The 57,671-nt window shown below is 66.8% G+C and carries 47 protein-coding genes, 1 other RNA gene and 1 pseudogene (2 of these 49 running past the window's edge); 38 read left to right on the top strand and 11 right to left on the bottom strand.

From position 1 onward, the window contains the following. The 3 genes in view from ACYX7E_RS14290 to galU are tightly spaced (each overlapping or abutting the next) and all read left to right on the top strand, a layout consistent with a single transcriptional unit that may run on beyond the window. Nucleotides 1–845: the 3' portion of an MraY family glycosyltransferase gene (locus tag ACYX7E_RS14290; protein ID WP_462081254.1), read on the top strand. Its footprint begins 247 nt before the window's first position; 845 of the gene's 1,092 nt are visible here — the last part of the coding sequence; its start codon lies off the left edge, out of view; its stop codon occupies nucleotides 843–845. Further along, the gene (locus ACYX7E_RS14295) at nucleotides 842–2,749 is read left to right on the top strand and encodes a polysaccharide biosynthesis protein (RefSeq protein ID WP_462081255.1); all 1,908 of its coding nucleotides are present in this window, start codon (nucleotides 842–844) and stop codon (nucleotides 2,747–2,749) included. The genes ACYX7E_RS14290 and ACYX7E_RS14295 overlap by 4 nt, the downstream gene beginning before the upstream one ends. Further along, nucleotides 2,746–3,645, top strand: a complete 900-nt coding sequence (galU, locus tag ACYX7E_RS14300; RefSeq protein WP_462081256.1) for a UTP--glucose-1-phosphate uridylyltransferase GalU — start codon at nucleotides 2,746–2,748, stop codon at nucleotides 3,643–3,645. The genes ACYX7E_RS14295 and galU overlap by 4 nt, the downstream gene beginning before the upstream one ends. Nucleotides 3,646–3,860: 215 nt before the next feature. Here galU and ACYX7E_RS14305 read toward each other — a convergent pair whose 3' ends face one another. The 3 genes from ACYX7E_RS14305 to ACYX7E_RS14315 form a co-directional block, all read right to left on the bottom strand. After that, nucleotides 3,861–5,066: an acetyl-CoA C-acyltransferase gene (locus ACYX7E_RS14305; RefSeq protein ID WP_462081257.1), complete on the bottom strand. Its 1,206-nt coding sequence runs from the start codon at nucleotides 5,064–5,066 to the stop codon at nucleotides 3,861–3,863. Between the two features lie 164 nt (nucleotides 5,067–5,230). Then, complete coding sequence (locus ACYX7E_RS14310; RefSeq protein WP_462081258.1) at nucleotides 5,231–7,618, bottom strand: 3-hydroxyacyl-CoA dehydrogenase/enoyl-CoA hydratase family protein; 2,388 nt, start codon at nucleotides 7,616–7,618, stop codon at nucleotides 5,231–5,233. A 104-nt stretch (nucleotides 7,619–7,722) separates the two neighbouring features. Beyond that, the gene (locus tag ACYX7E_RS14315) at nucleotides 7,723–8,340 is read right to left on the bottom strand and encodes a TetR/AcrR family transcriptional regulator (protein ID WP_462081259.1); all 618 of its coding nucleotides are present in this window, start codon (nucleotides 8,338–8,340) and stop codon (nucleotides 7,723–7,725) included. A 220-nt stretch (nucleotides 8,341–8,560) separates the two neighbouring features. Between ACYX7E_RS14315 and ndk the strand changes: the two genes are divergently transcribed. The 10 genes and pseudogenes from ndk to moeB all read left to right on the top strand — a co-directional run. Then, nucleotides 8,561–8,986, top strand: coding sequence for a nucleoside-diphosphate kinase (ndk, locus tag ACYX7E_RS14320; protein WP_462081260.1), 426 nt, complete (start codon nucleotides 8,561–8,563; stop codon nucleotides 8,984–8,986). Nucleotides 8,987–8,994: 8 nt separating this feature from the next. Beyond that, entirely contained in the window at nucleotides 8,995–10,203 is a 1,209-nt protein-coding gene (gene rlmN, locus ACYX7E_RS14325) for a dual-specificity RNA methyltransferase RlmN (RefSeq protein ID WP_462081326.1), read from the top strand. Continuing rightward, on the top strand, nucleotides 10,190–11,002 hold the full coding sequence (gene pilW, locus ACYX7E_RS14330) for a type IV pilus biogenesis/stability protein PilW (RefSeq protein WP_462081261.1): 813 nt from the start codon (nucleotides 10,190–10,192) through the stop codon (nucleotides 11,000–11,002). Before rlmN ends, pilW begins: the two co-directional genes overlap by 14 nt. Then, nucleotides 11,002–11,841 carry a RodZ domain-containing protein gene (locus ACYX7E_RS14335; RefSeq protein ID WP_462081262.1) on the top strand — a complete coding sequence of 280 codons (840 nt, stop codon included), beginning with the start codon at nucleotides 11,002–11,004 and terminating at the stop codon, nucleotides 11,839–11,841. Before pilW ends, ACYX7E_RS14335 begins: the two co-directional genes overlap by 1 nt. Nucleotides 11,842–11,962: 121 nt before the next feature. Next, the gene (locus tag ACYX7E_RS14340; RefSeq protein ID WP_462081263.1) at nucleotides 11,963–12,595 is read left to right on the top strand and encodes a YfgM family protein; all 633 of its coding nucleotides are present in this window, start codon (nucleotides 11,963–11,965) and stop codon (nucleotides 12,593–12,595) included. Continuing rightward, nucleotides 12,595–13,818 (top strand): outer membrane protein assembly factor BamB, encoded by a 1,224-nt coding sequence (gene bamB, locus ACYX7E_RS14345; RefSeq protein ID WP_462081264.1) that lies wholly within the window; start codon nucleotides 12,595–12,597, stop codon nucleotides 13,816–13,818. The genes ACYX7E_RS14340 and bamB overlap by 1 nt, the downstream gene beginning before the upstream one ends. A 93-nt stretch (nucleotides 13,819–13,911) precedes the next feature. Further along, nucleotides 13,912–15,312 (top strand): ribosome biogenesis GTPase Der, encoded by a 1,401-nt coding sequence (der, locus tag ACYX7E_RS14350; RefSeq protein WP_462081265.1) that lies wholly within the window; start codon nucleotides 13,912–13,914, stop codon nucleotides 15,310–15,312. Nucleotides 15,313–15,499: 187 nt separating this feature from the next. Continuing rightward, nucleotides 15,500–16,090, top strand: a complete 591-nt coding sequence (mobA, locus tag ACYX7E_RS14355; RefSeq protein WP_462081266.1) for a molybdenum cofactor guanylyltransferase — start codon at nucleotides 15,500–15,502, stop codon at nucleotides 16,088–16,090. A 15-nt stretch (nucleotides 16,091–16,105) separates the two neighbouring features. After that, entirely contained in the window at nucleotides 16,106–17,332 is a 1,227-nt protein-coding gene (locus ACYX7E_RS14360) for a molybdopterin molybdotransferase MoeA (protein WP_462081267.1), read from the top strand. A gap of 80 nt (nucleotides 17,333–17,412) precedes the next feature. Next, nucleotides 17,413–18,558, top strand: a pseudogene (gene moeB / locus ACYX7E_RS14365) (molybdopterin-synthase adenylyltransferase MoeB); the annotation flags it as partial. A gap of 11 nt (nucleotides 18,559–18,569) precedes the next feature. On the opposite strand, the gene ACYX7E_RS14370 reads toward moeB, so the two are convergent. Continuing rightward, nucleotides 18,570–18,902, bottom strand: a complete 333-nt coding sequence (locus tag ACYX7E_RS14370; RefSeq protein ID WP_462081327.1) for a DUF1244 domain-containing protein — start codon at nucleotides 18,900–18,902, stop codon at nucleotides 18,570–18,572. Between the two features lie 142 nt (nucleotides 18,903–19,044). Here ACYX7E_RS14370 and folD point away from each other — a divergent pair, with 142 nt between their 5' ends. From folD to ACYX7E_RS14405, 7 genes are all read left to right on the top strand, one after another. Then, nucleotides 19,045–19,923 (top strand): bifunctional methylenetetrahydrofolate dehydrogenase/methenyltetrahydrofolate cyclohydrolase FolD, encoded by an 879-nt coding sequence (gene folD / locus ACYX7E_RS14375; RefSeq protein WP_462081268.1) that lies wholly within the window; start codon nucleotides 19,045–19,047, stop codon nucleotides 19,921–19,923. Nucleotides 19,924–20,049: 126 nt separating this feature from the next. After that, entirely contained in the window at nucleotides 20,050–21,507 is a 1,458-nt protein-coding gene (guaB, locus tag ACYX7E_RS14380) for an IMP dehydrogenase (RefSeq protein ID WP_462081269.1), read from the top strand. Nucleotides 21,508–21,530: 23 nt separating this feature from the next. Beyond that, nucleotides 21,531–21,839 (top strand): hypothetical protein, encoded by a 309-nt coding sequence (locus tag ACYX7E_RS14385; protein ID WP_462081270.1) that lies wholly within the window; start codon nucleotides 21,531–21,533, stop codon nucleotides 21,837–21,839. Further along, nucleotides 21,836–23,431: a glutamine-hydrolyzing GMP synthase gene (gene guaA / locus ACYX7E_RS14390; protein ID WP_462081271.1), complete on the top strand. Its 1,596-nt coding sequence runs from the start codon at nucleotides 21,836–21,838 to the stop codon at nucleotides 23,429–23,431. The genes ACYX7E_RS14385 and guaA overlap by 4 nt, the downstream gene beginning before the upstream one ends. Before the next feature lie 236 nt (nucleotides 23,432–23,667). Continuing rightward, nucleotides 23,668–24,147, top strand: a complete 480-nt coding sequence (locus tag ACYX7E_RS14395) for a VOC family protein (RefSeq protein ID WP_462081272.1) — start codon at nucleotides 23,668–23,670, stop codon at nucleotides 24,145–24,147. 220 nt (nucleotides 24,148–24,367) lie between these two features. Further along, nucleotides 24,368–25,783 (top strand): WS/DGAT/MGAT family O-acyltransferase, encoded by a 1,416-nt coding sequence (locus ACYX7E_RS14400; RefSeq protein WP_462081273.1) that lies wholly within the window; start codon nucleotides 24,368–24,370, stop codon nucleotides 25,781–25,783. Between the two features lie 254 nt (nucleotides 25,784–26,037). After that, nucleotides 26,038–26,709, top strand: a complete 672-nt coding sequence (locus tag ACYX7E_RS14405; RefSeq protein ID WP_462081274.1) for an OmpA family protein — start codon at nucleotides 26,038–26,040, stop codon at nucleotides 26,707–26,709. A gap of 166 nt (nucleotides 26,710–26,875) precedes the next feature. Here ACYX7E_RS14405 and ACYX7E_RS14410 read toward each other — a convergent pair whose 3' ends face one another. The 4 genes from ACYX7E_RS14410 to ssrA form a co-directional block, all read right to left on the bottom strand. After that, nucleotides 26,876–28,174, bottom strand: a complete 1,299-nt coding sequence (locus ACYX7E_RS14410) for a carbohydrate porin (RefSeq protein WP_462081275.1) — start codon at nucleotides 28,172–28,174, stop codon at nucleotides 26,876–26,878. A 43-nt stretch (nucleotides 28,175–28,217) separates the two neighbouring features. Further along, nucleotides 28,218–30,038 carry a 2Fe-2S iron-sulfur cluster-binding protein gene (locus ACYX7E_RS14415; protein ID WP_462081276.1) on the bottom strand — a complete coding sequence of 607 codons (1,821 nt, stop codon included), beginning with the start codon at nucleotides 30,036–30,038 and terminating at the stop codon, nucleotides 28,218–28,220. Further along, nucleotides 30,035–30,724, bottom strand: a complete 690-nt coding sequence (locus ACYX7E_RS14420; RefSeq protein WP_462081277.1) for a PepSY domain-containing protein — start codon at nucleotides 30,722–30,724, stop codon at nucleotides 30,035–30,037. Before ACYX7E_RS14420 ends, ACYX7E_RS14415 begins: the two co-directional genes overlap by 4 nt. Before the next feature lie 465 nt (nucleotides 30,725–31,189). Next, nucleotides 31,190–31,543: a transfer-messenger RNA gene (gene ssrA, locus ACYX7E_RS14425) on the bottom strand. Nucleotides 31,544–31,678: 135 nt separating this feature from the next. Between ssrA and ACYX7E_RS14430 the strand changes: the two genes are divergently transcribed. Further along, nucleotides 31,679–34,018, top strand: coding sequence for a CHASE domain-containing protein (locus ACYX7E_RS14430; protein ID WP_462081278.1), 2,340 nt, complete (start codon nucleotides 31,679–31,681; stop codon nucleotides 34,016–34,018). Between the two features lie 73 nt (nucleotides 34,019–34,091). On the opposite strand, the gene smpB is transcribed toward ACYX7E_RS14430, so the two are convergent. Beyond that, nucleotides 34,092–34,586, bottom strand: a complete 495-nt coding sequence (smpB, locus tag ACYX7E_RS14435; protein ID WP_462081279.1) for an SsrA-binding protein SmpB — start codon at nucleotides 34,584–34,586, stop codon at nucleotides 34,092–34,094. Between the two features lie 38 nt (nucleotides 34,587–34,624). On the opposite strand from smpB, the gene ACYX7E_RS14440 reads away from it, so the two are divergent. Further along, nucleotides 34,625–35,056 carry a type II toxin-antitoxin system RatA family toxin gene (locus tag ACYX7E_RS14440; protein ID WP_462081280.1) on the top strand — a complete coding sequence of 144 codons (432 nt, stop codon included), beginning with the start codon at nucleotides 34,625–34,627 and terminating at the stop codon, nucleotides 35,054–35,056. 1 nt (nucleotide 35,057) lies between these two features. Beyond that, on the top strand, nucleotides 35,058–35,357 hold the full coding sequence (locus ACYX7E_RS14445) for an RnfH family protein (RefSeq protein WP_462081281.1): 300 nt from the start codon (nucleotides 35,058–35,060) through the stop codon (nucleotides 35,355–35,357). Between the two features lie 67 nt (nucleotides 35,358–35,424). On the opposite strand, the gene ACYX7E_RS14450 is transcribed toward ACYX7E_RS14445, so the two are convergent. Continuing rightward, nucleotides 35,425–35,808 (bottom strand): outer membrane protein assembly factor BamE, encoded by a 384-nt coding sequence (locus tag ACYX7E_RS14450; protein ID WP_462081282.1) that lies wholly within the window; start codon nucleotides 35,806–35,808, stop codon nucleotides 35,425–35,427. Between the two features lie 160 nt (nucleotides 35,809–35,968). On the opposite strand from ACYX7E_RS14450, the gene fur reads away from it, so the two are divergent. Next, nucleotides 35,969–36,373 (top strand): ferric iron uptake transcriptional regulator, encoded by a 405-nt coding sequence (gene fur / locus ACYX7E_RS14455; RefSeq protein ID WP_462081283.1) that lies wholly within the window; start codon nucleotides 35,969–35,971, stop codon nucleotides 36,371–36,373. A 101-nt stretch (nucleotides 36,374–36,474) separates the two neighbouring features. Here fur and recN read toward each other — a convergent pair whose 3' ends face one another. Further along, on the bottom strand, nucleotides 36,475–38,142 hold the full coding sequence (gene recN, locus ACYX7E_RS14460; RefSeq protein WP_462081284.1) for a DNA repair protein RecN: 1,668 nt from the start codon (nucleotides 38,140–38,142) through the stop codon (nucleotides 36,475–36,477). Between the two features lie 147 nt (nucleotides 38,143–38,289). Here recN and hrcA point away from each other — a divergent pair, with 147 nt between their 5' ends. The 14 genes from hrcA to ACYX7E_RS14530 form a co-directional block, all read left to right on the top strand. Beyond that, the gene (gene hrcA / locus ACYX7E_RS14465; RefSeq protein WP_462081285.1) at nucleotides 38,290–39,336 is read left to right on the top strand and encodes a heat-inducible transcriptional repressor HrcA; all 1,047 of its coding nucleotides are present in this window, start codon (nucleotides 38,290–38,292) and stop codon (nucleotides 39,334–39,336) included. 292 nt (nucleotides 39,337–39,628) lie between these two features. After that, complete coding sequence (grpE, locus tag ACYX7E_RS14470; protein WP_462081286.1) at nucleotides 39,629–40,147, top strand: nucleotide exchange factor GrpE; 519 nt, start codon at nucleotides 39,629–39,631, stop codon at nucleotides 40,145–40,147. A 150-nt stretch (nucleotides 40,148–40,297) separates the two neighbouring features. Then, complete coding sequence (dnaK, locus tag ACYX7E_RS14475) at nucleotides 40,298–42,217, top strand: molecular chaperone DnaK (protein ID WP_462081287.1); 1,920 nt, start codon at nucleotides 40,298–40,300, stop codon at nucleotides 42,215–42,217. Between the two features lie 151 nt (nucleotides 42,218–42,368). Then, nucleotides 42,369–43,511: a molecular chaperone DnaJ gene (gene dnaJ, locus ACYX7E_RS14480; protein WP_462081288.1), complete on the top strand. Its 1,143-nt coding sequence runs from the start codon at nucleotides 42,369–42,371 to the stop codon at nucleotides 43,509–43,511. A 112-nt stretch (nucleotides 43,512–43,623) separates the two neighbouring features. Then, nucleotides 43,624–44,334 carry a 4-hydroxy-tetrahydrodipicolinate reductase gene (gene dapB, locus ACYX7E_RS14485; protein WP_462081289.1) on the top strand — a complete coding sequence of 237 codons (711 nt, stop codon included), beginning with the start codon at nucleotides 43,624–43,626 and terminating at the stop codon, nucleotides 44,332–44,334. A 155-nt stretch (nucleotides 44,335–44,489) separates the two neighbouring features. Further along, the gene (gene carA / locus ACYX7E_RS14490) at nucleotides 44,490–45,638 is read left to right on the top strand and encodes a glutamine-hydrolyzing carbamoyl-phosphate synthase small subunit (RefSeq protein WP_462081290.1); all 1,149 of its coding nucleotides are present in this window, start codon (nucleotides 44,490–44,492) and stop codon (nucleotides 45,636–45,638) included. Beyond that, nucleotides 45,631–48,882 (top strand): carbamoyl-phosphate synthase large subunit, encoded by a 3,252-nt coding sequence (gene carB, locus ACYX7E_RS14495; RefSeq protein ID WP_462081291.1) that lies wholly within the window; start codon nucleotides 45,631–45,633, stop codon nucleotides 48,880–48,882. Before carA ends, carB begins: the two co-directional genes overlap by 8 nt. Nucleotides 48,883–48,934: 52 nt before the next feature. Beyond that, the gene (greA, locus tag ACYX7E_RS14500) at nucleotides 48,935–49,399 is read left to right on the top strand and encodes a transcription elongation factor GreA (RefSeq protein ID WP_462081328.1); all 465 of its coding nucleotides are present in this window, start codon (nucleotides 48,935–48,937) and stop codon (nucleotides 49,397–49,399) included. Between the two features lie 7 nt (nucleotides 49,400–49,406). After that, complete coding sequence (locus ACYX7E_RS14505; protein ID WP_462081292.1) at nucleotides 49,407–50,342, top strand: phosphoglycerate mutase; 936 nt, start codon at nucleotides 49,407–49,409, stop codon at nucleotides 50,340–50,342. Further along, on the top strand, nucleotides 50,339–52,069 hold the full coding sequence (recJ, locus tag ACYX7E_RS14510) for a single-stranded-DNA-specific exonuclease RecJ (protein WP_462081293.1): 1,731 nt from the start codon (nucleotides 50,339–50,341) through the stop codon (nucleotides 52,067–52,069). Before ACYX7E_RS14505 ends, recJ begins: the two co-directional genes overlap by 4 nt. A gap of 98 nt (nucleotides 52,070–52,167) precedes the next feature. Beyond that, nucleotides 52,168–53,541 carry a hypothetical protein gene (locus ACYX7E_RS14515; RefSeq protein WP_462081294.1) on the top strand — a complete coding sequence of 458 codons (1,374 nt, stop codon included), beginning with the start codon at nucleotides 52,168–52,170 and terminating at the stop codon, nucleotides 53,539–53,541. Nucleotides 53,542–53,760: 219 nt separating this feature from the next. Continuing rightward, nucleotides 53,761–54,889, top strand: a protein-coding gene (gene prfB, locus ACYX7E_RS14520; RefSeq protein WP_462081295.1) for a peptide chain release factor 2 whose coding sequence is annotated in 2 segments (ribosomal slippage) — nucleotides 53,761–53,835 and nucleotides 53,837–54,889 — 1,128 coding nt in all. Because the reading frame shifts where the segments join, the coding sequence is not laid out codon by codon here. 67 nt (nucleotides 54,890–54,956) lie between these two features. Next, a complete protein-coding gene (gene lysS / locus ACYX7E_RS14525) occupies nucleotides 54,957–56,477 on the top strand; it encodes a lysine--tRNA ligase (RefSeq protein WP_462081296.1) in 1,521 nt (506 codons plus the stop codon). Nucleotides 56,478–56,714: 237 nt separating this feature from the next. After that, nucleotides 56,715–57,671, top strand: partial view of an HD domain-containing phosphohydrolase gene (locus ACYX7E_RS14530; RefSeq protein WP_462081329.1) — the 5' portion only. 156 nt of this gene lie beyond the right edge of the window; the window shows 957 of its 1,113 coding nt (coding positions 1–957); the start codon lies at nucleotides 56,715–56,717; its stop codon lies off the right edge, out of view.

Here is a 57,671-nt window from a genome sequence, read left to right on the forward strand (position 1 = left end):
TGGGGGCGATGCTGGCACTGGCGCTGTTGTTCTCGTCCTGGCGGTTCGCGACGGTACCCATGGCGGCCGGTCTGGTGCTGGTCGCCGGGATCGGCTGGGTCGACGACCATCGGCCGTTGTCGCCATGGTTGCGTCTTGCGGTCCATGCACTGGCGGCCCTGCTGCTCGGCATGTCGATGTCGACCCTGGGCGCGTCCGCGTTGCAAGCGCTACTGGTCGTCGGGCTCGCGATCGTGCTGGTCAATGTCTGGAACTTCATGGACGGCATCAATGGCCTGGCGGCTTCGCAGGCCGCACTCGCGGCGTTGGGCTATGCAGTCTTCGTAGGTACCGGGCCGGAGGCCTGGTTGGGATGGACGCTGGCCTGCGCCGTCCTGGGCTTCCTGCCCTTCAACTTCCCCAATGCACGGATCTTTCTCGGCGACGTCGGCAGTGGGGCGCTCGGCTATCTGCTGGCGGGGCTGGCTGGGGCCGTCCTGTTGAAGACGGCATCGTCGCCATCGGGCATGGCATGGCTGTTGCTGCCGCTCTCGATCTTCCTCGTTGACGCATCCTTGACATTGATGCAGCGCATCCTGCGTGGCGAGCGGTGGTGGTCGCCGCATGTCCAGCATGCCTATCAGCGTTGGGCGAAAGGCGTTGGTAGCCACCTCATCGTGACGTGTTTTTACGCAATTGCGACATTGGTTGCGATCGCAATCACGTTATATTTTCGTTCATCCACGCATCAGTTGGCGTGGAGCATCATCGGCGGCTGGACGATGTTGAGCATTGCGGCCTGGTTTTACCTGCAGGCGCGCTACAGGGAACGAAGGATCGACGATGAGGGAATCGGACTGAGATGAGTCATCTGAAGGAACGGTTCGGCATCTATTTCCCGCGTGTTGCGATCGTCTTGCACGATCTGTGCGTGGTCTGGTTGTGCTGGATGGGCCTGTACCAGGTCCGTCACTCGATGATGGTCAATGCGGTCGAGACGCCGCTGTGGTCGATCGAGGCTGTGCTGATCCTGGCCGCGCAGGGCGCCGTTTTCTGGAAGGTGGGCCTGTACAGGGGGCTGTGGCGTTTCGCCAGCGTTCCGGACCTGATGAACATCTTCAAGGCCTCGCTGCTGGGCCTGCTCGCGATCTTTGTCGTGCTGTTCCTGTACAACCGGCTCGACCAGGTCCCGCGCACGGTGCTGCTGCTGTATCCGCTGGTGTTGACGGCGATGCTGGGCATGCCGCGCCTGATCTACCGCACCTGGAAGGACCACGGCCTGGTCCGGACCGATACCTCGGCGCTGCGTGTGCTGATCCTGGGCGCTGGCCAGGCCGGCGAGACCCTGGTCCGTGACCTGCGGCGCGCGGGTGCCTATCTGCCCGTCGGTTTCCTCGACGATGCCGGCAAGCTGCGGGGTGCCGAGATCCAGGGCCTCCCGGTGCTGGGCCGTGTCGAGGACGTGGCGCGGATCGCGCCCGAGACCGCGGCGCAACTGCTGGTGATCGCGATGCCTTCGATCGACGCCGCGGCGATGCGGCGCGTGGTCGAGGCCTGCGAGCGCACCGGCCTGCCGTTCCGCACGGTGCCGCGACTGGACGACCTGCTGGAAGGGCGTTCGCTGCCTGGTGAGCTGAAGGAAGTCGCGATCGAGGACCTGCTGGGCCGCAAGCCGGTGACGCCCGACTGGAAGGCGATCCGTGGATGGCTGGGGGGCAGGAGCGTACTGATCACCGGTGCCGGTGGTTCGATCGGTTCCGAACTGTGCCGCCAGTGCGCACGCCATGGCGCACGCTCGATCGCACTGATCGAAATGGATGAGCTGGCGCTGACCCGGACGGAATCGGAATTGCGACGCGATTTTCCGCGCACGCAACTGGTGGCGGTGCTGGGCGACTGCGGCGATCCCGCGGTCATGCGCCATGCGCTCGCGCTGGCTGCGCCCGATGCAGTCTTCCATGCCGCGGCCTACAAGCAGGTTCCGGTGCTGGAAAAGCAGTTGCGCGAAGCTGTGCGCAACAATGTGGTGGCGACCGAAACCGTGGCCCGCGCGGCCAGTGCGGCCGGCGTCGGCACCTTCGTGCTGATTTCCACCGATAAGGCCGTCGATCCGGTGAACGTGCTGGGCGCGACCAAGCGCCTGGCAGAGATGGCTTGCCAGGCGCTGGCCTCGCAGTCGTCCACCAATTTCGTCACGGTCCGCTTCGGCAATGTGCTCGACTCCGCGGGCAGCGTCGTGCCGCTGTTCCGCGAGCAGATCCGCACCGGTGGACCGGTGACGGTGACTGACCCGCAGGTCACCCGCTATTTCATGACCATCCCCGAGGCCTGCCAGCTGATCATGCAGTCGGTAGCGATCGGAGCGGGGCAGGCCGTCTACACGCTGGACATGGGCGAGCCGGTCTCGATCCGGCTGTTGGCCGAGCAGATGATCCGGCTCGCCGGCAAGCATCCCGAGCGCGACGTCGCAATCGTCTACACCGGCCTGCGCCCGGGCGAGAAGCTGCACGAAACCCTGTTCCACGCCGACGAAAGCTACCGCCCGACGATCCACCCGAAGATCCTGCAGGCCGAGGCACGCGATGTACCGGTCGAGCGGGTCAACAAGGCGGTGATTGCAATGCGGGAGGCCGTGGCCAACTATGACCTTGACGTCCTGGCAACGCTGCTGCGTGATTCGTTGCCCGAATTCAGGCCATTGACCCGGTTGCCGACCGCCGAAAGCGGTACGGTGGTGTCCTTCCCCGCAAGACAAGCACGGCGCACATGACCCAACGCATTCGCAAGGCAGTCTTCCCGGTCGCAGGATTGGGCACCCGGTTCCTTCCCGCGACCAAGACCGTACCCAAGGAAATGCTGCCGATCGTCGATCGGCCGTTGATCCAGTACGCCGTCGATGAGGCCGTCGAGGCCGGCTGCGATACGCTGATCTTCGTCACCAACCGCTACAAGCATGCGGTGGCCGATTATTTCGACAAGGCCTACGAGCTCGAACAGAAGCTGGAGAAGTCAGGCAAGCACGAGCAGCTTGCGCTGATCCGCAACGTGCTGCCTCCGCATGTCCGCGCCATCTTCGTGACCCAGGCCGAGGCCCTTGGACTGGGGCATGCGGTGCTGTGCGCCAAGCCGATCGTCGGCGACGAACCCTTCGCGGTGCTGCTGCCCGACGACCTGATCTGGAACACCGGCAATGGCGCGCTCAAGCAGATGGCCGACCATGCACAGGCGACGGGTTCGGGCGTCATCGCGGTGCAGGACGTGCCGCGCGACCAGACCGGCAGCTACGGCATCGTCGCGACCGGCCAGTTCGATGGTCGCCATGGCGCGATCTCGTCCATCGTCGAGAAGCCCAAGCCCGAGGACGCGCCTAGCACCCTGGCGGTCGTGGGCCGCTACATCCTGCCCGGCAACATCTTCGAGCAGCTCGAAGCCACCCAGGCGGGCGCGGGCGGCGAGATCCAGCTGACCGACGCGATCGCGGCGCTGCTGGGACATCAGCGTATCGATGCGTTCCGGTTCCAGGGCACGCGGTTCGATTGTGGCACGCATATCGGCCTGATCGAAGCGACGATCCGGTTCGCGCTGGACAATGAAAAACTCAGCGAAGCTGCCCAGCGCAGCATGCAGGCTGCGTTGCAGGAACTCGGGGTCTCGACCTTGCCCTGATACGGGCTGCGCAGGCGCCTTGACGGGGGGCGGCCGTGTCGGCCTGATCGATCCGATCGATCTCATCAAGTCGAACGATCACCATGCAATGGGCTGGAACAACAGGAACGGCGCCATTGGCGCCGTTCCTGTTTTCCGGTGGCGGAACTGGGCGGCATCCGCCGCCCGTGGTGTCGGGACCGTCGAAGGCAGTGTCCGCGCGAGGCGGCGCCGGCTTACAGCGACTCGAAGATGCCGGCCGCGCCCATGCCTGTGCCGATGCACATCGTCACCATGCCGTACTTCTGCTGGCGGCGGCGCAGTCCGTGGACCAGGGTCGCGGTCCGGATCGCACCGGTGGCGCCCAGCGGGTGCCCGAGCGCGATCGCACCGCCCAGCGGATTGACCTTGTCCGGATCGAGGCCAACGTCGCCGATGACGGCCAGGGCCTGTGCGGCGAAGGCCTCGTTGAGTTCGATCCAGTCCAGCTGGTCCCGGGTCAGGCCCGCCTGTTTCAAGGCCTTCGGGATCGCCGCGATCGGGCCGATCCCCATGACTTCCGGGCGCACGCCGGCGACCGAGAACGATACGAAGCGCGCCAGTGGCGTCAAGCCGTAATCCTTGATGGCCTGTTCCGACGCCAGCAGCACGGCTGCGGCGCCATCGCTCATCTGCGACGAATTGCCGGCCGTGACCGAACCTCCGAACTGGCCGTTGCGGAACACCGGGCGCAGCTTGGCCAGGCCTTCGATCGAACTGTCCGGACGCGGGCCTTCATCCTGCTCGGCCAGCGACTGCCGCAGCACGATCCTGTTGCCGGCGAGGTCGGGCTGGTGCGAGTTGATCTGGTACGGGGTGATCTCGTCGCGGAACTCGCCGGCCTGGATCGCGGCCATCGCCTTCTGGTGCGAGGCGAGGGCGAACGCGTCCTGGCGCTCGCGCGAGACCTTCCATTCCTCGGCGACCTTCTCGGCGGTGATGCCCATGCCGTAGGCGATCGCGACGTTTTCGTCGTTGGCGAACACGCTGGGCGACAACGCCACCTTGTTGCCCATCATCGGCACCATGCTCATGCTCTCGGTGCCGCCGGCGAGCATCAGGTCGGCATTGCCAAGCCGGATCTGGTCGGCCGCCATCGCCACGGCCTGCAGGCCGGACGAACAGAAGCGGTTGATGGTCTGAGCGGCGATCGTGTTCGGCAGGCCGGCCAGCAACAGGCCGATGCGGGCCACGTTCATTCCCTGCTCGCCCTCGGGCATCGCGCAGCCGATGATCGCATCGTCGATGCGGCTGGCATCGATGCCCGGCGCCTGCGCGACCACGGCCTTGAGCACGTGGGCCAGCATGTCGTCGGGACGGGTGTTGCGGAACATGCCCTTGGGCGCCTTGCCGACCGGGGTCCGGGTGGCGGCGACGATGTAGGCGTCCTGGATCTGTTTCATGGCGTTCTCCGAAAACCGGGAGCGGGGGATGGGGGGTCGGGAACCGCAAGTGCGGATTCACGCGATCCAGGGCATTCCCACTGCCGGCAGAAATGTAAGGTGGGGAGAATGGAGGGGCGACAACGGATTGTTCGTAACCCCCATTCCCGATGCTGTGTTCCTGATCAGTTCCTTAGCGGCTTGCCGGTCTTGAGCATGTGCGCGATGCGGGCCTGGGTCTTGTCCTGCTGCGCCAGTTCGACGAAGTGCTTGCGTTCCAGACGCAGCAACCACTCCTCGTCGACGATCGCGCCGCGATCGACCTCGCCGCCGCACAGCACGGTGGCGATGCGGCTGGCGATCTCGTAGTCGTACTCGCTGACGAAACGGCCTTCGAGCATGTTGACCAGCAGCATCTTGAAGGTCGCGATGCCGACGTCGCCGGCGACCTGGATGCGACGCGCCGGCAGTGGCGGACGATAGCCGCCTTCGGCCAGCGCCAAGGCCTCATGGCGGGCGATGTGCAGGGCCTCGTAGGTGTTGAACACCACCTTGTCGCCTGCGCGCAGCAAGCCGAGCTCCTTGGCCTCGATCGCCGAGGCCGAGACCTTGGCCATCGCGATGGTCTCGAACGTCTTCTTCAGTTCCGCGAAGACATCGCCAGCGGGGCCTGCCGCCTGCGAGGCGCGGACGGCCAGTTCCTTCAGGCCGCCGCCCGCTGGCAGCAGGCCGACACCGGCTTCGACCAGACCGATATAGCTTTCCAGGTGGGCCACGGTGCGCGCGCTGTGCATCTGGAATTCGCAGCCGCCGCCCAGGGCGAGGCCACGCACGGCCGCGACGACCGGGACCAGCGAGTACTTGATGCGCTGGCTGGTGGCCTGGAAGTTGGCGACCATCGCTTCGAAGGCATCGACCTTGCCCGACTGCAGCAGGCCGAGCGCACCGGCAAGGTCGGCACCGGCCGAGAACGGTTCCTTCGGCTGCCACACGACCAGTCCCTTGAACTTGCGCTCGGCGATGCCGATGGCTTCCTGCAGGCCGTCGAGCACGGCATCGGACACCGTATGCATCTTGGTCTTGAACGAGACCACGCCGATGTCGTCGCCATCGGTCCACAAGCGGATGCCGTCATTCTCGAACACGGTGTCGCCGGTCGGGAAGCGCTCCCCGAGCACAGGGTCCGGGAAGCGCTGGCGCTGGTAGACCGGCAACGACGAGCGTGGCAGGACCTGTCCGCTGGACGGGCTGAAGCTGCCGTTCCGGCCATGCACGCCGTCGCGGCCATCGAGCACCCAGGCCGGCAGTGGCGCGTCGCTCATGCTGTTGCCGGCCGCGATATCATCGGCGATCCACTGCGCGACCTGCTTCCAGCCGGCGGCCTGCCAGGTCTCGAACGGACCCAGCGACCAGCCGTAGCCCCAGCGGATCGCAAGGTCGACATCACGCGCGGTCTCGGCGATGTCGGCCAAGTGGTAGGCGCTGTAGTGGAACAGGTCGCGGAACACCGCCCACAGGAAGCGCGCCTGCGGATGCTCGCTGGCCCGCAGCTGGGCGAATTTCTGCGCCGGGTCCTTCTGCTTCAGGATCTCGATCACCTCCGCCGCCGCCACGCGGTCGGCCGGGCGGTAGTCCTGCTTGTCGACGTCGAGGACGACGATGTCCTTGCCGACCTTGCGGAAGATGCCCGCGCCGGTCTTCTGTCCCAGCGCGCCCTTGGCGATCAGCGCATCCAGCCAGGCCGGGGACTTGAAGTAACGGTGCCAGGGATCGTCGGGCAGGGTGTCGGCCATGGTCTTGATGACGTGGGCCATGGTGTCCAGGCCGACGACATCGGAGGTGCGGTAGGTCGCCGACTTCGGGCGGCCGATCAGCGGTCCGGTGATCGCGTCGACCTCATCGAATCCCAGGCCCGACTGCGCGGTGTGGTGCGCGGTGGCCAGGATCGAGAACACGCCGATCCGGTTGCCGATGAAGTTGGGGGTGTCGCGCGCGTAGACCACGCCCTTGCCGAGCTGGGTGGTCAGGAACGTTTCCAGGCCCGACAGCACGCGCTGTTCGGTGCTCTTGGCGGGAATCAGTTCCGCCAGGTGCATGTAGCGCGGCGGATTGAAGAAGTGCACGCCGCAAAAGCGGTGGCGCAGTTGTTCGGGCAGGACGTCGGCCAGGGCGTTGATGCCGAGGCCGGAGGTATTGCTGGCCAGTACCGCGTGGTCGGCCACGAACGGGGCGATCTTGCGGTACAGGTCCTGTTTCCAGTCCATGCGTTCGGCGATCGCCTCGATAATCAGATCGCAGCCGCGCAGCTGCTCCAGGCCGCGGCTCTCCTCGGGCGTGCCGTAGTTGGCCGGCGCGATCGCTTCGGCCAGGGTCTTGCTGGCGAGCGGGGCGGGGCTGAGCTTGCCGAGGTTGGCGATGGCCTTGAGCACCACGCCGTCGGCCGGACCGTCCTTCGCGGGCAGGTCGAACAGCACCGTATCGATGCCGGCGTTGGTCAGGTGGGCGGCGATCTGGGCGCCCATGACGCCAGCCCCGAGGACGGCGGCGCGGCGGACGAGAAGCGTATCGGACATAGCGGTTTCCCTATTGAAAGGTGTCGACGAGTGGGAGGAGCGGACTCGACGGACGGGTATCGGCGAACGGGGCGGTCAGGTGGACAGGATAGGCGTGGGATGTGTCAGGCGCGGAAGCCGGCGGCGGCATAGCGGATCAGCTCGCTGGCGGCGCGGGCCCGGTGGGCGGCTTCGCTGACGCCGGTCGGCCGCTTGATCAGGCCGAAATCGGACATTGCATAGGTCAACGAGCCGCCCAGGAAGTCCAGCCGCCAGTACAGTGCTTCCTTGGTCATGCCGGGCAGGCAGGCGGCGATCGCCTTGGCGAAATCGCGCTGGACGTGGCCGTACTGGTCGGACAGGAACTTGCGCAGGCCGTCGTTCTTCTCGGCGTAGGCGCGGGCGATGACCCGGATGAAGGCGCCGCCGCCGTTTCGATCCTGGGCCATGGCCAGGGCAGGCTCGACGAAGGCCGCCAGCACCGGTTCCAGCTCGCCGGGGTGCTCGGCCTGGGCCCGGGCCAGCTGTTCCAGCCGCTCGGCGCTCATGACGTCCATGCGCCGGCGGAAGACCTCGTTGACCAGGTTTTCCTTGCTGCCGAAGTGGTAGTTGACCGCGGCGATGTTGACGTCGGCCCGGCCGGTGACTTGGCGCAGCGAGGTGCCGCTGAAGCCGTGCAGTGCGAACAGCTCCTCGGCGGCGCCCAGGATCCTGTCTTTGGTCGAGAACTGCTGTGCCACCATGCCGTCGGCCCTGCTAGAATGAATCAAACGATTGATTGAATCCTAGGGGGATTCAGGCCAGCGGTCAAACCCGACCTCCAGGCCCTGTATTTCGTTAAGTGACATTCCGTTAGAATTACCGTAGCCGTATCGGCTAAACCCGCGTCCGCACGCGGGTTTTTCCATGCTAATCTCGGCCGCACCAGTGTGGGCGGCCCCCATTTGTCCGGAGAAATGTCCCATGGCGCTGGAGCGCACCCTGTCCATCATCAAGCCCGATGCCGTCGCCAAGAACGTCATCGGTGAGATCTACTCGCGCTTCGAAAAGGCGGGCCTGAAGATCATCGCCTCGAAGTACAAGCAGCTGTCGCGCCGGGAAGCCGAAGGCTTCTACGCCGTGCACCGCGAGCGTCCGTTCTTCAACGCGCTGGTCGAGTTCATGATCAGTGGTCCGGTCGTGATCCAGGCGCTGGAAGGCGAGAACGCGGTTGCACTGCACCGTGACCTGCTGGGCGCGACCAACCCGAAGGATGCCGCGGCCGGTACCATCCGCGCCGATTTCGCCGATTCGATCGACGCCAACGCCGCGCACGGTTCGGATTCGGTCGAGAATGGCGCGATCGAGATCGCGTACTTCTTCGCCGCCACTGAAGTCGTCTCGCGTTGAGTGATGTCGTGATCGAAGTCGCTGCTATCCCCTCTGCAGTCAAGACCACCGGCGGCAATGCCGTCGGCGACAAGCAGAACCTGCTCGACCTCGATCGCGAAGGTCTGGAGCGCTTCTTCGCCGATACTCTCGGCGAGAAGCGTTTCCGCGCCCATCAGGTCATGAAGTGGATCCATCATCGTCACGTCACCGATTTCGACGAGATGACCGACCTGGGCAAGCCGCTGCGCGCGAAGCTGCACGAGCGCGCCGAAGTGCGCGTGCCGCAGATCCAGTTTGAAAAACCCTCCACCGACGGCACCCACAAGTGGCTGCTGGCGATGGACGGCAGCAACGCCATCGAGACGGTCTACATCCCCGACAAGGGTCGCGGCACGCTGTGCGTGTCCTCGCAGGTCGGTTGCGCCTTGAACTGCCAGTTCTGCTCGACCGCCACGCAAGGCTTCAACCGCAATCTGTCGACCGCCGAGATCATCGGCCAGGTCTGGGTCGCGGCCAAGCACCTTGGCAACATTCCGCATCGCCAGCGCAAGCTCACCAACGTGGTGATGATGGGCATGGGCGAGCCGTTGATGAACTTCGACAATGTCGTCCGCGCGATGAGCATCATGCGCGACGATCTCGGCTATGGCCTGGCCAACAAGCGTGTGACGCTGTCGACCGCCGGCATGGTGCCGATGATCGACAAGCTGGGCGAAGTCAGCGACGTCTCGCTGGCGGTGTCGCTGCATGCGGCCAACGACGAGCTGCGTACCGAGCTGGTACCGCTCAACAAGAAATACCCGATCGCCGAACTGATGGCCGCCTGCGAGCGCTACGTGCTGCGCAAGCCGCGTTCGTCGATCACGTTCGAATACACGCTGATGAAGGGCATCAACGACCAGGCCGTGCACGCACGCCAGCTCGCGCGCCTGATGCGCCAGTTCGACAACGCGGTGCAGATGAAGGATGCCGGCAAGGTCAACCTGATTCCGTTCAATCCCTTCCCCGGCACTCGCTACGAGCGTTCCGAGGAATCCGACATCCGGGCGTTCCAGAAACTGCTGCTGGATGCGCAGGTGCTGACGATGGTGCGTCGCACGCGCGGCGACGACATCGATGCGGCCTGCGGCCAGCTCAAGGGCCAGGTCGCCGACCGGACGCGCAGGCAGGCCGAGTTCCGCAAGCACCTGGAGTCCTCGACGCCAGGCAGTGGAGGGGTTGATGCCGCGGCCTGAGGTCCTGCTGCTGGTGCTGGCCTGTCTGGTCGTGATGACGGCCTGTTCGCGGCTGACCTTCGTGCGGCCCGATCCCAGTCCCAGGGGATTCAAGCAGGTGGCGCCGGAGTACAGTTTCCGCTCCGATCCCAGCGCATCGTCACTGGTCCGCCAGCACCTGCTGCTGGCCGAGCGGCGTTTGCAGGATGGCGAGTTCGACGAGGCAGAGAAACAGACCCGGCTGGCGTTGAAGCAGTCGCGGCGTTCCGCCGACGCGCACACGATGCTGGCGTTGATCGAATCCGCGCGTGGCCGCACCGCGCAGGCCGGCGGCTATTACGCCCGGGCCGCCGAGCTCGCGCCGGAGCAGGGCATCGCGCTCAACAACTATGGTGCGTGGCTGTGCGACAACGGCAGGCAGGCCGAGTCCGTGGGCTGGTTCGACCGCGCCCTGGCCGATCCTGCGTACAACAGGCGCGCCTCGGCGATGGCCAATGCCGGTGCCTGCCTGCTGTCGGCAGGGCAACTGGACCAGGTCGACAGGTACCTGCGTCCGGCGCTGGACCTTGCGCCCGACAACGTCGTCGCGTTGGGTGCGATGGCCGAACTCCAGTACCGCAGCGGGCACTTCCTTGAAGCGCGGGCGTTCTCGCAGCGCAGGCTGGAAGCGGCGACCGCGACACCTGCGGCCCTGTTGCTTGCGTCACAGATTGAAGACAAGCTCGGCGACACGCGCGCCGCCACTCGATATGTTCAGCAGCTGAACGCGGATTTTCCGCAGGCAGGGGCCGCTGATACAGGGGAAATCAGGAAGCCATGATGTCGTCCAACAACATGATGCCGCCCACTCCGCCGAACCCGCCCAGCAGCGAGGAAGCGGTCGAGATCGGCGTGCGCCTGCGCGAGGCCCGCATCCAGGCTGGCCTGGGCCTGCAGGATGTGGCCTCGAAGTTGAAGATGCAGGTCAGGATCATCGAAGCCCTGGAAGCCGGCAACTGGGAGCGGCTGGGTGCACCGGTCTTCGTCCGTGGCCAGCTGCGCAGCTACGTGCGCCTGCTGGGGCTGCCGGCGGATCTGGTGCCGATCGCGACCTCGCAGGCCCCGATCCGGCCGCCGCAACTGGTGCCGATGACCTACACGCCGCCGCTGCGGCGGGTGGCCGAGAAGCTGATGGGCCGCATGGTCTATGTCGTCATCACCGGACTGATCGTGGTGCCGGTGTGGATGGCCACGCGTTCGCACCTGTCCAGCCCGGCCGAAGTGGCCGCGTCGCTGGATATGCCGACCCAGGCGCCGGATGGTGCGGCGCCTGCGTCCCAGGCACCGGTCGCGCGTCCGCAGCCGACCCCGCTGGTCGCGTCGATGGCGCTGCCGCGCGCACCGGCCGAAAAGCAGATGGACCTGACCTTGCATCTCAATGGCGACAGCTGGGTCCAGGTGTTCGCGCCTGACGGTGCGCAGATCGAACAGGGCCTGCTGAAGGCGGGCGAACAACGCCGTTTTGCTGCCGGACAGGTGGGCCGGATCGTGCTGGGCAACGCCGGGGGCGTGGAGGTCAGGCGCAACGGCGACGTTCAGGATCTGTCTGCCTACCAGCGAGCGAACGTCGCGCGCTTTACGGTATCCTCTGACGGCTCACTCGGGCCGGTCTCCGAATAACGCGACGGATTCATTCCAGCGGCTCGGACCCTCTCTGCAGGCATAACGCCTGCGGCACGCCCATCCATTCAATCACGCCCGGATCGAGCGTCCCGGCGACAGGCAGCATGGCAGCATCCAGATGGCGTTAGACGAACTGCTCGACGAACACGAACAAGGCGAACGGGTCCAGAAGTGGTTGCGCGACAATGCGCTCGGCCTGATCGGCGGACTGGCATTGGGCATTGCGATCATCGGCGGCTGGAAGTGGTGGGAGCAGCATTCCCACAACCAGCGACTGCAGGCGGGCGATGCGTACCAGACGGTGGTGGCCTCGATCGCTGCAGGTGACCTGAAGAAGGCTGAAGCCGCGGCCACCGGGCTGGGCGAGGGGGCCTACGCCGAACTCATCGCGCTGGACCTGGCCAAGGCGCACGTCGATGCCGGCGAGCATGACGCGGCGATCGCTGCGCTGAAGCGCGCCCAGGGCGGTGACCCCGGCCTGCAGTCGGTGGTCCAGCAGCGCCTCGCGCGCCTGCTGATCGATACCGGCAAGGGCGCCGAAGCGCTTCAGCTGCTGGCGTCTTCCGACGACGCGGTGTCGCTCGAGACCCGTGGCGATGCCCAGTTCGCGCTCGGCAAGACCGAAGAAGCGCGTCAGGCCTACACCGATGCACTTCGCAAGCTCGACGTGGCCGCACCGCAGCGCCGCCTGCTTGAACTGAAACTCACCGAGACCGGCGGCACGCCGGAGCAGCCGGAGTCGCAATCCTGATGAAGTCACTCACCAAGTCCACTGGCAACGGTTCCCGCAACCGGGCCAGGCCGCTCGTCCGCATTGCCACCGTGTTGGCCTGCGTCTTCGTGCTGGCGGGCTGCAGCACCGTCAAGGGCTGGTTCGGCAGCAGCAAGAAGGACGATGGCAAGCCCACCGAACCTGCCGAGCTGGTGGATTTCACCGCCAGCGCCAAGGTCTCGCGGATCTGGACGGCGAATGCCGGCAAGGGTGAAGACCGCTTGGGCATCCGCCAGACCCCGGCCGTGGTCGGTGGTCGTGTCTATACGGCGGCCGTCGATGGCGGCGTGCGCGCGTTCGACCTGCAGAGCGGCGCGTCGCTGTGGCAGTACAAGTCCGACGCGCGCCTGACCGGCGGTCCCGGGGCCGGCGACGGCCTGGTCGTGGTCGGCAGCCTGAAGGGCGACGTGATCGCGCTGGATGCCGAGACCGGTGCCGAACGCTGGCAGGTCAAGGTCGCCAGCGAGATTATCGCAGCGCCCGCGATCGGCCAGGGGCTGGTGCTGGTGCGTTCCAACGATGGCCGCCTGACCGCGCTGGATGCCAGCAATGGCGAACGCCGCTGGTTCTGGAACCAGGAACTGCCGAGCCTGACTGTGCGTGGCAATGACGCGCCTGCGCTGGGTCCGGGCTTCGTGTTCGTCGGCAACGACGACGGCACGCTGGCCGCACTGACGCTGGCCGATGGTCGCCCGATCTGGGACCAGGTCATCGCCGAACCGGACGGCCGTACCGAACTCGACCGCATGGCCGATGTCGACGGCACCCCGTTGCTCGACGGCACCGTGCTGTACGCCTCCAGCTACAAGCAGCGCACGATGGCGCTCGATGCTCCCAGCGGCCGTCCGATCTGGAGCGCCGACCACGGCGGCTCCAATCGCCCGGGCCTGGGCATCGACCGCGTCGTCGTCACCGATGTCAACGGCTCGGTCTGGGCGCTGGACCGCAACAGCGGCTCGGCCCTGTGGCAACAGCCGGGCCTGGCCCGCCGCAACCTCGGCGCCGCCGCGGTGCAGGGCGACTACGCGGTGGTTGGCGATTTCGACGGCTACCTGCATTGGCTGCGCCTGGACAACGGTGAGTTCGCCGCCCGCGAGCGCGCCGGCCGCAAGCCGATCCTTGGCGCCCCGGTCGTGGTCGACGGCATCCTCGTGGTCCAGAACGTCGGCGGCGACATCAGCGCCTGGCGCATCCAGGAATAGCCGCGCCATTGGCACTTGCTCTTGGCCCCGGGTAGTCTGACTGCCCGGGGCTTTGCTTTTCCGGCTGCACCCACCTCCAGAACCAGAATCCACATGCTTCCTTCCGTTGCCCTCGTCGGCCGTCCCAACGTCGGCAAATCCACCCTCTTCAATGCGCTGACGCGTACGCGCGACGCCCTGGTGCACGACGAGCCGGGCGTGACCCGCGACCGCAACTACGGCATCTGCCGGCTCGACGAAGAACATCCGTTCGTGCTGGTCGATACCGGCGGTATCGGCGACGAAGAAGAGGGACTGCCCGGCGCGACCACGCGGCAATCGCACCTGGCCGCGGAAGAGGCCGATCTGGTGCTGTTCGTCGTCGATGGCCGCGAAGGCGCGTCGACGCTCGATGACGACATCCTGCGCTGGCTGCGCAAGGCGTCGCGGCCCACCTTCCTGATCGTCAACAAGACCGATGGCCTGGACGCGCGTGCGGCGATGGCCGATTTCTCGCGATACGGGTTCAAGGACGTGTTCGCGGTGTCTTCGGCGCACCGCCATGGTGTCGACGAGCTGGTCGAGGAGATCATCGCCAGGCTGCCGGCAACCGGTGCCGGCGAAGTGCTCGACAACGATCCTGAGCGCATCCGCGTCGCCTTCGTCGGCCGTCCGAATGTCGGCAAGTCGACCTTGGTCAACCGGATCCTCGGCGAGGAGCGGATGATCGCCTCCGACGTGCCAGGTACGACCCGCGATTCGATCGCCGTCGACCTCGAGCGCGACGGGCGCAAGTACCGCCTGATCGATACCGCCGGCATCCGTCGCAAGTCGAAGGTCGACGAGGCGGTCGAGAAGTTCTCGATCATCAAGACCCTGCAGGCCATCGACCAGTGCCAGGTCGTGGTGATCATGATCGATGCCAGCGAAGGCGTCACCGACCAGGATGCGACCGTACTCGGCGCGGCGCTCGATGCCGGGCGTGCGCTGGTCGTTGCCGTCAACAAATGGGACGGCCTGACCGACTACCAGCGCGAGCAGACCGAAGTGCTGCTGGAACGCAAGCTGGCGTTCGTGCAATGGGCGGAGCCGGTACGGATCAGCGCCAAGCACGGCTCGGGGCTGCGCGAGCTGTTCCGCGCGATCCATCGCGCCCATGGTTCGGCGATGCGCAGCTTCAGCACCTCGGAAGTGACCACGGCGCTGGAGATCGCGGTCGCGACCAATCCGCCGCCGGTGGTGCGGGGACACTCGGCGAAACTGCGCTATGCGCATCCTGGTGCGGAGAATCCGCCGACGTTCATCGTCCACGGCAACCGCCTGCGCACGCTGCAGGAGAGCTACAAGCGCTATCTGGAGAACTTCTTCCGCAAGCGTTTCAAGCTGGTCGGCACGCCGGTCAAGTTCATCTTCCGCGAGGGTGAGAACCCGTACAAGGACAAGAAGAATGTCCTCAGCGATCGCCAGGTGGCCAAAAAGAAGCGCCTGATCCGCCACGTCAAACGCGGAAAATGATCCAGGGCCGTTGCAGCCGACAACATGCCTGCAACGCTTGCGAACTCGGTCGCGACGTACCGTCCGCCTGCCTGGCTTCCGCGTGGCCTCGCGCTACGTTGCTGCGCTCCACGTGGCCGCGCTGCTCTTCGCCGTACTCCGCGCCGCACGCGGATCGCATGTCGTCGATGCGATGAGTGCGTCTCCGATGCCGTTGTCCATGCTGCCGCCCGGGCAGATCACGCTCGGCCTGTTGGCCGGGGGGCGGGGCACCCGGCTGGGAGGTCTCGACAAGGCCTGGTTGCAGCGCGGCGGCGTCCCGCAGGTCCTGCGCCTGCAGCAGCGATTCTCGGGACAGGTGCAGGGCACGCGGGTCAGCGCCAACCGCGACCTGCAGCGCTATGCCGACGCCGGCCTGGTCGCGGTGCCGGATCGCGTAGTCGACTGCGGTCCGATCTCCGGCCTGGATGCGCTTGCGTCCGCCTGCCAGACGCCATGGCTGTTGACGGTGCCGGTCGATCTTGTCGACACCAACGAATGCCTGTTGCGCACGCTGGCCTCGTTGCGTGGCAACGATGGTGCCTTTGCCGAAGACGACGACGGCGTGCAGCCACTGGTGGCCTTGTGGCGAGTGGATGCCTTGCGGCCGGCGGTCGCGCTCACCCTGCAGGGCAGCGATCATGCCGTGCGTCGGCTGCAGGCCGGCATGGACATGGCGAGCGTGCGTTTTGCCGGGGTACGCTTCGGCAATCTCAATACACCCCAGGCGCTGCGCGAGGCGGGTTTCGATGCAATGTGATCACAGGCCAACGTCATGAGCGATTCCTTCCCGAGCCGCATTTCCTACGCCGAGGCCTGCGCGATCATCGATCGCGAGGCGCAGGCGCATCGCATGGCGTCCGAGCAGGTCACCTTGTCGCGCGCGCATGGCCGGGTGCTGGCGAACGACATCGTGGCCACGCTCGCGCAGCCACGGTTCGACAATTCCGCGATGGATGGTTTTGCCCTCCGGCATGCGGATCTGGCCGGCGATGGCGAGACGGGCCTGGCCCTGGTCGGTGAGCAGTTCGCGGGGCTGGCGCTGGACATGACGCTGGCGCCAGGCCAGTGCGCAAGGATCACCACCGGTGCGGCGCTTCCCGCCGGCAGCGATACCGTCGTGATGAAGGAGAACACGCGCCTCGAAGGCGATCGCGTGATCGTGCTGAAGGCGCCGGCCTTGCGCCAGCATGTGCGTCGCCAGGGCGAGGACAGCGCGGCCGGCGATGGGCTGCTGCGTGCGGGCGATGTCCTGACCCCGGCGCGGGTGGCGCTGGCCGCATCGCAGGGCTTGCCCTCGTTGCAGGTGGCGCGCCGGCCGACGGTGGCGGTGTTCGCGACCGGCGATGAACTGGTCGAGCCGGGCCTGCCGTTGCGGCCCGGACAGATCTACAACTCCAACCGCGAGCAGTTGATGGGACTGCTGCGCGAGGCGGGCCTCGAGCCGGTGGCCTGGCCGACATTGCCCGACGAACCCGAGCGACTCGCCTCGATGCTGCGCGATGCCGCGCAGTCGTTCGACCTGGTGGTGACCTGCGGTGCGGTGTCGGCCGGCGAGAAGGACCACTTGCCCGAACTGCTGCGCCGGGAAGGCAGGATCCTGTTCTGGAAGGCGCGCCTGAAGCCCGGCATGCCGGTGCTGTTTGCCGAGGGCGGGACGCTGGGGCCTGCGCTGCTGCTCTGCCTGCCGGGCAATCCGGTATCGGTGCTGGCGACCTGGCTGGCGCTCGGGCGTCGCCTGGTCGACGGCCTGCAGGGCCGGGAGCCGCGTGCGACCTGGCACGCACGGCTGCAGACGCCATGGCGCAAGACCCATGATCGTTTCGAGTTCCTCAGGGGCTGCCTGTCGACGGACCAGGACGGATCGCTGTCGGTGCTGCCCAATCCCGCGGACGGCTCGCACCGGATGCGTGCGGCCGCCGACTCCAATGCGCTGATCCTCTTGCCCGAAGGGGCGCGCGATTACGCGCAAGGCAGTGTCGTCGACGTGCTGGCATATTGAGCCGGCGCAACGAACCCTTGCATTCAGGCCGTGTGAGCACGGCTGCCTGACGGTGCCCTCACGCGCACACGGCCAAATGCCGCGATAATGCGCGCATGGCCATTCCAGAGCTCACTCCACGCGAAGCGCAGCGGCGGCTGGAACGCGGCGCACTGCTGATCGACGTCCGCGACCTGCACGAGCAGGCGCTCGGCATGGCCGAGGGCGCCATCGCGGTCCCGCGCGACGCCCTGGAAGCGGATCCGGCGGTCCACATCAACGGCCGCGACAGCGATGTGCTGCTGATCTGCCAGAGCGGCGCGCGCTCGATGCTGGCGGCCGAGCGACTGCAGCGCCAGGGCTATGGCCGCGTCACTTCGGTCAGTGGCGGGACCAGCCGCTGGCAGGCCGACGGCCTGCCGTTGACGCGGCCCGATGCCGATGTCGATGTCGAGTTCCATGAACGCTATTCGCGTCACCTGCTGCTGCCGGAGATCGGCGCGAAGGGTCAGCGCCGACTCGAAGCGTCGACGGTGCTGGTGCTCGGGGCGGGGGGGCTGGGCTCGCCTGCAGCCTATTATCTTGCGGCTGCCGGCGTCGGGACCTTGCGGCTGGCCGACGACGATACTGTCGAGCGCAGCAACCTGCAGCGGCAGATCCTGCATGTCGATGCCGACATCGGTCTGCCGAAGGTGTACTCGGCCGAGACCCGCCTGTCCGCGCTCAATCCGAGGATCAGCGTCGAGCCGATCCAGGAACGCGTGACCTCCGACAATGTCGAGCGCCTGCTGGAAGGCGTCGATGTCGTCCTCGACGGCGCCGACAATTTCCCGGTGCGCTATCTGCTCAACGATGCCTGCGTCAAGCTCGGCATTCCCTTGGTCTATGGCGCGGTACATCGCTTCGAGGGCCAGGTCAGCGTGTTCGACGCCGGTCGCCAGCGTGGCGTGGCGCCTTGCTACCGCTGCCTGTTCCCGGAGCCACCGTCGCCGGAGGACGCCCCCAACTGCAGCGAGGCCGGCGTGCTCGGCGTGTTGCCCGGTACCGTGGGCATGCTGCAGGCGACCGAGGTCCTGAAGCTGCTGCTCGGGCTGGGCATGCCGTTGACCGGCCGCCTGCTGCATTTCGATGCGCTGTCGATGCGCTTCCGCGAAACCCGGCTGTCGCCCGATCCCGATTGCCCGGTGTGTGCCGCTGGGCGCGCGTTCCCGGGCTACATCGATTACGCGGCGTTCTGCGCAGGTTAGGGCCTGTCAGCTCAGCCGCGTGCAGCCTTGGCGGCTTCGACGTCGGCGAAGGCCGCCAGTTGTTCCGGGCTCGCCTCGCGCTGGTGCCTGGCTTTCCAGTCCGCGAACGGTTCGCCGTAGAAGTGGTCGCGGGCATGATTCTTCTGCATCGTGATGCCCTCGGCTGCCGCCGCGTCGCGGTACCAGTCGGCCAGGCAGTTGCGGCAGAAGCCGGCCAGGATCATCAGGTCGATGTTCTGCACGTCGGGGCGCTGCTGCAGCAGGTGCGTGCGCAGCCGCCGGAACACCGCGGCTTCGATGCGCGTGGTGCGGTCGCTGCTGTCGTTGTCCCGGCCGTTGTCAATGTTGGTGTCATCGGCGGCGTCGTTGCGGGGATCGCTGGGGAGGCTGCTCATGGCGGGTCTCGGTTCGGGAGGTGGGCGGCACTGATGCAAAACGATCATGCGACAATACCCGGCCAGATCTCCAGCCAGGCCGGCACTGCCCATGTCATCACGCCCATCCGCACGCATCCTCGACGGCAAGCGCATCGCGGACTCGCTGCTCGATGAGCTCAAGCTCAGGGTCGATGTCCGGGTCGCGGCGGGCCTGCCGCGTCCGGGGCTGGCGGTGGTGCTGGTCGGCAGCGATCCTGCCTCGCAGTCCTACGTGCGAAACAAGCGGCGTGCCGCCGAGAAGGTCGGCATCCAGGCCTTCGATTTCGATCTGCCCGCGGGCACGGGCGAGGCCGAGCTGCTGGCGCTGATCGACCGTCTGAACGCCGATCCGGCGGTCCACGGCATCCTGGTGCAGTTGCCGCTGCCGGGGATCCCGGACGCCAACCACCTGATCCATCGCATCGATCCGCGCAAGGACGTCGACGGCTTCCACCCGGAGAACGTCGGCCACCTGGCACTGCGCCAGTTCGGCCTGCGTCCCTGCACGCCGCGTGGCATCACCACGTTGCTGGCCTATACCGATCAGCCCGTGCGCGGGCGCAGCGCGACGATCGTCGGTGTCAGCAACCATGTCGGCCGGCCGATGGCGCTGGAGCTGATGATCGCCGGTTGCACCGTCACCAGCTGCCACAAGTTCACGCCCAAGGACGTGCTGCGCCGGCATGTCGGCGAGGCCGACATCCTCGTGGTCGCGGTTGGCAAGCCGAGCCTGATTCCAGGCGATTGGGTCAAGCCGGGCGCGGTGGTCATCGACGTCGGCATCAACCGGATCGAGGATGGACGCCTGGTCGGCGATGTCGGCTTCGCCGAGGCCGCGACCCGTGCCAGCTGGATCACGCCGGTGCCGGGTGGGGTCGGGCCGATGACCGTGGCGACGCTGATGCAGAACACGCTGGAAGCGGCCGAGCTGTCCACCCAGTCCCGCTGAGGGCCCCGGCCCGCCCCGGCGCCTGCCGGCGGGCCCTCGGATCGGAGACAGATCATCCTGCCGACACGCATCATTGCGGCCGCGAACACGGTACAATGACGCGCTTCATTCCCCACTGGCCCGCCCATGCTGCGCATCCAGGCTGAAGCGCTCACCTACGACGATGTTTCCCTCGTCCCGGCGCATTCGATCGTCCTGCCCAAGGACGTCTCACTCTCGACCCGACTGACCCGCAACCTGCGCCTGAACCTGCCGATCGTGTCGGCGGCGATGGACACGGTGACCGAAGCCCGCCTCGCGATCGCGATGGCGCAGCTCGGCGGTATCGGCATCATCCACAAGAACCTGTCCGCGGAGCGCCAGGCGGCGGAAGTGGCCAAGGTCAAGAACTTCGAGGCCGGCGTCATCCGCGAACCGTTCACGGTCTCGCCGAGCACGACGATCGGCGAGGTGCTGAAGCTGACGCGGGCCCGCAACATCTCCGGCGTGCCGGTGGTCGAAGGCGGCCAGCTGGTCGGCATCGTGACCGGCCGCGACATGCGCTTCGAGAAGAAGCTCGACGATCCGGTCCGCAACATCATGACCAAGAAGGATCGCCTGGTCACCGTGCGCGAAGGCGCCAGCGACGATGAAGTCATCCAGTTGCTGCACAAGCACCGCATCGAGAAGGTGCTGGTGGTCAACGACGGCTTCGAGCTGCGCGGCCTGATTACCGTCAAGGACATCCAGAAGGCGCGCGACAACCCCAATTCCGCCAAGGATGCCGACGAGCAGTTGCTGGTCGGTGCCGCGGTCGGCGTGGGCGGCGACACCGAGCAGCGCATCGCCGCGCTGGCGGCGGCCGGCGTCGACGTCGTCATCGTCGATACCGCGCATGGCCACTCGCAGGGCGTCATTGACCGCGTCGCCTGGGTCAAGAAGCATTACCCGCAGTTGCAGGTCATCGGCGGCAACATCGTCACCGGCGACGCCGCGCTGGCGTTGTTCGATGCCGGTGCCGATGCGGTCAAGGTCGGCGTCGGCCCTGGTTCGATCTGCACGACGCGCGTCGTCGCAGGCGTCGGCGTGCCGCAGATCACCGCGGTCGACATGGTCGCCGAGGCCCTGCAGGACCGTATCCCGCTGATCGCCGATGGCGGCATCCGGTATTCCGGCGATATCGGCAAGGCACTGGCGGCCGGCGCGTCGACCGTGATGATCGGCGGCCTGTTCGCCGGCACCGAGGAATCGCCCGGCGAGACCGAGCTGTTCCAGGGACGCAGCTACAAGAGCTATCGCGGCATGGGCAGCCTGGGCGCGATGGAGCAGGGCAGCAAGGACCGTTATTTTCAGGACTCGTCGGATGCCGACAAGCTGGTCCCCGAGGGCATCGAAGGCCGCGTGCCGTATCGCGGCCCGCTCAGCGGCATCATCCACCAGTTGGCGGGCGGACTGCGCGCGACGATGGGCTATGTCGGATGCGCCACCATCGAGGACATGCGCACCCGTCCCAAGTTCGTGAAGATCACCGGCGCGGGACAACGCGAAAGCCACGTCCACGACGTCCAGATCACCAAGCAGCCGCCGAACTACCAGGCCGGCTGACGGCAGGCGGGCAGGGCACGGGCATGGAGGCGCTGGCCTGGTCGATGCTGGTCGCGGCTCCTTTCCTTGTCAGTGCTGCGATCGGCAGGCTGCTGCCGAAGACCTGGCAGAAGATCGCGTTCAGCGGTCTGGGCGCCGCCGCGATCCATGCGACGGCCGCCTGTTGGATGCAGCGCGACATGACGGCCCGGTTCAGTGAGGTCGGCGCATTGCAGGCCGCCGGGCCAATGCGCGTCGCGCTCGAGGCCGCCATCGTCACGTTTCCGATCGGTCTGTGCATCGGCCTGATCCTTCATCTTTCCACGCGATTCATCCGGACGAAATTGGCATGACTTCACAGCCGCAGACCAGCATCCATGCCGACAAGATCCTGATCCTCGACTTCGGCGCCCAGTACACCCAGTTGATCGGCCGCCGCATCCGCGAGTTGGGCGTCTACTGCGAAATCTGGGCCTGGGACCATGATCCGGCCGAGATCGCGGCGTTCGGTGCCAAGGGCATCATCCTGTCCGGCGGCCCGGAGTCGACCACGTTGCCGGACGCCCCCGCTGCGCCGCAGACCGTGTTCGACAGCGGCCTGCCGATCCTCGGCATCTGCTACGGCATGCAGACGCTGGCCGCGCAGCTGGGTGGCGCCACCGAAGCCGCCGACCAGCGCGAGTTCGGCCATGCCGAAGTCAACGTCGTGCACCCGGACGCGCTGTTCAAGGGCCTGAGCGACCACGGCGGCGCGCCGCGCCTGAACGTGTGGATGAGCCACGGCGACCACGTGTCGGTCGCGCCCCCGGGCTTCACGATCACGGCCACCACCGACCGCATCCCGGTGGCCGCGATGGCCAACGAAGACAAGCGCTGGTATGGCGTGCAGTTCCATCCCGAAGTGACCCATACGCTGCAGGGCCAGGCGCTGCTGCGCCGCTTCGTCGTCGACGTGTGCGGCTGCCAGACCCTGTGGACCGCCGCCAACATCATCGACGACCAGATCGCCCGCGTGCGCGAGCAGGTCGGCGACGATGAGGTCATCCTGGGCCTGTCCGGCGGCGTCGATTCGTCGGTCGTGGCTGCGCTGCTGCACAAGGCGATCGGCGACAAGCTGACCTGCGTCTTCGTCGATACCGGCCTGCTGCGCTGGCAGGAAGGCGACCAGGTGATGGCGATGTTCGCCGCTGAAGCCGACAAGGGCGGCATGGGCGTCAAGGTGATCCGCGTCAACGCGGCCGACCGCTACTTCGCCAAGCTCGAAGGCGTCAGCGATCCGGAAGCCAAGCGCAAGATCATCGGCAACCTGTTCATCGACATCTTCGAGGAAGAGTCCGGCAAGCTCAGCAACGCCAGGTGGCTGGCGCAGGGCACGATCTATCCCGACGTCATCGAGTCGGCCGGCAGCAAGACCGGCAAGGCCCACGTCATCAAGAGTCACCACAACGTCGGCGGCCTGCCCGAGCACATGAAGCTGGGGCTGGTCGAACCGCTGCGCGAACTGTTCAAGGACGAAGTGCGCCGCCTCGGGGTCGAGCTCGGCCTGCCGCGCAGCATGGTCTACCGCCACCCGTTCCCGGGCCCGGGGCTGGGCGTGCGCATCCTCGGCGAGGTCAAGCGCGAGTACGCCGAACTGCTGGCCAAGGCCGATGCGATCTTCATCGACGAGCTGCGCAAGGCCGATCTCTACGACAAGACCAGCCAGGCCTTCGCGGTGTTCCTGCCGGTGAAGTCGGTGGGCGTGGTCGGCGACGCGCGGGCCTACGAGTGGGTCATCGCGCTGCGCGCGGTGGAGACCATCGACTTCATGACCGCGCACTGGGCGCACCTGCCGTACGAGTTCCTCGGCACGGTTTCAAATAGGATCATCAATGAGTTGCGAGGTGTTTCTCGCGTCGTTTATGACATCAGTGGCAAGCCGCCTGCAACGATCGAGTGGGAGTGAGCCCGGGCTTCCAGGCAGGTGCTGCGTGAGACGGGTTGCTGATGCGCCGCTGATGTGCTGATTCAACTGCCGACCCGTTGCAGGTCGGCGGCGTGGAGGGGCGGACGGGGCGGGAGACTGCTCGCATGAGGTGATGCCATGCCAAACTGTTACGGTCACGCCTTCCACATGTCGGTAGGGGTAACGTCGGCCCGCCGTGCTGCGGTTGCGCGGCGTCCATGCCGAAGGAGCGCCCGATGACCTGCAAGAACACGATCTGTCTCTGGTATGACGGCACCGCACTGGATGCCGCGACCTTCTATGCCGCGACGTTCCCGGACAGTCGCGTCAATGCGGTCCACCATGCGCCCGGCGACTATCCGTCAGGATCAGAGGGGGATGTGCTGACGGTGGAATTCACCGTGATGGGGATTCCCTGCCTGGGCCTCAATGGCGGTTCGACCTTCCAGCACAGCGAGGCGTTCTCGTTCCAGGTGGCGACCGAGGATCAGGCCGAGACCGATCGCTTATGGGATGCCATCGTCGGCAATGGCGGCGAAGAAAGCGCCTGCGGCTGGTGCCGGGACAAGTGGGGCCTGTCGTGGCAGATCACGCCCAGGGTCCTGACCGAGGCGGTCACGGGCCCCGATCCGGCCGCCGCCAAGCGTGCGTTCGCGGCCATGATGGAGATGACCCGCATCGACGTCGCGAAGATCGAGGCAGCGCTACGGGGCTGAAGATCGTTCCAGGGCAGGTGACTGCCCTGGTCCGGGAGATCAGCGGCACTGCCGGCGCCATCGGTGGCGGCTATGCGCAGGCGTGCGAGGTCAATGCCAACGCACGGTCTGTGTCCCGGACCCGCGTTGACCGGTCCTTGCCGGCGTGATTCACTCGCCGCTGCATTGGGAGGATCGGATGGTCGCTGAATCACCCCGGCGTAGAGCACGCCGCGAGCCGATGTCCAAGGTAGATACCGCGTGGCTGCGGATGGAGCGACCGACCAACCCGATGATGATCACCGGCGTGTTGATGCTGGACCAGCGCCTGTCGCTGGCAGGCCTGCGCGAGGTGATCGAACACCGCTTCCTCGAGTACACGCGTTTCCGGCAGAAGGCCGTGGAGACGCCGGGCGGCGCACTGTGGCAGGACGATCGCCATTTCGACCTGGGCTGGCATGTCCAGGTCGCTGCGTTGCCGGGTCGCGACGAGCAGGGGTTTTCCGAGAAGCTGGCGCTCGAGCAGTTCGTCAGCCAGTTGGCCTCCAGTCCGCTCGACAAGAGCAAGCCGCTCTGGCAGTTCCATCTGGTCGAGCACTACGCCGGTGGTTCGGCCCTGGTCGCGCGCATCCACCACAGCTACGCCGACGGCATCGCGCTGGTGCAGGTGTTGCTGTCGCTGACCGATACCCGTCCCGAGGGGGCGGGCCTGTCGCAGGCTTGGTTGCGGCAGGATGGTGCCGAAGTCGCGCGCCGGGTCGGCGCCGTCGAGCGCTATCGCAAGCTGGGCGGCAAGGTCATCGACAAGGGCCGGGAGATGATGCAGGACCCGGGGCTGGCCGCTGTGCTGGCCCGCGAGGGCGGCGAAATTGCCAAGGAGCTCGTGCAGGCCCTGGCCTTGCCGGACGATCCGCCGTCGCTGCTGCGTGGCGAGTTGGGCATCAGCAAGCGCGTCGCTTGGGCCGAGCCGCTGGACCTCGATGAGGTCAAGGCCGTCGGCAGGGCGTGCGGCTGTACGGTCAACGATGTGCTGATGGCCGCAGCTGCGGGCGCGCTGCGCGGCTACATGATCGAGCGGGGCGCCGATGTCGACGGCATGACGCTGCGGGCGACCGTGCCGGTGAACCTGCGTCCGCTGGAGCACGCCAAGAAGCTGGGCAACCACTTCGGCCTGGTGTTCCTGGACCTGCCGGTCGGCGAAGCCAACCCGGTGCGACGGCTTGAACACGTCGCCGAATGCATGAATCAGTTGAAAAAGTCAAGGCAAGCGATTGTCGCATATGGGCTTCTTGCGGCGCTGGGGATGGCGCCGCAACCGATGCAGGCGCTTGCGCTTGAGCTGTTCAGTCGCAAGGCGACGGCGGTGGCGACGAACGTGCCCGGGCCGCAGCAGCCGTTGTTCCTGGCCGGATGCCGGGTCAGGGAACTGATGTTCTGGGTGCCGCAGACCGGTTCCATCGGCTTGGGCATCTCGATCCTGAGCTACAACAATCGCGTCCATTTCGGCCTGATCGGCGATGCCCGGTTGATCCCCGATCCCGAAGCGGTGATCCGTCGCTTCGGGCCGGAGTTCGAGAAGCTGCTGTACCTGGCATTGATGGGGGACTGGGAGCGCAGCATCGACTCGGTCGATGCGGAAGCGCTGGTGGCGGGCTGAGGGGTAGCGCAGCGCCACCACCGTGTGGCCGCCGGGAGGCGCGCGTCGACCGAGGCATGTCGATGAGTGCATGACCGGCGAACGATCGCCGCATTGTCAGCGCACTTTCGAAGGTGTCGTGTGGGCCCAGGGGCCGTGTAATCGGAGAGCAATCCGCTATTCAGCTTTCGTCACACAGCATTGCACCTGCGCTGAGTAGCATCACGCCCACCCCATTCATCGCGCGGCACCGGCCGCAACCCAAGGAGAACACCATGCGCAAGACGACGATGGTCACTGCGACACTTGCCAGTGCAATGCTGCTCAGCAGCTGCGCGACCTACACGGGGCAGACCAATGATCCCAACGATCCCAACCGCACCCGCAACAACGCGCTGATCGGTGCCGGTATCGGTGCGGTGGCCGGCCTGCTCAGCGGTTCCAGTGCAACCGAGCGCCGCCAGCACGCGATGATCGGTGCCGGTATCGGTGGTCTTGCCGGTGGTTCGATCGGCGCCTACCAGGATCGCCAGGAAGCCGAACTGCGTCGCCAGACCCAGGGCACCGGCATCCAGGTCGATCGCGACGGCGATGTCATCAAGCTCAACCTGCCGGACGGCGTGACCTTCGATTTCGGCAAGGCCGACCTGAAGGCGCAGTTCCATCCGGCACTGAACAACGTCGCCAGCACCCTGTCGCAGTACAACCAGACCATTGTCGAAGTCACCGGCCACACCGACAGTGTCGGCAGCGATGCGGTCAACCAGCGCCTGTCCGAGCAGCGCGCGAATTCGGTCAGCAACTACCTGATCGGCCGTGGTCTGCAGCGCGAGCGCTTCGAGATCATCGGTGCCGGCAAGCAGTACCCGATCGCCGACAACGCCACCGAGCAGGGGCGCTCGCTGAATCGTCGCGTCGAGATCCGCGTGGTGCCGCTGCGTTCGTGATGCCGTCCGCTATTTGGTGAATCCGGACGGGCCGCGAAAGCGGCCCGTTCCTTTTGACGACGGTGCAGCGCCTTGAGGCCGGCGCGTTTTCCGCGCAAGGCACCGCGATGGTCGTCCTCGTCCTGCACGCCGCGCGCCGCCTGCCTGTCCGTCCTGTACGGCGGTGCTATCGCGTGTATCGGAGTTCGAAGCGCAGTCCGACGGCCACCAGGTTGTCGGCCTGTCCATCCAGACCGGGATTAATGACGTACTGCAGGTTCGGCTGGATCGCCAGGGTGTCGTTGATGACGAGACGATGGGTCAGTTCCAGTACGACCTCGCGCCCGGCGCATGCGCAGTCCGGTGCGCTGCTTGCCGCCCGCTGGTAGTCGCGCGAGGTTTCGGCCCAGGTCAGGGCGATGCCGGTCTCGTCCTGGGGCCGCGCCCGGATCATGCCGGTGCCGGTCACGCCCAGCGAGAAGAACCCGCCGAAGGTGTTGAACCTCCCGTCCGCCTTGCCCAGGCGGAAGAAGCCCCGCGCGTTGCGTTGCTCCGGGTCTCCGCCCAGCAAGGCCTCGCCACGCAGGTACAGGCCCGCGTTGCTGCCCTTGCTGACGACGGGCTCCGAGGATGCGTCGTGCGCGTGGTTTTCGAATCGGCCGGTGTAGTGCCAGATGCCACCGATCAGGCGGGCCCGTCCGGCGGTGTAGTCCAGTTCGTTGATCAGCAGGGCGCCGTCGCCTTTGCCCAGGCGGACGGCGGTGCGCGTCGGCTTGTCAGGGTCGCCGGGAACGCCGTCGAGGACCGCGCCGCGCCAGACCAGGTGCTCGCCGACCTGCGCCTGCAGTCGCAGCGACAGGGAGGTCGTCGGAAAGATCGACGGGCCATTGCGGCCGGTCTGCGCGATATCCGTGCCGATGCCGTGCGCACTGCCCATGAACAGGCTGGACGCCTCCAGCGCATCGAATTCGCTGTTGAGGTCGTAGAGGCCGCCCTTGGCCGACCAGCGTTCGCTGGCGCCGGTGTATTCGATCCAGGCTTCGTACAGGCGTGCGGCCTGGATGCCGGTCTCGATATTGGAAATGCCCTGTGCATCGCCGGCCACGCCGTCGGTGAAGCCGGTCCCGTTGTTGTACAGGCCGTACAGATGCACGGTGCTGCGTGGAAGCCCGAACAGGCGTTCCATGTCCGCCGTCAGCAGCAGGTCGAGATTGTCGAGGTAGCGGATGTCGTTGGCGAGTCCGCCGCGGACCGCACCCAGCGTGTCGGCGGTATATGCGATCTCGAACGAGAGCGGCCCCGGGGTCTCATGCGTCGTGTGGCTGGCCTCCGCATGCGGGCGCGTTGCGGACGGCGGCGACTGGCTGCTCGCGGCAGCTTCGGACAACGCCATCAGGGACGCGAGCCCCAGCACGCCGGCCGACCAGCCTGTCTGGCGTGAGGCGGGTGCGGAATGGCGGGGTGTGCAGAGCGCAGCAGTCGACATGCGAAAGACCGTACAAGAAGAAGGGAAGGCGGGGCTGGAATGATCAGATCTTGAAGTCGTCGAATGCAATGCGGTCTTCGGCGATGCCGAGCCGTTGCAGCAACGCCCGCGTCGCCGACAACATCGCAGGCGGTCCGCAGAGATAGAAATCGCAGGTTTCCAGGGCTGGATGGCTGCGCAGCAGCAGATCGTGCGCGACCTCATGGACGAATCCCTGCAAGCCGGCGTCGCTGCCCGGATCCTCGGACAGCACGGGATGCCAGGAGAAGTTGGGGTGCATGCGTGCCAGCGATGCCATCTCGGTGGCATAGGGAACTTCACGGTTGCTGCGGGCGCCGTACCAGAAGTGCATCCGCTCCTGCGCGCCGGATGCCAGGCAGTCGTGGATCATCGCGCGCAGGGGCGCCATGCCGGCACCACCGCCGATGAAGATCTTCTCGCGTCCGCCGGGCCGGATCGAAAAATCACCGAACGGTCCGCTGAAGCGCACGCGATCGCCGGGTTGCAGTGAGTACAGATAGGTCGAGCCCCTGCCGATGACGACTTGTCCGCAATCCTTGCGTCCGGGCTGGAAGCGGGCGAGCAGGGAGAGGCGACCATTGGCGGCGGGAAACGCGAGCGAATAGGCACGACGGACCGGTTCGAGGTTGGCCATGGGCTCGGGCAGGGCGAGTTCGCGCCAGGCTTCGCGATGGTCGTCGGGGTAATGAAGTTGTTCTTTCCCCAGCGAGTACGCGGGGACGCCGATCTGGATGTACGCACCCGCGCGATATTCCGGACCCGTCGCTGCTCCCGTCTTCAGTACGATCTCGCGCAGGAACGGCGTGACCGCATGGACGCTTTCGACTTCCGCGTCGAGCTCGCGGCACAGTGCCGCGCCGTCGGCGACTTCCACGTCGATATCCCGATCGAGCGCCAGGCCGCAGGCCAGTCGATAGCCTTGCGCCAGCTTGGCCGCGGGCAGGTGGCTGCGGTCGGCGCTGGTCGGCGCGGGCGCATCTTCGCGGATGCGGATCTCGCACAGCCCGCAGCTTTCGCCGCCGCCGCAGTTGGAGGGCAACTGCAGGCCATTGCGGGCGAGTGCCAGGTACACGGTGTCGCCGCGCGCGGCCTGCAAAGAACGCAGGAGGGTGCCATCGGTGGTCAGGACCGTCAGTTGCCGCTTGCGCTGCCAGCGTCGGGGGATGAACTCCGCCACATGGAAGCTGGAGATCAGCAGCCAGCTCCCGGTCAGTGCCAGCCACAGTCCACTCATGCCGGCGAGCATCAGGATGGGATTGTTGTAATCCTCGCGCCCGCTGTAATCCATGATGTGGAGCATCCACAGGATGTCGTACAGCCTCCACGTGCTGTTGCGATGTTCGAGGATCTGCCCGGTCTGCGCGGACACGTAGACGGAGGTGTCCTCGTCATCGGCGAAGTCCACCCGCCATGCCGGTGTCGCGTGGTCGCGGGTTTCCAGGCTGTGTTCCAGGCGCACCGGTGGCTGTTGCCGGCCTTCGCCGATGTAGCTCGCGCGCGCTGCCGTCGCGGCAAACGCGGCATCGATGTCGATGCGCCCGCCGTCGGCGGCATCAACCACCCATCGCGCCTGGCCATCGGACAGCTCGTAGACGGGCCGGTCGAGCAGCCAGCGCGCATGGGCGCCGACGATCCGGGTGCGCGCGCCATCCAGCACGGTGTCGATCGGCAACACGTCCGTCGGCCAGGCCCGGGGGGTGGCGGCCTGGCTGCGATGCCGGCTGCCGTTCAGTGCATCGCCATCGAGCAGGCCCATCAACAATCCGCTGGCGAGCCAGAGAATGAACTGCAGGCCGATCAACAGGCCAAGCCATTTGTGGATCTTCCGCATCCAGGGCGTCATGCGGCGGTCTTCCTGCGGAAGCTGTAGAACAGCAGCCAGATGCCGCTGAAGCAGAAGAGCAGGGCGACCACGCTGGCGACACGCAGCAGGTTGTTGCTGGCATCGGCGCGATCGCGGTAGTCCATGATGTGGAGCATCCACATCGTGTCGAACCAGCGCCAGACGGCATGGCGGTGCGCAAGCAACTCGCCGGTCGGCGACAGGTAGAGCGTGGTGGCGTCATCATCGCGATAGGTGACCGACCACATCGGTGCGGGTTCGCGGCTGACTTCGCGTGGGGCAGTGTCCAGCCATGCGATCTCGGCGGGCGGCGCATCTCCCTTGTACAGCGAGGTCGCGATCGCGCGGACGTCCGCTTCGTCCAGCGGTTCGATCGTGCCGCCCGTGCGGGCATCGACAAGCACGCTGCCCGCCTGCCGTTCGATCTGGAAGACCGGCCTGCCCATCAGGCCGGTCAACTGGTAGGACGTCATGCCCGGGAAGCGTTGCGACAGCGCGGCGGCATCGAGCAGGCCCGAGGCCGCGTTGAGTTCGGGCTCGACCGGGGTGTTCAGTCGCGCTTCGGTGATCGGCGCCAGCGAGACGATCGCCATGAAGGTGCCGCTGGCCATCCACAGCAAGGCTTGCACGCCGATGACCAGCCCGATCCATTTGTGCGTCCTGCGTGCCCAGAAGGCAGGTTTCATTGTCTGTTCCCGGATGGAGAAAGTGCCGATGCACTCGATTCGCATCCGAGAGATTAGAGGTCTGGCGGGATAATGGAATAAGTGGAAGCACTGGATGCAGATAGCGATAAATGACTAATCGCATTGATCGAGATCCATTCGCAAAAAAGCCCATAAAACGTGCTGTTTTCCTTCAACAAGAGGTGCGTTGGTTTATCAGTTTAATAATTGTTCGCATTCGCAGATGGCGGAGATTAATTATCTCGGCGACGGGTGCTTGTTTTTGCATCGATGCATGCATGCGGTGGCCGTCCGCGCAACGCTTTGACGGAATCCGTCGCGAGGGGCATCGCGCGGGCGACGGGCGAGGTCCGTGCGACGGAGGCGTCTTGCTGTTCCCCGGATCGTGCGCGGGTCGAATGCGGCCAACAGCCGGAAACGACAAAGGCCACGCGAGGTGGCCTTTGTCGTTCACACATCGATGTATGGTGGAGGTGGGGGGAATTGAACCCCCGTCCGAAGGCACTCCATCCCCGGTACTACATGCTTAGTTCACCGTTGGATCTCGTCCCGCAGCAGCACGGTGTACAAAGCGCACCGCAGGACCAGCCTGTTTTGGTTAAGCCGTGACTGACAGGCAGCCATCACAGCCGGTTCCGTGATAATGACCCTACATCCACGAGCACGGGCACAAGTGGGTTCGGGGCTTACGCCTTAAGCGGCGAGAGCGTAGTTGTCGTCGTTGGCAACTAGAGTTTTGCTACTGGATTAACGAGGAAAGTCGCCCCCTCGGCATGCACCAGGTAATTTCGCAACCCCCGTCGAAGCCAGTGCACCCCCGGGAGCGTTCATTACGCTGTGCAGGCAGTATAGGGGCGTGTGGCGGGGACGCAAGGGCGGCACCCGCGCCGCATCGCGGGCCGGGGCGTGGCATTCATCCGCGATTCGGGCCGGTCTTGCCGGTATGCTGGCAGCATGGCTTTTCCATCGCCCTCCGCCGTCGACGAGTCGGAAGCCGGCCGCCACGGGCTGCGCCGCGGCTATCTGCTCGCGGTGGTCGTGCTGATCGGCTCGCTGCTGATGGTGTTCCTGTACGCGCGCAGCGCCGGCGACCGCGAGCGGCAACTGGCCGAGACCGAGGTGGACGCCGAGTCGGCGCGGATGGCGTCCCTGGTCGAGCAACGTCTGCTGCACTATGAACTCGCATTACGTGGCGGGGTGTCGTTGTTCGCGTCGGTCAGTCGGCCGACCGACCGGCAATGGCGGGGCTATGTCGAGGGCCTGGACATCCCCGGCCAGTTCCCGGGATTGATGGGGCTTGGGTATGCGCCCTATCTGCGGGGCGGCGAGCTCGAGGTATTGCAGTTGGCGATGCGCGACGCCGGCCAGGGCCTGTTCGAGATCCGTCCGCAGGGCGCGCGCGAATTCTATGGCCCGGTGGTGTACCTGGAGCCGCGCACGCTGCCCAACACGCAGGCGATCGGTTACGACATGTTCTCCGAGCCGGTGCGGCGGGTCGCGATGACCGGCGCGCGCGATACCGGGAAGATCATGCTCACCGCGCCGGTGCAGCTGCTGCAACAGCCGGCTGCGCCCGGCGAGTACGGCCTGCTGCTGTACGCCCCGATCTACGGCGGCGGGATCTCGCCGTCCAATCCGCTGGCGCGCCGCGCTGCGATGGCCGGTTGGGTGTATGCGCCGTTCAGCGCGCGCGCCTTCGTGCTCAGTGCGCTGGAAGGATTCAGTCATCGCGGCGATATCCGCATCGTCGACATCACCGACGAGCAAGCGCATGTGATCTACACGGACCCCGGTTTCGCGGGCCGGGCCGATACCAGGGCCGCGGCCGGCAACGGTGCCGACGGAGCCGAGGGCGGGATGGGAGGATTGGATCCGCAGATGATCAGCAGCCGCAGCATCGAGAAGGAGGTCTACGGCCGCCGATGGCGGTTCGATTTCCAGGCGCCGATCACGCCGGCCAGCGGCGGCATGAGCGAGCGCGAACTGATCTTCGTTTCCGGAGGGCTGGCATCGTTGCTGCTGTTCGCGGTGGTGCTGGCGCTGGCGTACACGCAGTCCAACGCCGAGCGCCTGGCGGCGCGGATGAGCGCCTCCTATCGCCGCAGCGAACAACGTTTCCGCAATGCCATGTTGTACGCAGCGGCGGGACATGCCCTGCTCGACGCCGAGGGTGGCATCGTCGAGGCCAATCCGGCGCTGGCGGGCATCCTGGGCAGTTCCATGGCAGCGCTGGCGGGGACCCGTTTCGAGGGGTACTTTCTCGACGATGCGGTGCCGGGGATCACCGCTCCGGCAGCGGGATCGCCGGGCCATGGCATCGCGCATCAGCGCGGCGACAGCGAGGCGGTGATCCGCGTGACCCGTTTGCTGCGTCGTTCCGATGGCGACATCCGTCATGTCGAGCTGGTGTATTCGCCGCTGCCCGGCGAGCTCGACAGCGACGTGACGCAACTGGTGCAGGTGGAGGATGTCACCGAGCGCCATCGCGCGCAGGCGCAGGTGCAGGCCTTGAACCGCACGCTGGAGGCGCGGGTCGCGCAGCGCACCCGCGAGTTGACGCATGCCAACCATGAGCTCGAGTCGTTCGCCTACAGCGTCTCGCACGACCTGCGCGCTCCGCTGCGTTCGATCGACGGCTTCTGCCGGTTGCTGGCCGATCGCTACCAGTCCGGCATCGATGAGCAGGGCAGGGGATTCCTGGCGCGCGTGCGCGCGGCCGCGAACCGGATGGATGGGCTGATCGATTCCCTGCTGAAGATGTCGCGGATCTCGCGCGGCGAGTTCAAGCGGGTCGATCTGGACCTCAGCACGATGGCCACGGACATCGTCGCGGAACTGCGGCAGTCGACGCCGCAGCGCGAGGTCGAGGTGGTCATCGAGCCGGGGCTGCACGCATCGGGCGACCAGGCCCTGATCCGCAACCTGCTGCAGAACCTGCTGGAGAACGCCTGGAAGTTCACCGACAGGACGCCTGCCGCGCGCATCGAATTCCTGCGCGAGTCGGGTGTGACAGCAGACGCTGGCGGGCCTTCGCAGCCTCAGGTGCCGGCCGGGCAGTGCATGTTCCTGATCCGCGACAATGGCGCCGGATTCAGCCAGGAGTATGCGAGCAAGCTGTTCCGGCCGTTCCAGCGCCTGCATGGCGACGACGAGTACCAGGGGCACGGGATCGGCCTGGCGACGGTCAAGCGCATCGTCGAGCGCCACGGGGGCACGATCAGTGCGGTCGGCGTGACCGATGGCGGCGCGGTGTTCCGCTTCAGCCTGTCGCATGACGACCTGCCCGCGGCCTGAGTCCACGGGATCGCAAGGCCCAGCGCGCCGGTGAAGCGGCGCGCGTGGCGTGCATCCTGCAATGGCCGGTGGGTCAGGCGCTCTTGTTGTGGTGGCGCATGACCCGCTGCTTGTCGCGCGCCCAGTCGCGTTCCTTGGCGGAGTCGCGCTTGTCGTGGCTCTGCTTGCCCTTGGCGAGCGCGAGTTCAGCCTTGACCTTGTTGCCCTTCCAGTACATCGCGGTCGGGACCACGGTGTAACCATCGCGCTGGATGCGCCCGATCAGCTTGTCGATCTCGGCCCGGTGCAGCAGCAGCTTGCGGGTGCGCTTGGCGTCGGCGACGACGTGGGTCGAGGCCGAAATCAGCGGCGTGATCTGCGCGCCGGTCAGGAAAATCTCCCCATTGCGGACCATCGCGTAGCTTTCGCCGATCTGCGCGCGGCCTGCCCGGATCGCCTTGAGCTCCCAGCCCTCCAGCGCCAGACCGGCCTCGAAACGCTCCTCGAGGTGATAGTCGTGGCGCGCACGCTTGTTCAGGGCGATGGTCTTGTCGCCGTTTGCCTTATCCTTGCCGGTCTTCTTGCTCATCCACCCATTGTCCCCGAAGCCGGGGCGCCAAGCGAGTCATGCCCAAGATCGAACGCAGTGCCCTGGTCGAACATTCAGCGAACCGCATGTTTTCGCTGGTCAACGACATCGCCGCCTACCCGGAACGCTTCGACTGGTGCGATGCCGCGCAAGTGCTCGAATCCAGCGAGGAGCGGGTGGTGGCCCGGCTGGACCTCGGAATCGGCGCGCTGCGGACCTGGTTCACGACCGAAAACACGCTGTCGCGGCCGCACCACATCGACATGCAACTGCGGGACGGGCCGTTCAAGCGCCTGGACGGGCGCTGGCAGTTCCATGCGCTGGACGAATGCGCCTGCAAGGTCACGCTGACGCTGGACTTCGAGCCCAACAGCCGGCTGCTGCTGCCCGCGCTGACCCTGGGCTTCAGGACGCTGGCCGACCGCATGGTCGACGATTTCGTCCGGGTGGCGGACCGGCTGGAAGCCTGACATGCGCGTGCAGGTGGTCAGGGCGCTGGTGGATGCGGTCGACAGCATCGACCTCGAGCTGCCGGACCAGGCGCTGGTCGCCGATGCGCTGGCCGCTTCGGGGCTGCAGGATCCGGCGATCGCCGGCTATGCGGTGTATGGCGAGCGGGTGTCGCTGGAGACGCCGCTGCGCGACGGCGACCGGCTGGAGCTGCTGCGCCCACTGGTGATCGACCCCAAGGAGGCCCGGCGCCGGCGCGCGCTCGACCAGCGCGAGGGGCGCTCCGGGCAGAAGGACGGACAACAAAAAAGGCCGCGCTGAATGCACGGCCTTCCGGGGCGGATCTGTCGATGGTGTCCTGCTGCGGCAGGCGCGGCATCTGCCTCGATCAGCGGCGACGGCCCTTTTCCTTGGGCAGGTTGCCGAACTTGCGCATCCGCTCCGACAGTTCCAGGTCCTGCTCGGGGAAGTAGTCGCCTTCCCACTTGGTCAGCGCGTCGTTTTCGAACCACAGCGTCAGGTTCTTGATCTCGACCTGGCCGCGGCGGTTGATCCGCTGCGTCGAGGTGTAATCCCAGCGCTGGTGGTGGAATGGATCGGCGATCGACGGCGAGCCCAGCAGGGTCAGCACCTGCTGCTTGGGCATGCCGGCCTGCAACTGGTCGACCGCCGTCTTTTCGATCAGGTTGCCCTGGTAGATCGGCTGCTTGTACAGCAGCCCGCAGCCGGACGTGGCGAGCGCAACGGACAACACGATGAGGTATTTGGTCATGGACAACGCAGGGTGACGGGTATCCACCTGATGATACACTCCCTCCGGCTGCCGCAACCGGTCGTTGATGGGATTCGGGCGGCTGGCGCTAAACCGCCCGTAAACGACAAGCGCCAAAGGCATGTGACCCTGATCGTGTCTGGCATCAACGGAGTTCGTGATGGAATCGCTGGACCTGCGCAAGGCTGGATTGAAAGTCACCCATCCCCGGATGCGGATCCTGGAGTTGCTCGAGCAGCGTACCCCGCGCCAGCACATGACCGCCGAGGACATCTACCGGCAGTTGCTGGACCAGGGCGATGAAATCGGCCTGGCCACGGTGTACCGCGTGCTGACCCAGTTCGAAGCCGCGGGCCTGGTGCTCAAGCACAATTTCGAAGGCGGGCATGCGGTCTATGAGCTCGACCGCGGCGGCCATCACGACCATATGGTCGATGTCGATAGCGGCAAGATCATCGAGTTCGAAAGCGCCGAGATCGAAGCCCTGCAGCGCGAGATCGCCGACAAGCACGGCTACATCCTCGAAGAGCACTCGCTGGTGCTCTACGTGCGCAAGAAGCGCTGAGGCGCCTCGTTCCGGGCCTGTGTTGGTGTGGGCGTTTGACCGTCTGAGCGTTTGACCGTTATTCACCCGGGGGAGATGCCCCGGGTTCGACCTCGCGCCGCCTAGTCGACCTCGGTCAACAGCCGCTTGGCGGCCGCGCGCGCTTCCTTGCCGATATCGACGCCGCCGAGCATCCGCGCCAGTTCCTCGACGCGTTCTCCGGTCGTGAGCACCTGTACCGCGCTCTGGGTCATGCCTTCGGCCTGCGCCTTGCTAACCCGGTAATGGGCGTGGCCCTGCGCGGCGACCTGCGGCAGATGGGTCACGCACAGCACCTGGCACTGCCTGCCCAGCGCCCGCAGCTTCTGGCCGACGATCTGCGCGACCGCGCCGCCGATGCCGGAGTCGACTTCGTCGAACACCATGGTCTGGACCGTGTCCATGCCCAGCGCCGCGACTTCGATCGCCAGCGAGATGCGCGACAGTTCGCCGCCGGACGCGACCTTGCGCAAGGCGCGCGGTGGCTGCCCGGCATTGGCCGACACCAGGAACTCGACGCGCTCGGCCCCTTGCGGGTCGGGGCGATCACCCTCGTTGGCCTCGAAGGCCACTTCGAAACGGCCGCCGCCGAGCCCGAGCTCGCCGATCAGTACCGAAGTCGCCTTCGACAGTGCGGCGCCGGCGGCGGTGCGCGACGCCGTGAGGCGGTCGGCCGCGGCCCGCCACAGCTCGCGGGCCTTGGCGATGTCCTTGTCCAGGCTTTGCAGGCGGACGCCGGCATCGGCCAGGGCCTCGAGTTCGGCCTGGAACCGGGTCTGGCTCTCCGCCAGTTCATCGACGCCGACGCGGTGCTTGCGAGCCAGTTCATGCAGGCGGCCGAGGCGGGCTTCGAGTTCGTCGAACTGCGAGGGGTCGAGTTCGAGGTCGTCGCGGACCCGTTGCAGCAGCAGCAGGGCTTCGTCGACCTGGATCAGGGCAGCGTCCAGCATCGCGTCGACATCGGCCAGGCGGCTGTCGTGCTGCTGTTCGCGTGCCAGCTCGCCGCGCACCTGCTGTAACTGGCGCGACATCGAGGGACCGTCTTCGCCGCCAAGGCTGGCCAGGGCGCCGTCGCAGGCCGCGATCAGGCCGGCGGCATGCGCATGCCGGCGATGCGTCGCGATGGTGTCGGTGATCGACTGCGGTCGCAGGTCTTCGCGGGCCAGTTCGGCCAGTTGATGCTTCAGCCAGTCGATGCGTTCAGAGACGTCGCCGGTCCGCGACAGGGTGTCGCGTTCGCGCAGCAGGGCGTTCCACTGCCGGGCGGCGGCCACAACCGCTTCGAGCAAGGGCGCATGCCGGGCGAAGGCGTCGAGCAGGCCCAACTGGCTGCCGCGCGCCATCAAGGCCTGGTGCTCGTGCTGGCCGTGGATCTCGACCAGCAGGCCGGCAAGTTCCGACAGTTGCGACAGCGTCGCCGGGCGACCGTTGATCCAGGCCCGCGAGCCGCCATCGGCGCGCAGCGTCCGGCGCAGCGCGCAGGCCAGGCCGTCATCGAACTCGGCCTCTGCCAGCCAGGCCTGGACGGCCGGGGTGTCGTCGATCGCGAATTCGGCATGCAGTTCGGCGCGCTCGGCACCGTGGCGGACCATCCCGCTATCGGCACGCAGGCCGGACAGGAAGCCCAGGGCGTCGACCAGCAGGGATTTGCCGGCACCGGTCTCGCCCGAGATGACCGTCATGCCGGGGCCGAACTCCAGTTCGGCGGCACGGACGACGGCGAAATCGTGGATGGTCAGTCGTTTCAGCATGGGGGCGCATTGTAGAGGCTTCCGGCGCAGTTGCTGAGACGCTGGCGCCGGAATCTCCAAGGGCCGGCGGGCGGGTATCTGAGGGCCCGACCGGTCTCGCACCGCGCTTGTTGCGCCGCGCAGGCGATCAGGCTATCTATCATCCGGATGATCCAGCCCCCGGCCGACCTTGACCTCGATCCCCGTGCACGCCAGCTGCTGCGCACGCTGATCGCCCGGCATATCCGCGATGGCGGCCCGGTGGGATCGCAGACGCTGGCGCGGCATGCCGGCCTGGATGTCAGTCCGGCCACGATCCGCAGCATCCTGTCCGATCTTGAGGACAGCGGCCTGCTGTCGACGCCGCATACCTCGGCCGGGCGCATTCCGACCGCCCAGGGCTATCGGGTGTTCGTCGATTCCCTGTTGCAGGTGCAGCCCTTGCCCGATGGCGAGTTGAACCGGCTGCGCAGCGAGCTGCCGGGCGGCAGCGGCACGCAGTCGCTGATCGGCAGCGCCTCCGAGCTGGTGTCGGCGATGACCCATTTCGTTGGCGTGGTGTCGGTGCCGCGGCGCGAGCAGTTCGCGTTCCGTCATATCGACTTCGTCGCACTGGACCCGCAGCGGGTCATGGCGATCCTGGTATTTGCCGACAACGACGTGCAGAACCGGATCATCCAGACCCGTCGCAGTTATGACGCCGGCGAGCTCGAACGCATCGCCAACTACCTCAACCAGCATTTCGCCGGCCGGCCGCTGGCCGACATCCGCGTCAGCCTGGTGCAGGAACTGCGCAATGCCCGCAACGAAATGGAGCAGTTGCTGTCGCGGACCGTCGAGCTGGCCGAGCAGGCGCTGGCGCCCAACGACGACGACATGCTGGTAGCCGGGCAGACCAAGCTGATCGGCGTGCAGGACCTCAGCGACCTCGACCGCCTGCGCGACCTGTTCGAAGCGTTCTCGCGCAAGCGTGAGATCCTGCAGTTGCTGGAGCGGACCATCAGTGCGCCCGGGGTCCGCATCTTCATTGGCGAGGAGACCGGGCTGGCCCCGCTGGAAGGGGTATCCCTGGTCACTGCGCCGTATTCGGCCGGTGGACGGGTGCTCGGCGTGCTCGGCGTCATCGGGCCGACCCGGATGGCCTACGAGCGCGTGATCCCGGTCGTGCAGGCCACGGCCGATGCGCTGGGGGCGGCGCTCGGTCCGCCGAACTGACCGAGTCAACTGGCCTGGCGAACCAGTCTGATCGACCGGCCGGAGCAACCGACCTGATCCGCTGATCTGCGAACCGGTGTCGCAAGCCGTCCGGTGCCGGCGCCAGCCGGGCAGGGCGCGCGCGCGTCCCGGTCGCGACGATGGCCGCTGTAGGCACGGATCGGGGCGCGATCGTGCCGGTTGCGGCCCTGCTTCGACGCCACGCCTGTCACGCGATTGACTTGAATCCTCTGCGGACGGCCCCATAGCTGGCGGATCGGCGGCTCCGCGACCGCCTGCAACCCGACAGGACATGAACACAGAATCCATCCAGGAAGGCGCGGCTGCGCCGGAAGACACCTACCAGGAAAGCGGCGACACGCATTCCCAGATCGAGGCCCTGAAGGCGGAACTGGAGCAGGTCAAGGCGCAGTCGTTGATCGAGCGCGCCGACCTCGAGAACCAGCGCAAGCGCATGGAACGCGACGTGCGCACAGCCCGCCTGTTTGCCAACAAGCAATTGCTGGGCGACCTGCTGCCGGTCTTCGACGGTCTTGAAGCCGCGCTGGCCGCGATCAAGGACGAAGGCCCGCTGCGCGATGGCGTGTTGCTGACGCTGCGCGAACTGACCCGGATCTCGTCGAACAACGGCCTGATCGAAGTCGCGCCCAAGCGTGGCGAGGCCTTCAATCCCGAGCATCACCAGGCGATGAGCGCGATCGAGACCGAGGCGGTGGCCCCGGGCCAGGTCTTCGACACCTTCCAGAAGGGTTACCTGCTCAACGAGCAGTTGCTGCGTCCGGCGCTGGTCGCCGTCGCCAAGCACGACTGACCCGGTCCCGACCGGCCCGCATCCGGCAACGCCGGTGGCGCCGGTCAGGCCACGAGGCTGCAGACGCTTGAACCGTCCGCAGCCGACCCCAGATACCGAACATCGGCGGCATCGGCCGCCCCACAGACAAGATTCAGAGGGAATTCCGCAATGGCAAAGATCATCGGCATCGACCTGGGCACGACCAACTCGTGCGTGGCGATCATGGACGGCGGCAAGGCCAAGGTCATCGAGAACAGCGAGGGCGACCGCACCACGCCTTCGATCGTCGCCTACACCAAGGACGGCGAAGTCCTGGTCGGCGCATCGGCCAAGCGCCAGGCCGTCACCAACCCCAAGAACACCTTCTTCGCCGTCAAGCGCCTGATCGGCCGCAAGTTCACCGACGCCGAAGTCAAGAAGGACCTCGACCTGGTGCCGTACGGCATCAGCGCGCACGACAATGGCGATGCCTGGGTCGAGACCAGCGATGGCCGCAAGCTGTCGCCGCAGGAAGTCTCCGCGCGCATCCTCGAGAAGATGAAGAAGACCGCCGAGGACTACCTCGGCGAGAAGGTCACCGAGGCGGTCATCACCGTGCCGGCGTACTTCAACGACAGCCAGCGCCAGGCGACCAAGGACGCCGGCAAGATCGCCGGCCTGGACGTCAAGCGCATCATCAACGAGCCGACCGCGGCCGCGCTGGCCTATGGCCTGGACAAGGATGGTGGCGACCGCAAGATCGTCGTCTATGACCTGGGCGGCGGCACCTTCGACGTCTCGGTCATCGAGATTGCCGAAGTCGACGGCGAGAAGCAGTTCGAAGTGCTGGCCACCAACGGCGACACCTTCCTGGGCGGCGAAGACTTCGACGCACGCGTCATCGATTACCTGGTCGAGGAGTTCCTCAAGGACCAGGGCATCGACCTGCGCAAGGATCCGCTGGCCCTACAGCGCCTGAAGGACGCCGCCGAGCGCGCGAAGATCGAGCTGTCGTCGTCGCAGCAGACCGAGGTCAACCTGCCGTACGTGACCGCCGACGCATCCGGTCCGAAGCACCTGAACATCAAGCTGACCCGCGCCAAGCTCGAGGCCCTGGTCGAGGACCTGGTCAAGAAGACCATCGATCCCTGCCGCACCGCCCTCAATGACGCCGGCCTGCGTGCCAGCGACATCAGCGAGGTGATCCTGGTCGGCGGCCAGACCCGCATGCCCAAGGTGCAGGCCGCGGTGGCTGAGTTCTTCGGCAAGGAACCGCGCAAGGACGTCAACCCCGACGAGGCGGTCGCCGTCGGCGCCGCGGTGCAGGGCGGCGTGCTGGCCGGCGACGTCAAGGACGTGCTCCTGCTCGACGTGACCCCGCTGAGCCTGGGCATCGAGACCCTGGGCGGCGTGTTCACCAAGATCATCGAGAAGAACACCACGGTGCCGACCAAGGCCTCGCAGACGTTCTCGACTGCCGAGGACAACCAGTCCGCGGTGACCGTGCACGTGCTGCAGGGCGAGCGCGAGCAGGCCCGCTTCAACAAGTCGCTTGCCCGCTTCGACCTGTCGGGCATCGATGCCGCGCCGCGCGGCATGCCGCAGGTGGAAGTGTCCTTCGATATCGACGCCAACGGCATCGTCCACGTGACCGCCAAGGACAAGAAGACCAACAAGGAACAGAAGGTCGAGATCAAGGCCGGCTCGGGTCTGTCGGACGACGAGATCCAGCGGATGGTCGCCGATGCCGAAGCGCATCGCGAGGAAGACAAGAAATTCCATGAGCTGGTCGGCGCGCGCAACCAGGCCGATGCGCTGGTGCACGGGACCCGTACCGCGATCAAGGACAACGGCGACAAGGTGCCCGGCGACGTGATCGGCCGCGTGGAAGCGGCGATCGCCGATGTCGAGACCGCGATGAAGGGTGACGACAAGGCCCAGATCGAAGCCAAGTCGAAGGCGCTGGAAGAAGCCGCGCAGGCGCTGTTCGCAGCGGCGGCCCAGCAGCCGGGCGAGGGTGCCCCGGCCGAAGGTAACGCGGCTCCGCAGAACGACGACGTCGTGGATGCCGAGTTCACCGAGGTCAAGGACGACGACAAGAAGCAGTGAATCGGGAATAGGGGATCGGACATCGGAGGGGCGCAGCTTCGCTTCGCTGCTCCGGTCTGTCCGGTTCCCGTTTCCGGATCCGAAAAGGCGCGGCCGTGCCGGCGCGCAGGCTTTGACGATTCCCCATTTCCGATTCCTGATTCCGGGCCCCATGAGCAAACGTGACTATTACGAAGTACTGGGCGTGGCCCGCAACGCCAGCGAGGAAGAGCTGAAAAAGGCTTACCGTCGCTGCGCGATGAAGCATCACCCTGACCGCAACCCCGGCGACAAGGATGCCGAGGCTGCGTTCAAGGAATGCAAGGAGGCCTACGAGGTCCTGGCCGACGGCGGCAAGCGCCGCATGTACGACCAGCACGGCCATGCGGCGTTCGAGCACGGCATGGGCGGCGGTAACGCCGGCCCGGGCGGCTTCGGCGGCGCCGACATGGGCGACATCTTCGGCGACATCTTCGGCAACATCTTCGGTGGTGGAGGTGGCGGCCGCGCCGGCCCGCGTCGCGGTGCGGACGTCGGCTATGCGCTCGAGCTGGATCTCGAGGAAGCGGTCTCCGGCGTCGAGAAGCGCATCGAGATCCCGACGCTGGCCGAATGCGAACCCTGCAACGGCACCGGCTCCGAGGATGGCAAGCTGGAGACCTGCGACACCTGCCAGGGCAGGGGCCAGGTGCGCTTCCAGCGTGGCATCTTCTCGATGCAGCAGCCATGCCCGAATTGCCACGGCCGCGGCCAGAGCTTCAAGAGCCCGTGCCCGTCGTGCAAGGGCGCCGGCCGCATCGAGGAAGAGAAGGTGCTGTCGGTCAAGATTCCCGCCGGCGTGGATACCGGCGACCGCATCCGCCTGACCGGTGAGGGCGAGGCCGGGCCGGCCGGCGCGCCGCCGGGCGACCTGTACGTGGAAGTGCGCGTGCGTCCGCATGCGATCTTCGAGCGCGACGGCGACGACCTGCATTGCGAGGTGCCGATCCGCATCTCGCAGGCGGCCCTCGGCGACAGCGTGCGCGTGCCGACCCTGGGTGGCGAGGTCGAGATCCGCGTGCCTGCGGAAACTCAGACAGGCAAGGTGTTCCGCATGCGCGACAAGGGCGTCAAGTCCGTGCGCAGCCGCAGCACCGGCGACCTGTACTGCAAGGTTGTCGTCGAAACTCCGGTGAACCTGACTCCGGACCAGCGCGAATTGCTGGAGAAGTTCGAGTCGACGTTCTCCGGCGAGAACGCGCGCCGGCATTCGCCGCGCTCGAGCACTTTCATCGATGGCGTCAAGGGCTTCTGGGACCGGATGGTGTCGTCCTGACAGGGGCGGCATCCGGGAGCGGCCTGTCGAGTCGGCCAGGCGCATCAGGCTTGTCGAGCAGGCTTCATAGAGCAGGCTTGTCGATTCGATGCCCGCCCGCTAGCCTGACGCGATGAATCCATCGCCCGTCAGACTGTTGATCCATGGTGCGTCCGGCCGTATGGGCCAGGCGCTGTTGCGACTGGCCGCGGAGCGCAGCGACTGCACCATCGTTGCCGCGGTGTCGCGCAAGGTCGGGCAGCGTGTCGTCGACGGCGTGCCGCAGTTCGCGGTTTCCGAGTTGGCCGGCGTGCCGGCGTTCGATGTCGCCATCGATTTCAGCCTGCCCGAAGCCTTCGACCCGATCCGCGACCTGTGCCTTCAGCGCGCGGCCGCCTTCGTGTCCGGTACCACCGGATTGAGCGACGCCCAGCGCGTCGGCCTGGCCGACGCTGCGGCGCGCATTCCATTGCTGTGGGCCGCCAACTACAGCCTCGGCGTGGCGATCCTGAACGAGCTGGTCGAGCGGGCCGCCGCCGCCCTCGAAGGCTGGGATTGCGACATCGTCGAGGCCCACCACACCCGCAAGCTCGATGCGCCCTCCGGGACCGCCCTGGCCTTGGGCGAGTCCGCCCGCGCCGGCGGCGCCGAGGCCCGCTACGCCAGCCTGCGGGCCGGCGACATCGTCGGCGAGCACCTGGTCCAGTTCACCACCGCCGGCGAGCGCATCGAGCTGATCCATCGCGCCACCAACCGCGACATTTTCGCCCGCGGCGCCCTGCATGCCGCCGTCCGGCTGGCCGCCCGGCCCCCCGGCCAGTACCGCCTGCGCGACCTGCTGTAGACCCGCCTGCGGCGGGTCGCATGCAAATCCGCGTCATTTCCTCTGGCGCGGCAGGGGTCGCATCGGTACAATTCCCGCTCGCCTGATACCTCACGCCTCCGGACCGGTCCTGACCGCTCCGGTGGTTTCTTGCAACCTCACGTAGGCGAACGTTGGTGACCCATACCGCAATTCTGGCCCTCGAAGACGGCACCGTATTCGAAGGGCGCTCCGTCGGCGCGGACGGCCTGTCCGTTGGCGAAGTCGTTTTCAACACCGCAATGACCGGCTACCAGGAAGTCCTGACGGACCCGTCCTATGCCCGCCAGATCGTCACGCTGACGTATCCGCACATCGGCAACACCGGCATCACCGAACAGGACGACGAAGCCAGCCAGCCCTGGGCGGCCGGCCTGATCGTGCGCGACGTTCCGCGCCGTCCGAGCAGCTGGCGCAACCAGGTGGCCCTGCCGGAGTGGCTGAAGTCGCGTGGCATCGTCGCGATCTCCGACATCGACACCCGCAAGCTGACCCGGATGCTGCGCGACCGCGGCGCCCAGAACGGCACGCTGATGGCCGGCGCGGACATCGATGTCGACCAGGCGATCGAAGCGGCACGCAAGTTCAGCGGCCTCAAGGGCCTGGACCTGGCCAAGGAAGTCAGCACCCGCACGTCCTACCACTGGACCGAGGGCAGCCTGGACCTGGACAGCGGCGTGTTCGAGAACGGCGCGCGCAAGTGGAAGGTCGTGGCCTACGATTTCGGCGTGAAGCGCAACATCCTGCGCATGCTCGCCGAGCGTGGCTGCGACGTGACCGTAGTGCCCGCGCAGATGCCGGCCGCCGAGGTCCTGGCGCTGCAGCCTGACGGCGTGTTCCTGTCCAACGGTCCGGGCGATCCCGAACCCTGCGACTACGCGATCGCCGCGATCCGCGTCTTCATCGAGCGCCGCATCCCGCTGTTCGGCATCTGTCTGGGCCACCAGTTGCTGGGCCTGGCCGCGGGTGCGAAGACGCTGAAGATGAAGTTCGGCCACCACGGCGCCAACCACCCGGTGCAGGACATCGACAGCGGTCGCGTGATGATCACGTCGCAGAACCACGGTTTCGCGATCGACGAAGCCACGCTGCCCGCCAATGCCCGCGTCACCCACCGCTCGTTGTTCGACGGCAGCAACCAGGGCATCGAACTGATCGATGCGCCGGCCTACAGCTTCCAGGGGCACCCCGAGGCCTCCCCGGGCCCGCGCGATGTCGCCCCGTTGTTCGACCGTTTTGTCGCGCTGATGCAGAACCAGCAAGCCGAGAACCGCCCCCATGCCTAAGCGCACCGACCTTAAAACCATCCTCATCATCGGCGCTGGGCCGATCGTCATCGGCCAGGCCTGCGAGTTCGACTACTCCGGCGCCCAGGCCTGCAAGGCCCTGCGCGACGAGGGCTATCGCGTGGTGCTGGTCAACAGCAATCCCGCGACGATCATGACCGACCCGGAGATGGCCGACGCCGTCTACATCGAACCGATCAACTGGCAGACGGTCGAGAAGATCATCGCCAAGGAAAAGCCCGACGCACTGCTGCCGACGATGGGTGGCCAGACCGCGCTGAACTGCGCGCTGGACCTGGCCGACAACGGCGTGCTGGAGAAGTACAACGTCGAGCTGATCGGCGCCAAGCGCGATGCGATCCGCATGGCCGAGGACCGCGAGCTGTTCCGCGTCGCCATGGGTGAGATCGGCCTCGAATGCCCCAAGGCCGAAGTCGCGCATTCGCTGGAAGAAGCGCTCGACATCCAGACCCGCGTCGGCTACCCGACGATCATCCGCCCGAGCTTCACGCTGGGCGGCAGCGGCGGCGGCATCGCCTACAACCGCGAAGAACTGGTCGACATCGTCGGCCGCGGCCTCGAGTTGTCGCCGACCAGCGAAGTGCTGGTCGAGGAGTCGGTGCTGGGCTGGAAGGAATTCGAGATGGAAGTGGTCCGCGACACTGCGGACAACTGCATCATCGTCTGCTCGATCGAGAACCTCGATCCGATGGGCGTGCACACCGGCGATTCGATCACCGTCGCGCCGGCGCAGACCCTGACCGACAAGGAATACCAGCGCCTGCGCGACGCCTCGATCGCCGTGCTGCGCAAGATCGGCGTCGATACCGGTGGTTCCAACGTGCAGTTCGGCATCAATGCCGATACCGGTCGCGTGGTCGTCATCGAGATGAACCCGCGCGTGTCGCGTTCGTCCGCGCTGGCCTCCAAGGCCACCGGCTTCCCGATCGCCAAGGTCGCGGCCAAGCTGGCCGTGGGCTACACGCTGGACGAACTCAAGAACGAGATCACCGGCGGCCTGACCCCGGCATCGTTCGAGCCGGCGATCGACTACGTGGTCACCAAGATCCCGCGCTTCGCGTTCGAGAAGTTCCCGCAGGCCGATGCCCGCCTGACCACGCAGATGAAGTCGGTCGGCGAAGTCATGGCGATCGGCCGCACGTTCCAGGAATCGATGCAGAAGGCCCTGCGCGGGCTGGAGACCGGCAAGGTCGGCTTCGACCCGACCGGCCTGGACCTGGCCAGCGAAGCCGACATGACCACGCTGCGCCGCGAGCTGAAGGAGCCGGGCCCGGAGCGCCTGTTCCACCTGGCCGATGCGTTCCGCGCCGGCATGAGCGTCGAGGAAGTGTTCGCGCTGTCGTTCGTCGACCCGTGGTTCCTCGACCAGATCGAAGAACTCGTCTCGATGGAGAACGACGTCGCGGCCGCCGGTCTGGACGCCATCGACGGTCCACGCCTGCGCGCGCTCAAGCGCAAGGGATTCTCCGACGTGCGCCTGGCGCAGTTGCTGGAGACCGACGAGCAGGCCGTGCGCGCGCTGCGCAAGGCCTTCGGCGTGCGCCCGGTCTACAAGCGCGTGGACTCCTGCGCTGCTGAATTCTCGACCACGACGGCCTACCTGTACTCGACCTACGAGGACGAGTGCGAGGCCCAGCCGAGCAACCGCGACAAGATCATCGTGCTCGGCGGCGGTCCCAACCGCATCGGCCAGGGTATCGAGTTCGACTACTGCTGCGTGCATGCGGCCCTGGCGCTGCGCGAGGACGGGTACGAGACCATCATGGTCAACTGCAACCCGGAGACCGTGTCGACCGATTACGACACCTCCGACCGCCTGTACTTCGAGCCGCTGACGCTGGAAGACGTGCTGGAGATCGTCGATCTCGAGAAGCCCAAGGGCGTGATCGTGCAGTACGGCGGCCAGACCCCGCTGAAGCTGGCGCGCGCGCTGGAAGCCAATGGCGTGCCGATCATCGGCACCTCGCCCGATTCGATCGACCTGGCCGAGGACCGCGAGCGCTTCCAGAAGCTGGTCGACGACCTGGGCCTGAAGCAGCCGCCGAACCGCACCGCGCGCAACCCTGAGGAAGCGCTGGTGCTGGCGCGCGAGATCGGCTATCCGCTGGTCGTGCGCCCGAGCTACGTGCTCGGCGGGCGCGCGATGGAAGTGGTGCATGCCGACTCCGATCTCGCGCGCTACATGCGCGTCGCGGTCAAGGTGTCCAATGATTCGCCGGTGCTGCTGGACCGCTTCCTGGACAACGCCGTCGAAGTCGACGTCGACGTCATCGCCGATAAGGACGGCAACGTGCTGATCGGCGGCGTCATGGAGCACATCGAGGAAGCGGGCGTGCATTCGGGCGACTCCTCGTGCTCGCTGCCGCCGTACTCGCTGGATGCCGCGACCCAGGCCGCCCTGCGCGAGCAGGTCGTCGCGCTGGCCAAGGCGCTCAACGTCGTCGGCCTGATGAACACCCAGTTCGCGGTGCAGCCCAACGAAGACGGCAGCTCCACGATCTACCTGCTGGAAGTGAATCCGCGTGCGTCGCGCACGGTGCCGTTCGTGTCCAAGGCCACCGGCATGCCGCTGGCCAAGATCGCCGCACGCTGCATGGCCGGCAAGACGCTGGCCGAGCAGGGCGCGACCGAAGAGATCGTGCCGGACTACTTCTCGGTCAAGGAAGCGATCTTCCCGTTCGCCAAGTTCCAGGGCGTGGATCCGATCCTTGGGCCGGAGATGCGCTCGACGGGCGAGGTCATGGGCGTGGGCCGCAACTTCGGCGCCGCGTTTGCGCGAGCGCAGGAAGCGGCCGGCATCAAGGCACCGCCGGCCGGGGGCAAGGCCTTCGTCTCGGTGCGCGATCCGGACAAGCAGCGCGTGCTGTCGGTCGCCCAGGACCTGGTCGCCCGCGGCTATGCGATCGTCGCCACCAGCGGCACCGCCAAGTGGCTGGGCGAGCACGGCATCGACTGCACGCTGATCAACAAGGTCACCGATGGCCGTCCGCACGTGGTCGACCTGATCAAGAACGGCGAGATCTCGTACATCGTCAACACCACCGAGGGCCGCCAGGCGATCTCGGATTCGTTCTCGATCCGGCGGGAGGCCCTGCAGCACCGGGTGACCTATTCCACGACCATTGCCGGCGCCAAGGCCTTGCTGCATTCTCTGGAGTATCGCGGCACCGGTCCGGTGCTGTCGTTGAAGGAGCTGCATCGGGAACTGCACAAGCAGGCCTGATCGCGCAGGGACGCCCGAGAGATCGAACAAGAGAGCAAGCATGAGAGCACCCATGACCCTGCAGGGCGCGCAGCGACTGCGCGCCGAACTGGACGAACTGAAGTCCGTGCAGCGCCCCGCCGTGATCAACGCGATCGCGGAAGCGCGCGCGCACGGCGACCTGAAGGAAAACGCCGAATACCATGCCGCCCGTGAGCAGCAGGGGTTCATCGAGGGCCGCATCAAGCAGCTCGAAGGCGAGCTGTCGCATGCCGATGTCATCGACGTCAGCAAGCTCAATGCCGGCTCGCGCATCGTGTTCGGTGCGCAGGTGACGCTGGCCGACGTCGAGACCGACGAGGAGCGCAAGTACCAGATCGTCGGCGACCTCGAGGCCGACCTGAAGCTCGGCCTGATCGCGATCTCGTCGCCGGTCGCGCGTGCGCTGATCGGCAAGCACGAGGGCGACAGCGTGACCATCGAGGCCCCGGGTGGCACCCGCGAATACGAAGTCGTTGGCGTCAGCTACCCGGACTGATCCCCCCATGCAGGTCACCTTGCTGCTGCCTGCCATGCGTCGTCTTGGCGGGCAGCGCCTGTCCGTCGCGTCGGCACGGTGGCTGGGCCGGGGATCGCTTGCCGGGCCGCTTGAGCCCGGTCGGCAGGCGCAGTTGCGTCGGCAGTTCCAACTCCATCCCGGACACTGGGCGGTCGCCGCACTGACCCGCCTGGACGACCGTGGCGACGCTGCTGGTGACACCTGGGTGCGCGCCGATCCCTGCCATGTCCGTCCCGACCTCAATGGTGCGCGGCTGCTGGCGATCGGCGATGGCCTGGCGCTGGCCCAGGCCGATGCCGACGCGCTGCTGCCGGCATTGGAGCCGCTGTTCGCCGATGTCGGCTGGCACATCGATGCGGGTTCGCCGGGCCGCTGGTACCTGCGTCTGCCGCCCGGGACCGCATTGCCGGACTTCATGGAGCCCGACGATGCGCTGGGCACCGACCTGATCGACCACATGATCGAAGGCCCGCAGGGACGCCAGTGGCGGGCCCTGCTGAGCGAGGCCCAGGTGGTGCTGCACAACCACCCCTGGAACGAAGCGCGCGCGCGTGCCGGCAAGCCGCCGATCAATTCCCTGTGGTTCTGGGGCGGCGGCCGCCTGCCGGAGCGTGTCGAAGCCGCCTGCGAGGCGTTCCATTCCAACGACGAGGTTGCGCTGGCCCTGGCCGCCGCCGCGGGCGTTGCGGCCATCCTGCCGGAGCGGTTCGTGCCGTCCACGCACCGCCAGGCCTTCGACCTGGTCGCGGTGCGCGACCTGGCACGTCTCGAGGGCGACTGGCTGGTACCCGCGTTCGACGCGTTGCGCGAGGGGCGCCTGCAGCAGCTGTGCCTCGACGGCGAGGACGGGGTGTCGCGCGTGCTCCGGCGTGGCGATCGCTGGCGCGTCTGGCGGCGGCCAGCGGCCGGCGTGTTCGCATGAGCACCGTGCGTCGTATCCGCCGGCGCGAAGCGTCGCCGTCACCATCCGGCCCTTGGCCCGCGCACGTGCCGCTACTGCTGCAGCGGATCTACGCGGCCCGCGGTGCTCACGACCTCGACCAGGCGCGACCGCGGCTGGCGCAGTTGCTGCCGCCTGACAGCCTGGGCGGGCTGTCGACGGCGGTCGCGCTGCTGGCCGATGCCATCGCGGCGCAACGCCGGATCCTGGTGGTCGGTGATTTCGACTGCGACGGTGCAACCGCGTGCGCCGTCGCCGTCCGTGGCCTGCGCATGCTGGGTGGCGTGCAGCTGATGCATGCGGTGCCCAACCGCGCCGTGCACGGTTATGGACTGTCGCCGGGGCTCGTCGATGAACTGGCGGCGCTGCGGCCCGACCTGCTGTTGACCGTCGACCACGGCATCGCCTGCCATGCCGGCGTGACCGCGGCCAAGGACCGGGGCTGGCAGGTCGTGGTCACCGACCATCATTTGCCGGGCGAGGCGTTGCCGCCGGCCGATGCCATCGTCAATCCGAACCTGCGCGGGGACCCGTTCCCGAGCAAGTCGCTGGCCGGTGTCGGTGTCATCTTCTATCTGTTGCTGGCCTTGCGCCGCCACCTGCGCGAGCAGGGCCTGCTGGACGCCCACGATCCGGACCTGTCGAGCCTGCTCGACCTGGTCGCGGTGGGCACGGTGGCCGACCTGGTGCCGCTGGACGTCAACAACCGGGCGCTGGTCGGCGCGGGCCTGCGACGCCTGCGCAGCGGTCAGGGCTGCGCCGGATTGCAGGCCCTGATCGAGGTCGCGGGGCGGCGGGCCGAGACCCTGACCGCGTCCGACATCGGCTTCGGCATCGCGCCACGCATCAACGCCGCGGGCCGGCTCGAGGACATGGGGGTAGGCATCGAGTGCCTGCTGACCGACGACCCTAGCCAGGCCCGGGAGCTGGCGCAGACGCTGCACCGGATCAATGCCGAGCGTCGTGGCGTCCAGCAGACGATGGTCGACGATGCCGAGGCGGCGATCGCGACACGCGACTTCAGTGCGCAAGGCGATGCCTGCGCCGTCTGCCTGCACGATGCCGACTGGCATCCCGGCGTGGTCGGCCTGGTGGCATCGAAGATCAAGGAGCAACTGCACCGGCCCGCGATCGCGTTCGCGCCTGCGGTGCCCGGCGGCGACAGCCTGCGCGGTTCGGCGCGCTCGATCCCCGGCCTGCACATCCGTGATGTGCTGGCCAGCGTCGACAGTCTGCATCCGGGCCTGATCGAGCGCTTCGGCGGTCATGCGATGGCGGCCGGGCTGACCCTGCCGCTGGCGCATCTGGCCGCGTTCTCGCAGGCCTTCGAGCAGGCGGTACAGGCCGTGCTCGATCCGGCGATCCTGCAGGCGGAGATGGTCACCGATGGCCGCCTGCTGCCGATGGAATTCGACGCCGCCCACGCCAGCGTGCTGCGCGACGCCGGCCCATGGGGGCAGGGCTTTCCCGAGCCCTTGTTCGACGATGTGTTCGACGTGCTGGGCTGGCGCATTGTCGGCGAGCGCCACCTCAAGCTGCAGCTCCGGCCGGTCGACGGTGGCCCGGCCGTCGACGCGATCCACTTTGGTGGCTGGCAGGGCGACGACCCGGCGCCGCGCCAGCACGTGGTGTTCCGCCTGGAGCCCGATGCCTATCGGGGCGGCAGCGCCATCCAGCTTGTGGTCGAGTACCGCGAGCCGGCGGCCTGAGCAAAGTCAAACGGTATGTGACGCCCTGTTTTTCTGTTGAAATGGCGGCATTGGTGGCAAGTGGTCGTAACGCAATACAACCCCGATGGAGAAGATGGATGTTGAAGATGGACTTGAAGATGAAGACCCTGAGCATGGCGACGATGTTGTGGGTGGCCGGGCTGGGACTGGCCGCTACTGCGCCGGCCGTGCAGGCTGCCGATGCCGCTGCGCCGCTGGCCATCGGCGGGCAGGTGCGTGGTGAGATCACCACCGCCGACCGCGTGAACTTCCGCGACGGCTCGCGCAGCAAGGCCTATCGCTTCACCCCGCGCAGCGGCGACGTACTGTCGTTCCGCGTCCGTGGCGCGCTGAAGGCCGAGCTGTCGCTGTTCGCCGATGGCGAGCTGATCGACAGCAGCGAGTCCGAGGATGGCGAGGAGGCGACGCTGTCGTTCCGCGCGCAGCGTGCGGTCGAACACGTGCTGACGGTCAGTGGCCGCGACGCCAATGCCTTCGGCCCGTTCACGCTCGAATCCAAGAAGCTCGACCTGTACAGCGGCCAGGTGCTGAAGGTCGGCAGCGCGGTCAGCGACTGGGCCGATGCGCCGCGTTCGCTGCAACTGCAGATCGACAAGGCCGGCCTGTACGCGATCGACATGGGCTCGGACGAGTTCGACGCGCTGTTGAAGCTCGATGGCAATGGCCTTTCGATCAGCAACGACGACGGTGGCGATGGCAGCAATGCACGCATCACCGCGCGGCTGAACCCGGGCCGCTACACCTTGCAGGCCACGGCGTTCGAGGACGCGATCAAGGGCCTGTACAACGTCAGCGTGTCCGAGCATGCCCTGCCTGAGGGCGTGACGTTGAGCGAAGGCGGCGCCTTGCCGCTGGATGGTTCGACGATCAATGGGCTGATCCAGGGCGACGCGCAGAACTATCGCCTGCAGGTGCCGTCGCGCCAGGTCGTCACGCTGGACATGCGCAGCGATGCGTTCGACTCGCGCCTGATCCTGCGTGGCAATGGCATCGAGCGGGACGACGACGACGGCGGCGATGGCCTCAACTCGCGGATCGTCGCGGTGCTGGAGCCCGGCGAGTATGAGGTCGTGGCACGCACCGCCTATGACGGCAGTGGTCTGTTCACGCTGAGCGCCAGCGCACGTGCGGTGCCCGAAGGTGCCGGCGGCGGCCCGATCGTGGTCGGCCGCGGCACGAGCCAGGCGACGCTGTTCAGCGGCATCAACAACCGTCATCCGGTGTCGATCCGCAGCGCCGGCGACTACGTCATCGAGATGTCGGCCGACGGCATGGACAGCTTCCTGCGCCTGACGCGCGACGGCGAGGAAGTGGCCAGCGACGACGACAGCGGCGGCGGCCTGAATGCCAAGATCGAAACCCGGCTGGCGCCGGGCGAGTACGTCATCGAGGCGTCCTCGGTCGATTCCAGCGCCGAAGGCAGCTACAGCATCGGCATCCGCCGGCGCTGATCGAGTCCGTGCCTGCGGTCCCGCGGCGCTGCCTGCCGCGGGACCGTGCCGTGGCTGGGGGCGCGCGCGCGTCCCTGTGACGCCCATGTGCGTCAATGCACGTCCATACCCAACTCAGGGGGGGGGCGGGCCTGGCTTCGCCCGTCAAGGCGCTTGCGGGGCCAGCGCAGGTCCGAGGCTGCTAGAATCTGCGGCTGTTTTCACGGGCAATACGCGACCATGATTGAGCTCAATCCCGTCCGCCAGCGCATCGCCGACCTGACCGGTCGGCTGGATGCGCTGAGGGGGTTTCTTTGACTACGACAGCAAGCACGAACGGCTTGAGGAAGTAGAACGCGAACTCGAGAATCCGGACATCTGGAACGACCCGGAGCGCGCGCAGGCGCTGGGGCGCGAACGCGCCTATCTCGACAAGACCGTCAATGGCATCCGCAACCTGACCGAAGGGCTGGTGGGTGCCGGCGAACTGCTTGACCTCGCCGAGGGCGAGGACGACGAGGACACGGCCAATGCGGTCGTCGCCGATGTCGCAGGCTTCGCCACCCATGTCGAAAAGCTCGAGTTCCAGCGGATGTTCTCCGGCGAACTCGACTCGGCCAACTGTTTCGTCGACATCCAGGCCGGCGCCGGCGGCACCGAGGCCCAGGACTGGGCCGAGATGATGCTGCGCATGTACCTGCGCTGGGCGGAGTCGCGCGGCTGGAAGACCGAGCTGATGGAAGTCAGCGGCGGCGAAGTGGCGGGTATCAAGTCGGCGACAGTACGGGTCGAAGGCGATTTCGCCTATGGCTGGCTGAAGACCGAGACCGGCGTGCACCGGCTGGTGCGCAAGTCGCCGTTCGATTCCGACAACCGCAGGCATACCAGCTTCACCTCGGTGTTCGTGTCGCCGGAAGTCGACGACAACATCGACATCGAGATCAACCCGGCGGACCTGCGGACCGACGTCTACCGTTCGTCTGGCGCCGGTGGACAGCACGTCAACAAGACCGAGTCGGCGGTGCGCATCACGCACATCCCGACCAACATCGTGGTGGCCTGCCAGACCGGGCGCAGCCAGCACCAGAACCGCGATACCGCGATGAAGATGCTGGCCGCCAAGCTCTACGAGCTGGAAGTGCAGAAGCGCAATGCCGAGAAGGACGCGCTGGAAGCCACCAAGTCCGACATCGGTTGGGGCAGCCAGATCCGCAACTACGTGCTCGACCAGAGCCGCATCAAGGACCTGCGTACCGGCGTCGAGCGCAGCGACACCCAGAAAGTGCTCGACGGCGATCTCGACGAGTTCGTCGAGGCCAGCCTGAAATCCGGCCTCGAGGCCGGTTCCAAACGCCTCGACGCCGTTTGATGCGTCATCGCCCGCGATTCCCTGCCTTCGCAGTGCGGGCGCTTCCCTTCTTCCTGAAAAGCACGACATGACCCAGACCACGCCCGTGACCTCTCCCCCCGCCGACGAGAATGCGCTGATCGCCGAGCGCCGGTCCAAACTGACCGCGCTGCGCGGGCAGGGCATCGCGTATCCCAACGATTTCCGGCGCGCCGACTACGCCGCGGACCTGCAGGCAGACTATGCCGACGACGTCCGCTGGACCGGCGAGGCGCTGGAAGGCGAGGGACGCGCGGTCGCGCTGGCGGGCCGGCTGCTGGCCAAGCGCATCATGGGCAAGGCTGCGTTCGCGCAGATCCAGGACGTCAGCGGACGCATCCAGCTGTTCCTGCAGTCGGCGCCGCTGGGTGAGCGCTACGACGCGTTCAAGGGCTGGGACGTCGGCGACATCGTCGCCGCCGAAGGCACGCTGATGCGGACCAAGACCGGTGAGCTGTCGGTCAAGGTCACGACGCTGCGCCTGCTGACCAAGTCGCTGCGGCCGTTGCCGGACAAGTGGCATGGCCTCAGCGACGTCGAGCAGCGTTACCGCCAGCGCTATGTCGACCTGATCGTGACGCCGGAAGCGCGCGAAGTGTTCTTCCAGCGCTCGCGGATCATCAGCGAGATCCGTCGCTGGCTGGACGCGCGCCGTTTCCTGGAAGTGGAGACGCCGATGATGCATTACATTGCCGGCGGCGCGACCGCACGCCCGTTCGTGACGCACCACAATGCCCTCGACATGGACCTGTACCTTCGCGTCGCGCCGGAGCTGTACCTCAAGCGCCTGGTCGTCGGCGGCTTCGAGCGCGTCTACGAGATCAACCGCAACTTCCGCAACGAGGGCGTGTCGACCCGGCACAACCCCGAGTTCACTATGCTCGAGCTCTACGAGGCCTACGTGGCCTACGAAGAGATCATGGACCTGACCGAATCGCTGATCCGCGATGTCGCCGTTCAAGCCGTCGGCACCACTGCGCTGGAATGGGATGGCAACGCCATCGATGTCGGCCCGGCGTTCCGGCGCTGGAAGCTGGAAGAGGCGGTGCGCGAGCTCAACCCCGAGATCAGCGTTGCCGACTGCCGCGATCGCGAGGCGCTGGCCGCGCACTGCGCGCGCCTGAAGGTGCAGGTCAAGAAGGGCTACGGCTGGGGCAAGCTGCTGCTCGAGATCTTCGAGAAGACCGTCGAAGGCGGCCTGCTGCAACCGACCTTCATCACCCACTACCCGGTCGAAGTCTCTCCGCTGGCGCGCGAGTCGGACACCGAGGCGGGCATCACCGACCGTTTCGAACTGTTCATCGGCGGCAAGGAGATCGCCAACGGCTTCTCCGAGCTCAACGATTCCGAAGACCAGGCCGCGCGCTTCCAGTCCCAGGTCGAGGCCAAGGAGGGCGGTGACGACGAGGCCATGCATTACGACGCCGACTACATCCGTGCGCTCGAGGTCGGCCTGCCGCCGACCGGCGGGCTCGGGATCGGGATCGACCGCCTGGTCATGCTGCTGACCGGCTCGTCGTCGATCCGCGACGTGCTGCTGTTCCCGTACATGCGGCCTGAGGCAGGCTGAAGGACCGGCGACGTCCCCGGGGGTTGCGTGGGGCTGCCCGGCAGGCCGGATCCGACCTGCCGGATCAGACGGGCCGGGTGACCCAAACGGGGCAGCCCTGTTCAGGTTCAATGTCAGAAAGTGACCAGAAAAGACGGAAACTACGTTTTAGCTAACAATGGGTCTCAATATCAGGTACTTGAACAATGAATTGGGGCAGGCACGGAGTTTGCTTGCAGACATAGACTAGGCGGACAGATTTCCTGTCCGGCCAGCACAGGGGGGAGACGCTCTCCGGAGCGGCATACGCGCATGAATATCGTCATCGTCGACGACCAGACCTCTGCCCGCACCATGCTGCGCCATATCCTCGAGGACATCAGTCCCGAACTCGATGTCCTGGACTTCGGGGATCCCCAGGCGGCATTGCACTGGTGTGAGGCCAATCGACCCGACCTGCTGCTGCTCGACTATCGGATGCCGATCATCGATGGCCTCGAGTTCGCACGCCGGTTCCGTCGCCCGCTGCTGCACCGCGACGTCCCGATCGTGCTGGTCACCGTGGTCGGCGACGAGCCGATCCGGCAGGCCGCGCTGGACGTGGGCGTCATCGACTTCCTGGTCAAGCCGGTGCGCCCGCGCGAATTGCGTGCACGCTGCCGCAATCTGTTGCAGCTGCGCCAGCAATCGGAATCGATCAAGCAGCGTGCGCTGTCGCTGGAACAGCGCCTGCTGTCGAGCATGCACGAGGTCGAGGAACGCGAACGCGAGACCCTGACCCGTCTGGCCCGCGCGATCGCCTACCGCGACGCCGGCACCAGCGCCAACCTGGCGCGCCTGGCCGCGGTCGCGGGCATGATCGCAGAAGCGATGGGCATGTTCGAGGACGAAGTGCGGATGATCGAACTCGCCGCGCCCTTGCACGACCTTGGCAAGATCGCGATCCCCGACGCGTTGCTGATGAAGCCGGGCCCGCTGGACGATGCCGAAACGGCCCTGATGCGGACCCATCCGCAGATCGGCCACGACCTGCTCAGCGGCAGCCAGAACCGTTTCATCCAGCTCAGCGCGGTCATCGCGTTGCGCCACCAGGAGCGCTACGACGGCAGCGGCTATCCCGATGGCCTGGTCGGCGAGGCGATTCCGATCGAGGCGCGCGTGGTCGCGGTCGCCGACGTCTTCGATGCGCTGATCTCGCGCCGTCCCTACAAGCCG

It is taken from the genome of Luteimonas sp. RIT-PG2_3 (assembly GCF_054902115.1).

Coding starts and splice junctions, on each gene's coding strand:
- ACYX7E_RS14295 (WP_462081255.1), top strand. CDS start 842: ATGAGTCATCTGAAGGAACGGTTCGGCATCTATTTCCCGCGTGTTGCG.
- galU (WP_462081256.1), top strand. CDS start 2,746: ATGACCCAACGCATTCGCAAGGCAGTCTTCCCGGTCGCAGGATTGGGC.
- ACYX7E_RS14305 (WP_462081257.1), bottom strand. CDS start 5,066: ATGAAACAGATCCAGGACGCCTACATCGTCGCCGCCACCCGGACCCCG.
- ACYX7E_RS14310 (WP_462081258.1), bottom strand. CDS start 7,618: ATGTCCGATACGCTTCTCGTCCGCCGCGCCGCCGTCCTCGGGGCTGGC.
- ACYX7E_RS14315 (WP_462081259.1), bottom strand. CDS start 8,340: ATGGTGGCACAGCAGTTCTCGACCAAAGACAGGATCCTGGGCGCCGCC.
- ndk (WP_462081260.1), top strand. CDS start 8,561: ATGGCGCTGGAGCGCACCCTGTCCATCATCAAGCCCGATGCCGTCGCC.
- pilW (WP_462081261.1), top strand. CDS start 10,190: ATGCCGCGGCCTGAGGTCCTGCTGCTGGTGCTGGCCTGTCTGGTCGTG.
- ACYX7E_RS14335 (WP_462081262.1), top strand. CDS start 11,002: ATGTCGTCCAACAACATGATGCCGCCCACTCCGCCGAACCCGCCCAGC.
- ACYX7E_RS14340 (WP_462081263.1), top strand. CDS start 11,963: ATGGCGTTAGACGAACTGCTCGACGAACACGAACAAGGCGAACGGGTC.
- bamB (WP_462081264.1), top strand. CDS start 12,595: ATGAAGTCACTCACCAAGTCCACTGGCAACGGTTCCCGCAACCGGGCC.
- der (WP_462081265.1), top strand. CDS start 13,912: ATGCTTCCTTCCGTTGCCCTCGTCGGCCGTCCCAACGTCGGCAAATCC.
- mobA (WP_462081266.1), top strand. CDS start 15,500: ATGCCGTTGTCCATGCTGCCGCCCGGGCAGATCACGCTCGGCCTGTTG.
- ACYX7E_RS14360 (WP_462081267.1), top strand. CDS start 16,106: ATGAGCGATTCCTTCCCGAGCCGCATTTCCTACGCCGAGGCCTGCGCG.
- folD (WP_462081268.1), top strand. CDS start 19,045: ATGTCATCACGCCCATCCGCACGCATCCTCGACGGCAAGCGCATCGCG.
- guaB (WP_462081269.1), top strand. CDS start 20,050: ATGCTGCGCATCCAGGCTGAAGCGCTCACCTACGACGATGTTTCCCTC.
- ACYX7E_RS14385 (WP_462081270.1), top strand. CDS start 21,531: ATGGAGGCGCTGGCCTGGTCGATGCTGGTCGCGGCTCCTTTCCTTGTC.
- guaA (WP_462081271.1), top strand. CDS start 21,836: ATGACTTCACAGCCGCAGACCAGCATCCATGCCGACAAGATCCTGATC.
- ACYX7E_RS14395 (WP_462081272.1), top strand. CDS start 23,668: ATGACCTGCAAGAACACGATCTGTCTCTGGTATGACGGCACCGCACTG.
- ACYX7E_RS14400 (WP_462081273.1), top strand. CDS start 24,368: ATGTCCAAGGTAGATACCGCGTGGCTGCGGATGGAGCGACCGACCAAC.
- ACYX7E_RS14405 (WP_462081274.1), top strand. CDS start 26,038: ATGCGCAAGACGACGATGGTCACTGCGACACTTGCCAGTGCAATGCTG.
- ACYX7E_RS14410 (WP_462081275.1), bottom strand. CDS start 28,174: ATGTCGACTGCTGCGCTCTGCACACCCCGCCATTCCGCACCCGCCTCA.
- ACYX7E_RS14415 (WP_462081276.1), bottom strand. CDS start 30,038: ATGACGCCCTGGATGCGGAAGATCCACAAATGGCTTGGCCTGTTGATC.
- ACYX7E_RS14420 (WP_462081277.1), bottom strand. CDS start 30,724: ATGAAACCTGCCTTCTGGGCACGCAGGACGCACAAATGGATCGGGCTG.
- ACYX7E_RS14430 (WP_462081278.1), top strand. CDS start 31,679: ATGGCTTTTCCATCGCCCTCCGCCGTCGACGAGTCGGAAGCCGGCCGC.
- smpB (WP_462081279.1), bottom strand. CDS start 34,586: ATGAGCAAGAAGACCGGCAAGGATAAGGCAAACGGCGACAAGACCATC.
- ACYX7E_RS14440 (WP_462081280.1), top strand. CDS start 34,625: ATGCCCAAGATCGAACGCAGTGCCCTGGTCGAACATTCAGCGAACCGC.
- ACYX7E_RS14445 (WP_462081281.1), top strand. CDS start 35,058: ATGCGCGTGCAGGTGGTCAGGGCGCTGGTGGATGCGGTCGACAGCATC.
- ACYX7E_RS14450 (WP_462081282.1), bottom strand. CDS start 35,808: ATGACCAAATACCTCATCGTGTTGTCCGTTGCGCTCGCCACGTCCGGC.
- fur (WP_462081283.1), top strand. CDS start 35,969: ATGGAATCGCTGGACCTGCGCAAGGCTGGATTGAAAGTCACCCATCCC.
- recN (WP_462081284.1), bottom strand. CDS start 38,142: ATGCTGAAACGACTGACCATCCACGATTTCGCCGTCGTCCGTGCCGCC.
- hrcA (WP_462081285.1), top strand. CDS start 38,290: ATGATCCAGCCCCCGGCCGACCTTGACCTCGATCCCCGTGCACGCCAG.
- grpE (WP_462081286.1), top strand. CDS start 39,629: ATGAACACAGAATCCATCCAGGAAGGCGCGGCTGCGCCGGAAGACACC.
- dnaK (WP_462081287.1), top strand. CDS start 40,298: ATGGCAAAGATCATCGGCATCGACCTGGGCACGACCAACTCGTGCGTG.
- dnaJ (WP_462081288.1), top strand. CDS start 42,369: ATGAGCAAACGTGACTATTACGAAGTACTGGGCGTGGCCCGCAACGCC.
- dapB (WP_462081289.1), top strand. CDS start 43,624: ATGAATCCATCGCCCGTCAGACTGTTGATCCATGGTGCGTCCGGCCGT.
- carB (WP_462081291.1), top strand. CDS start 45,631: ATGCCTAAGCGCACCGACCTTAAAACCATCCTCATCATCGGCGCTGGG.
- greA (WP_462081328.1), top strand. CDS start 48,935: ATGACCCTGCAGGGCGCGCAGCGACTGCGCGCCGAACTGGACGAACTG.
- ACYX7E_RS14505 (WP_462081292.1), top strand. CDS start 49,407: ATGCAGGTCACCTTGCTGCTGCCTGCCATGCGTCGTCTTGGCGGGCAG.
- recJ (WP_462081293.1), top strand. CDS start 50,339: ATGAGCACCGTGCGTCGTATCCGCCGGCGCGAAGCGTCGCCGTCACCA.
- ACYX7E_RS14515 (WP_462081294.1), top strand. CDS start 52,168: ATGTTGAAGATGGACTTGAAGATGAAGACCCTGAGCATGGCGACGATG.
- lysS (WP_462081296.1), top strand. CDS start 54,957: ATGACCCAGACCACGCCCGTGACCTCTCCCCCCGCCGACGAGAATGCG.